Here is a 57,671-nt window from a genome sequence, read left to right as displayed (position 1 = left end):
CTGTTGCAGATGGTTCACCAGCTCAGCGGTATAGTCACCCAATGCTTTTACCGCTATTTCGATGATTTTTTGCTGTTTATCGTAATTCACTACGGTAAACGGATGGGGAGATTCGCCATCATAAAAGTTGAGATAGGCAAATTGACCGGGCTGATACTTCATCGGTTGATCGACTGCTATCTGAAAATGAACGGCGTTGCCGGCGTAACGATTAACCTGAATGACCTTACCGTTGACCTTTTTCTTACTACCAATCTGGCTGGTCAGGGACAACAGCGCACAATAACAGCCAACCAGAACCATGACGATAACGGCAATATCATACAACATGGTATTCAACAGATACTTCAGTGACATCGCGGCATGAACCGCTCCGGCGATGAATATAACACCCGCTAATTTATGCAAAATGACGAATCTTTTATAACTGACGACTTTTAACAGGCTCACCAGAGCGAAAATGATAAAGGCATAAAACGCCCACTCGCCAATATCATTAGCGATTGCATGCCAGTTAATGACCCAATGCCCAGATATTTATGCAGACGATACATTTTATCCAACCCATTCAGCCATTTTTCAAGCCAGGTGGGACGGACAGCCAATAACATCGCGGCACTCATATAGCCAAAACTGAGAATACCCGTCAGTAAAATAATCTGACGCCGCCAGAAAAAAAAGTCGAATGTTGCAGGCAATGAAAACAGAAAAGTCACTGCCCAAATTAAAAATAAACCTCCGGTTAATCGACGCATAAGTTATTCCTTCTATGACAAATCATCGCTGGCTTAATAGCCCGATAGAATGCAAAAAGAATAGCAATGTCCGAATGACAAACCGCCAATGCACAGATTACATTTTTGTCATTTTTCTATGTATACAAGTACTTGTATAACACATCAGCGAATTGCTGAATTACACGCCAAAGATCAAATTAAATGTGCTTTAATCATGGTAGGTTGATTTATATACGGAGCGGTTTGTGGGTAAAAAACCATTGAATGATTAAAACGAACCATTCAACGGCGAAATAACCTTTGTGCTGGTTCACTGGCTAATTTATTCCAGTGAAAATATTCGTTCGCTACTCAATTGGATTTGTTAAAAAATGACGCTTTTCCATAAGAATTTTGGCGAATTGTCCGTGAAATCCCGCTATAATGCGGAAAGTTGCTAACTACAGTAAGAGCTCTATCGACATCAATGACCATTGCTTACCCATTCGCTACCAGTGAACCTGTAAATCAGCAAATCTACCGCCTGTTAAGGCAGGAGATCGTTGATTGTACGATTCGTCCGGGCACTTTACTGTCAGAAAAAGAGATCTCAACTCGCTTCAATGTATCTCGGCAACCTGTCAGAGAAGCGTTTATCAAACTGTCAGAAACCGGATTAGTCCAAATTTTGCCGCAGCGTGGTACCTTCGTCATGAAGATCTCCGCCAAGCGCGTGTCCGATGGGCGTTTTATCCGCGAAGCCGTGGAAATAGCGATTATTCGCCGGGCTGCATTAGCCGTCACCCCAGAACATCTGATGCAGCTTAAGCACAATCTCCATCGTCAAGAGCTGGCTGCCAGCAATAAGCGTATTAAAGAGTTTTTAGAATTAGATGATGAGTTTCACCGTACTTTCACCCAAATCATCGATTGCCCAATGGCATGGGAAACGATTGAAACCATCAAGGCCACCATGGATCGGGTACGGTTTATGAGCCTGGCAGATGTTTCTCCTCCAGAAAGCCTGATTGAGCAGCATTACAAAATCTATGATGGGTTGGAAAAACGCGATCCTGATGCAGCAGAAGCCGCAATGAAACAGCATCTCGGGGAGATGATCTCCACCGTCACCACCATTTCCCAACGCAATACCGACTGGTTCGAAGCTGACGAATAGCGGTTCGCTTTAGCTGGTAGATGTAATCAACAAAAAATAGCGGCATTAAGCCGCTATTTTTGACTGATAAATATCAAAATTCAAAAAGCCAATCGTCGGGAGAGACGGGCGTTGGGTTCGACTTGGCGTAAGCCAACGACAAACAGGCGAAAGCCTGTTTGAACAGCGCTTGCGCTGACCCGTCAGGGTGAAACACCGCAAGGTGTTTCATAACTGCCCCTAGCCCGGCTAGGCCCGACGCACTCCGAACTTAAGTACAAATTGTCTTCCGGCCGAGCACAATAGTAATATAGGTATATACCTTTTACGGCCGGAATGTTCTCAGCACTAAAATAAGCAAATGCGCTGTTTTAAATGACGGCTCAGTTATCTACGCTTCCCACCCAGAATACTCCCCAAAATCCCCCTCACAATCTGGTTACCCAGTTGGCGAGTCATCGATTTTGCCGCAGTCTGTACTATGCCATCCTTTTTACCGCCCCGTGGGCCAGTGGTGCCAAACAGAATATCGTTCAGGCTGCCCAGTAAGCCGCCATCTTCATTCTCTTTCTGTTGAACCTCTTGCTTAGTCACCGGCGCATCTTTCGCTGCTGGTGTTGTTACACCAGCACCTGCCATGAGTTTTTCATAGGCAGATTCACGATCGATCATCTCTTCATAACGGCCATACAATGGAGAGCGATTAATCAAGCCATTACGCTCGTCATCACTCAGAGCTCCCATACGAGAACAAGGTGCAATAACAAAGCCACGCTCAACGATATTTGGACGCCCTTTCTCATCTAAAAATGAAATCAGTGCTTCACCAACACCCAACTCGGTAATGGCCTGCTCTGCATTAAACGATGGGTTTGCCCGCATGGTTTCTGCTGCGGCTCTGACCGCTTTTTGGTCTCGTGGGGTAAACGCACGCAGAGCATGCTGTACCCGGTTACCTAACTGCCCCAGTACGCTGTCCGGAATATCCAGTGGATTTTGAGTAACAAAATAGATACCAACGCCTTTAGAACGGATCAGACGAACCACTTGCTCAATTTTTTCCAGCAAAGCGGTTGGCGCATCGTTAAACAGCAAGTGAGCTTCATCGAAGAAAAACACCATCTTCGGCTTGTCCATATCACCCACTTCTGGCAAATGTTCAAACAGCTCAGACAGCAGCCACAGCAGGAAAATCGCATACAGTTTAGGCTGGTTATATAGTTTGTCCGCCGCCAAAATATTGACGATACCCTGACCTGATGCATTGGTTTTTATCAGGTCAAAAATATCTAACATTGGCTCGCCAAAGAAGCTCTCAGCGCCTTGTTGTTCAAGCGTCAACAAACCGCGCTGAATAGCACCAATGGAAGCGCTGGAGATATTGCCGTACTGGGTTTGGAATTGTTTGGCATTATCACCAACAAACTGCACCATTGAGCGCAGATCTTTCATATCCAGCAGCAACAGGCCGTTATCATCGGCAATTTTAAACACTAATTGCAGCACACCAGACTGAACATCATTCAGATTCAATAAACGAGAAAGCAAAATCGGCCCCATATCGGAAACCGTTGCGCGCACCGGATGCCCTTTCTCACCAAAAACATCCCAGAATACGGTAGGACAAGCGGCTGGATCCCAATCGGTTACTTTCAGCGCTTCCAGACGTGACTGAAGTTTCGGGTTCATTACCCCTTCTGCCGCAATACCCGACAGGTCGCCTTTGACGTCGGCCATAAATACCGGTACGCCAATTCGTGAAAAACTCTCTGCCATTTTCTGTAGCGAGACGGTTTTTCCTGTTCCGGTTGCTCCGGTAATCAATCCATGACGGTTAGCCAGCGCAGGCAGAATCGCCAGCTCTAACTCATTGCTTTTGGCAATAACAAGAGGTTCTAACATCAGAGTTCATCCTATATATAACGACTCCATTGAGCCGAAAAGTGCACCTGTCAGACTTTTATTCAGAAAGGCCACGGCATGTCACTATGCGCGGTGTCCTATACTGACACAGTATAAATGAGTCAACCGAGGATGATTAATAAAAATTCCTTTTATATCGACCTGCAACACATCAACTAAAAATATTAAGGAATTATTTCCCCTGACAACACAATGAAAACACATTTGTAATATGAATCGATTCAATAGCGATTAAAGATAGAGTGCGATCACAATAATTTCGTAGTTTTACTATTATAATCAACAACAAAGAAACGCATCTATTGCGCAAAAAGTAAAATAAAGGAAGTATAAATGAACCTGTCTTACCAACCTTTTTATCGTGAGCTTTGTCGTATTATCCCGAAAGAATTTATCTATACCGACCCATCAAGAACCATGGCTTATGGTACTGATGCCAGCTGTTATCGTCTTATCCCTCAAATTGTTGTGCGGGTGAATAACGAACGAGAAGTACAACAAACATTGGTTCTGGCAAGAAAACATAAGCTCCCTGTGACCTTCCGGGCGGCAGGTACCAGCCTCTCCGGTCAGGCGATTACGGACTCAATTCTGATTATTCTGGGCGACAGCTGGCGTCAGTATAAGATTTTTGGTGATGCGGGTTATATTTCCCTGAAACCGGGAGTGATTGGTGCTGACGCCAACCGCTACCTGGCACCTTTTGGCCGTAAAATTGGCCCGGATCCAGCCTCCATTGATGCCTGTAAAATTGGTGGGATTGCGGCCAATAACGCCAGCGGCATGTGTTGTGGCACAGCTCAAAACTCTTACCAAACGCTTCAGGCAATGCGCCTGATTCTGGCAGATGGTACCCTGATTGATACCGCTGACAGCGAATCCGTTGCCTCCTTCAATCAAACTCACGGAAAAATGCTGGAGCAACTGGGGCAGTTGGCGCAGCAAACCAAAGCCAATAGCCATCTGGCAGAGCTGATTCACCATAAGTATCGGCTGAAGAACACCACAGGATACAGCCTGAATGCACTGGTTGATTTTGAGCATCCGCTGGACATTCTGACTCACCTGATGATTGGTTCAGAAGGTACATTAGGATTTATTGCTGAAATTACCTACCGCACGGTGGAAGAGCACCCGTTTAAAGCCTCAGCCCTGTTCGTCTTCAGCGATATTGAAGCAGCCTGTGAAGCGACACGTATTCTGAAACAACAGCCGGTTTCTGCGGTTGAGCTGATGGATCGCGGAGCCCTGGCCTCGGTAGAGAATGAGGAGGGGCTACCTGATTTCATGCCTCATCTCAGTGAGGACGCCACCGCGCTATTGGTTGAAGTCCGCGCGGCTGATGCCAATACATTGAAGGACAAGATGGCACAAATTATGTCATCTATCGCCAGCTTCACGCTGGAGCAGCAGGTTCCCTTCACTGATAAACCTGAAGAGTTTGGTCGTCTGTGGGCAATCCGCAAAGGCATCTTCCCGGCGATTGGTGCCGTTCGTCCTGTGGGCTCAACCGTGATTATTGAAGACGTAGCCTTCCCTATTGAGCAACTGGCGGCCGGAGTACGCGACCTGCGTAAGCTGTTTATTAAACATGACTATAGCGCCGTTATTTATGGTCATGCGCTGGATGGTAATATGCACTTTGTCTTCCAGCAATCTTTCGACTCCCCGGCAGAAGTTTCCCGCTATCAGCTATTTATGGAAGATATTGCGCAGTTAGTCGCGGTTGAATACAAAGGATCACTCAAGGCTGAACATGGTACTGGCCGTAATATGGCCTCGTTTGTGGAGCTGGAATGGGGAAGTGAAGCCTATGAGCTAATGTGGCAATTGAAAAATTTGCTCGACCCAAATCATCTGTTAAGTCCAGGAGTACTGCTTAACCGCGATCATCAGGCTCATCTACAAAACTTAAAATTACTGCCCGCCGCCGATAAACGCGTAGATAGCTGTATTGAGTGTGGGTTCTGTGAACCGGTTTGCCCTTCTACCAATCTCTCTTTCACACCGCGTCAACGGATTGTTATGTGGCGTGAGATTAACCGCTTACGTCGCAGCGCAGATGATAATAAGCGACTGAAAAAATTGGAGAAAGATTTCCTTTATCTGGGTGATGCTACCTGTGCCGCTACCGGCCTGTGTGCCCGTCGTTGTCCGGTAGGAATTAATACTGGTGAACTGATTCGCGACATTCGTACTCAACGTAATATGCGTTATGAACGTATTGCTCGCTGGACTGCCGACCACTTCACAACAATTACCGGTGGTGCTCGCCTGGCATTAAATACGGTGGCCGCAACCGGTAAGGTTATTGGTCAGCCACGTTTTGGCAAAATTACCAAAGCGCTACACGTTGCCAGCGCCGGATATATACCGCTGTTAACTCCCTCTTTCCCACGGGGAGCCACTTCACCAAAAGCGCCAAAATTAGTGGCTGGCGATTTGAAAGTGGTCTATTTACCAAGCTGTGCATCACGCACCATGGGACCATCAGCCAATGATGCAGACCAACGTCCTCTCACAGACATTGTCGAGAGTCTGTTAAACAAAGCTGGCTTCTCGGTAATTTACCCACAAAAACTGGATAGCCTGTGCTGCGGAATGCCTTATAACAGCAAAGGTATCACCTCTGTTGCCTCAGAGAGACTGGCTGATATGGAGCAAGCCCTTTGGGAAGCCAGTGAACAGGGCAAATATCCGGTACTGATTGATACCAGCCCTTGCGCGCTGCGCGCGGTGGAAGGCTTCACCAAACCCATGGCGCTGTTTGAACCCGTCGGTTTTGTGAATCACTATTTGCTGGATAAGTTAGCGTTCACTCCGGAAGATAACCCAATTATGCTGCATGTCACCTGTTCCAGCGTGAAGATGGGTCTGTCGGCACCAATGAAAAACCTGTTAGATCGCTGCTGCACTCAGGTTATTATTCCTGATGGTATTCACTGTTGCGGCTTTGCCGGAGATAAAGGAATAAAAAATCCGGAACTGAATGCCAGCGCACTACGCCTGTTAAGTCAGCAAGTACCGGCTAACTGTGTAGAAGGGGTATCCAATAGCCGAACCTGTGAGATAGGTTTAACGGAACACTCTGGTGTGCCTTATCGTTCTATTTTGTATGTGGTGGATAGAGTCACTAAGCCGTTAAGTTAGTCAGTGCTTACATAGAATATATCGCCTTATCCTATGCGCCGGGCTCCTTTCACCAATCAATATGGTTGAATAGAGAAATCCCGGCGCAATCTTCTTTAGTCAAGCGGTGACACACGCATTTATCCGTATACAATAGCAACTATCACTCAATTCTCATTTAGTCGCGGAGTTTAGCGTTATGACATGGACAGTCATGAGTAACCCGATTGTGGACATGTATGGTCCCTGGTTTCTGCTGTTTTATCTGATTTACTGTATCGCCATCATGATTGCGACAGGGATGATAAGTCTGCGCTGTTACCCTGACACTTCCCGCGTCGATAAGAAACCAGGCTTACTCCCCTCCCATATAGATCCTTATTTTCTTGCCTGGTTACAGAGCGGCCGGGAGAAGGTATTACAGCTGGCAATGATGCGCCTGTCTTACTCCGGGCTACTGGTTCCTGGCAGTAAATCTACAACCTATATGCTTCGTCCTGTAACCAATCCAGAGTCAATTCAGCCAAAGATGCAAGAGCTCAATCGGTTAGAGACTTTGGTTTTCTCCTGTTTTGAACAACAGCATGAACAGAGCAAAGAATGGGCGTTCAATGCTCTGGCTCCTACCGGCCGAAACTTTCGAGCCAAAGCGCAAAAGGAAGGTTTGGTTTATTCAGCCATCAGCGAAAGCTTGTCCGCTATGGTTGCGTGGATTGGGTTTATTTTGCTGACAGGAATGGGTGCCTATAAGCTCATTATCGCCTGGGGAAATGGCTACCATAACGTTATTTTTCTTAGTCTGATGATGCTATTTTTCGGCTGGATTCATTACCGGATTTTTCTACGCCACCGGGCTGACAGGGTTCACCTGACCAATAAAGGCAAAATATTTCTTGAGCGGCTCAGCGCCAGTCTGCCAAGGGATAAAAAATCGCTGAAAAAACTGGATATCGCCATGGCTGTCGTCGCGTTATCAACCAGTAACTTCATCTATTCTGAATGCAGTTTTGGTCAACATGCTTATCTGCTCAACTTTGCCGTACTTCCACCCTCAGGCGCATCGGGCAGAGGAGCCGCTGGTGGAAACTCTTCCTCTGGTGGTGCCGATAGCGACAGCAGTTCGTCTTCAGATTCAGGCAGTTCCAGCGGATGTTCGGGATGCGGTGGATGTGGCGGTGGTGATTAAGAGCATAAACTATGGTTACTGATGTCGTCCCTAAGCTACAGCGTTTAACCGTACAGTGGCATATTACCGATCGCTGTAACCTCCGCTGTAGCCACTGCTATCAGGAGAGTTATCGCGATAAAGGCCCTGATTTAGCCATGCTAAAACAGATTGCTCAGCAGGTGTTCAGGCTCCATCAAATTGCCCGAACCGATATCAATACGCCGTTGCAGATTAACCTGACCGGTGGAGAACCCTGTGTACACCCGGACTTTGCTGCCCTGCTGGAATATCTGGCTGCTCATCCGTCCCGCCCTTCGCTGGCAATTCTAAGCAACGGTTCATTGATTGATGCAGAATGGGCGGCTCTTTTTGCCCGACTACCAGTTAAATTTGTACAACTTAGCGTTGAAGGTAATGAATCAACCCATGACGCCATCCGCGGTCGCGGTCATTTTCAACAGGTATTAACTGCAACCCACTGCCTGAAACAGGCCGGCATTCGGGTATTGTGGTCATTCACGGCTCACAATAAGAATTATCAGGAATTCAGCCAGGTTGCCGAATTGGCCCATATCCATCAGATTGATCGAATATGGTCAGACCGAATGCTGCCTTCCTGCCACCGAGGTGCGCCACAGCCATTGGATGCCCATCAAAGTGCAGATTATTTTCAGCAGATGTATCAGGTTAAGTGTAATGTGGAATCCAGAGCGAATAACAAAACGGAAATCGCCCTGTTTCGCGCACTACAGTTTCAGGCCAGTGGAAACACACCCTATTACTGTAATGCAGGAAAAGAGCTGATTACACTGATGCCTGATGGCAGCGTTCTGCCGTGTCGGCGTATGCCAGTCAATGTTGGCAATGTACAGCAACAGCCACTCACCGAAATCTATCATCAATCGCCACTTTTACAGCAACTACGAGACTTCTCTTCACCCGAAGAGTGCTCAACCTGCCTGTATCGCACCACATGCCAGGGTGGTCTTCGCTGTCTGGCCTATGCCCAACACCAAACCCCATTTCGAGCCGATCCTGCCTGTAGTTATTTGGCAAAGCCTGCCGATAAAAATTAAGAAAGGCGCGGTATGCGCCTTTCTGACTACTGACAAAACGGATAAATCCTTCAACCGCCAAAGGCGATATTACGGCATGACCTTCGCAGACTTAATCACAATCGGCGTAACCGGAACATCCTGATGTTGACCAGAGAACTGAGTTTTCTCTTTCATCATTTGGTCTACAACATCCATTCCTTTCACTACTTTACCAAATACGGCATAACCAAAATTACCTGCAGACTGGTCAAGGAAATCGTTATCCACTACGTTAATGAAGAACTGGCTGGTCGCGCTGTCAACCGCATTGGTACGCGCCATAGCAATAGTTCCTCTTACGTTTTTCAAACCGTTAGCCGCTTCGTTTTTAATCGGAGCATTAGGTTTCTTCTGATTCATATCAGCAGTGAAACCACCACCTTGTGCCATAAAACCAGGAATTACGCGGTGGAAAATTGTGCCGTCATAGAAACCATCTTTAACGTAAGCAACAAAGTTTTTGGTAGAGATTGGTGCTTTGTCTTGATCCAACTCGATTTCAATATTACCCAGAGAGGTGGTCAGTACAACATGAGGATTAGCAGCCAGTGCAGCCGGTGCCAGTAATACCAGAGAGAACAGCGCCGTTAAGGTGATACAAATACGCTTCAACATAAGAAAATACCTTCTTGTTAGGTAGCAATAAATTCAAACCTTCCCGATTCTAGTGATTTTCCCCCTCAGCGGCTACTGATTTAGCGGACAAAAAAAGGTCGGATAATCTATCCGACCCTTTATATTTTCAGCAAAAGTGAATTAACGCTTAAAGCTCACGTTTTCCGACTGATTCAAATACAACGTAGTTTGGCTCGGAACTGTCTCGGCGATCACCTTACCCCGACGAACAGAATAACGCACCGGCGTCTGGCGGCGTACTGCATCAAAACCATTCTCCGCCGGTAAAATGACCAAATTACCTGAGCGCCCGGTTTCAATACCGTAATCCTGCAGGTTCAGGGTCTTAGCACTGTGAGTCGTAATCAGATTCAAACCATCATTAATTTGGCCGTAGCCCATGAGTTGGCAAACATGCAGCCCCATATGCAGCACCTGCAGCATATTTGCTGTACCCAGCGGATACCAGGGATCATACACATCATCATGACCAAAGCAGACATTGATACCCGCTTCCAGCATCTCTTTTACTCGCGTGATACCACGACGTTTAGGGTAAGTATCAAAACGGCCCTGTAAGTGAATATTCACCAGTGGATTAGCAACAAAGTTGATGCCGGACATTTTCAACAAACGGAACAGGCGAGAAGTATAAGCCCCGTTATAAGAGTGCATCGCGGTAGTATGGCTGGCGGTAACGCGCGCGCCTGTACCATCACGATGAGCCAGTGCAGCAACTGTCTCAACAAAGCGTGATTGTTCGTCATCAATCTCATCACAGTGTACGTCAATTAAGCGATCGTACTTCTGCGCCAGCGCGAAGGTTTTATGCAGAGATTCCACGCCGTATTCACGGGTAAATTCAAAATGAGGAATGGCACCGATAACGTCTGCTCCCAGACGCACCGCTTCTTCCATTAATGCTTCACCGTTTGGATAGGAAAGAATTCCCTCCTGAGGGAAGGCAACAATCTGCAAATCAACCCACGGAGCCACTTCCTGCTTCACCTCCAGCATAGCTTTCAGCGCAGTTAGCGTTGGGTCAGACACATCCACATGGGTACGAACATGTTGAATACCGTTGGCCATTTGCCATTTCAGGGTTTGCATGGCGCGCTGCTTCACATCATCGTGAGTCAACATTGCTTTACGTTCAGCCCAACGCTCAATACCTTCAAACAGCGTACCGGACTGGTTCCAGTTTGGCTCACCGGCAGTTTGAGTCGTATCCAGATGGATATGTGGTTCAACAAACGGAGGAATGGCTAAACCACCCTCAGCATCAATGGTCTGCCCGGTAGTCGGGGCCGCAGAATCTTGTGGTTCAATGCGGCTAAAAACACCATTTTCAATAGAGAGTTGCCAAAGACCATCACGCCCCTGTAAACGAGCATTGGTAATAACAACGGAATTATTCTGCATGACCTACCTCTGGCAGTTTTACAAATTTACGGTTAACAAACGGATTAAACAGCATATAGCTAATAACACCACCCAACACCGCATTAACCGGCACGATACCCGGCAAGTAGTTACCTGCTGCGATACCGATAGCAACGGCCAGAATGGCGACCCAGTTTACCGTCAGGAAATGTACCTTATTGAAATCTGCTGCGTAGCGGCGATGGTTCATCAGATAGTCGGCAATAATCACACCACCAATTGGCGGAATTGCCGCGGACAGGAAGGTTAACCAGCCAACAAAGTTATTATATAACCACAGAGCAGTTAACGTACCGATAATACCGTTAACCACTGACAGAGTACGGCTGGAAAGGCCGGTAATGTTGGCAAAACCAAGGCCGGATGCGTATAACGCATTATCGTTGGTAGTCCAGATATTCAACCCCAGTACCACAATCGCCGGAATCAACAGACCCTGAGCAATCATTACATCAGAAATATCTGCCTGACCTACTGCAGCTGCACCCGCCGCTCCAAAGATAAACATCAGAGAGTTACCCAGGAAGAAGGCAATCATTGCCACCAGCACCGCCCCTTTAGCACTGCGACCAAAGCGCACGAAATCCGCAGTTAACGTACCTGCACTGATAAACGAGCCGACCACCAGCGCCAGTGCGGTAGAAAAGTTAAGCGGGGTTTCCGGAACGATAGCGCGTAAGTGATCCAATCCACCAACATCATTTACTGCCAGCCAGACCGAGTAGCTACCAAGGATAGCAATCGCCGGTACCGCAATGGCTGACAAAACCGTTAATGCAGAAATACCGAAGAAAATAGTTACCGTCATCAGCAGACCGGAAACCATTATCAGCATATTGGTATCCAGCCCTGTCGCTTTACTAACCGGGATAGCAAACATCGCTACACCCACGCCAAACCAGCCAACCTGAGTTCCACCTAACAGGAATGAAGGGAGCCATGAGCCTTTAATGCCAAATGAGTAACGAGCCAGAAGGTGGGTAGAGAGTCCGGTTTTAGAACCGATATAACCAAGAAATGCTGTATAGATACCGAGGAGGAGATTACCGAAGAGAACTGCTAAAAAGAAATCATTATAGGAAAGACCGGTACCGAGAGTGCCTCCGGTCCACATACTGGCTGAAAAAAACGTTAATCCCAACATGACAAATGTCAACGAAATCACGCCTTTCCGCGCAGCCAGGGGGACGGGCCCCTGACTATAATTGTTATCTTGCGACACAATATCTCCTTAAATCCGGGCCAAAAAATTCGCGGTATAATATACGCATCTCACGATAAAGCAATCGGTTTCGTATAGTTTTTTTTCTGAATTTATTCCATGCAAATGATTTATAAAATGATTTTTTATCAAAAAATAACAGAAAAACGCTATCCACAACGGGCGTTTTCGTTGACTAAATAATTTAAACCATCAGGCAATAGAGTAAGAAAAGTGCCGGAAAAATAGTTATGATGTAGAGATAACAAGATGAGAATATTCAGATTAAAAATCGATTATTTTGGTGATAAATCCATTTTTGCCTTGCCAAAACCATCGAAAACTCAGGGATGTAATAAAATAACGGAATGAGTAGCTTACTGACATTTAAAAACTGGCGAATTTATGAACTGGTTTGGCTTGCCACCTTCTCCTCCATCGCTATTGTTTTAACCATTCTTTGGCACGATAGTTGGTTTGGTTTCTCCATTTTCTTTACCGGGGTTCTTTGCGTAGTACTGGCGGCTAAAGGCCATCTCTATACTTACATTTTCGGTATGTATAACACCCTCGGTTATGCCTACTTGTCCTGGATAAATCATCTTAACGGCGAAGTGGCGCTATATCTTCTGTTTTTTATGCCAATGAATGTTTTTGGTTTCCTGATGTGGAAAAACAAAATGAATGGCAATCAGGTAGAAATGCGCAGTCTACCCTGCCGGGGGCTGCTGCTGGCAATATCCATCTGTATTGTTGGCAGTCTGGCTGTTGGCGTCATACTGGCTCAAATTCCAAAACAGAATACGCCTTATATTGATGCAACCACCGTCGTTTTATCTATTGTTGCCACTCTGCTTATGGTTTGGCGCTATAAAGAGCAATGGCTCACCTATATTGCCCTCAATGTTTTCACCATCATTATTTGGATTTATCGCTTTGTTCATGGGGCTGAAAACAGCGCCATGATGATCGTGATGTGGAGCGCCTTTTTACTCAATGCCATCTATGGTTATTGGAACTGGCATCAGGGAACAAAGAAAACAGGTATTGAAAGATAACCATGAGAACCACAGGATTAACATTAGGAAAGTTCGCTCCGTTTCATAAGGGGCATCAATATCTGATTGAAACGGCGTTAAAAGAAGTCGATGAACTCTATATCCTGATTTACCACACATCAGTTACGACAATCCCGCTTTCCGTACGAGCCAACTGGATTCGCAAGCTATATCCGCAGGTTAAAGTCATTGAAGCCTGGGATGGCCCTGAAGGCTATTCCAGCGATCGGGATTTTGAAATTGAACAAGAGAATTACATCCTGACCATGCTGAACGGTCAAAAGATAACGCACTTTTATTCCAGTGAATTTTATGGCGATCATGTCAGTAAAGCATTGGGAGCAGTAGACCGTCGCGTTGATGAAGCACGAACGGCAGTACCCATTTCAGCAACAGAAATTCGGCAGAATCCTTTAAAACATCGCCAGTTTATTGATGATGTGGTTTATTCTGATTTGATTACCAAAGTGGTATTTGTAGGTGCTATGTCCACGGGGAAATCAACCATTACAGAAGCTTTAGCCCAACGCTACCAAACTACTTTTGCCAGTGAATATGGTCGTGATTACTGGACGCAACATCAGGTTGATCGACGCATTGGGTTTGAAGATTTTAATCATATTGCCATCGGGCACATTCAACGAGAGGATAGCGCTGTTCTTACTGCTAACCGTTATCTTTTTGTTGATACCAATGCTATTACTACCTATATGTTTGCTCTCGACTATCATGGGAAAGCACCTGAGTTATTAACCCAACTGGCACTGGAAAATGCCTCACGCTACGATTTGTTCTTTCTATGCGAAGATGACATTCCCTATGATGATACCTGGGATCGCAGTGGTGACCAGAAGCGTCATATTTTCCATCAACAAATTATTGCTGATTTAAAGGTGAGAAAAATTCCTTATATTACACTGAAGGGATCTCTGAATGAGCGAATACAAAAAGTTGATGCGGTACTAAAACGTTTTGAAAAGTACAGTAATGCAATGATGCTGCCCTGGAATGATTAAGCTCGAAAGAGCTATGGCATATTTACCATTAAATGGATTATTCATGAATATTTTCAGCAAGATCGGAGTTATTGGCTCAGCCCTTCTGGTTTTATCTTCTGCTTCTGCCATCGCCACCATGCCGGTTGAAACCAGTGCAACACCAGCAACTAAAGTAAGCGATACCACACTGGAGAACTTTTATCAGGTGGATAAAGATCTCTACCGCTCCGGCCAACCGGGAGCAGAACAGATGCAAGAGCTGGAACGCCGCGGAGTTAAATCCATTGTTAACCTGCGCAATTTCCATACCGATAACAGCGAAGCGAGAGGTACTTCGCTAAAGCTTTATCATATCCCTATGGAAGCCGGTCGTTTTACCGAAGAGCAGGTGATCCTGGCGCTGAAACAACTCTATCATGCGCCAAAACCGGCGCTGATTCACTGTTGGCATGGCAGCGATCGTACCGGATTGATGGTCGCAATGTACCGAATGGTATTCCTTGGCTGGTCAAAACAGGATGCCATTGAAGAGCTAAAGAAACCCGAGTTTGGTTATCACCAATGGGCTTACTACAACATTATTCAATATCTGGAAAAAGTGGACGTAGAGGATATACGCAAGCAGGTAACGGAAACAGTAGAATAAAGCAGCGGAAGTAAAAGTGCTTATATGCCGGCATTCCATCTTTTTAATGAAATGCCGGCATAATAAAAAATGAGTTATGGCATCGCCACAAATCCAACAGCCTGATTCACCTTTTCCATTGTCTTCTTAGCCTGTGCACTGGCTTTAGCTGCGCCTTCACGCATCACTTGCTGCAAGAAAGCTTCATCATTACGGAAACGATGATAACGTTCCTGAAGTTCAGTCAACATATTCGCTACTGCATCAGCCACTTCAGTTTTCAAATGGCCATACATTTTGCCTTCGAACTCTTGCTCCAGCGTTGCAATAGACTTGCCGGTTACCCCGGACAAGATATCTAACAGGTTAGAAACCCCGGCTTTATTCTCAATATCATAACGAACCACCGGCGGCTCATCGGAGTCGGTTACCGCACGCTTCAGCTTTTTCATCACTGATTTTGGATCTTCCAGCAGGCCAATAACGTTATTACGATTCTCGTCAGACTTAGACATCTTTTTGGTTGGTTCCAGCAGTGACATCACGCGGGCGCCTGACTTAGGAATGAATGGTTGTGGAATTTTAAACACATCACCATACAGTGCGTTAAAACGTTGGGCCACATCACGACTCAATTCCAGATGTTGTTTCTGGTCTTCGCCAACCGGAACCTGATTGGTTTGATACAACAGAATATCCGCCGCCATCAACACAGGGTAGTCAAACAGACCCGCGTTAATATTCTCTGCATAGCGGCTGGATTTATCTTTAAATTGAGTCATACGACTCAGCTCGCCAAAATAGGTATAACAGTTCAGAACCCAGCTCAGTTGAACATGTTCAGGAACATGAGACTGAATAAAGATCGTGCTCTTCTTCGGATCAATACCACAAGCCAGATACAGCGCCAGCGTGTCCAGCGTTGCTTTACGCAGTTTTTCCGGATCCTGACGAACGGTAATCGCATGCAGGTCAACGATGCAGTATACGCAGTCATACTCATCCTGCATCTGAACCCATTGACGCAGCGCTCCCATATAGTTACCAATGGTCAATTCACCTGATGGCTGTGCGCCACTAAATACAATGGGTTTACTCATGATTTCGTCCTAATTCATCTTTGATGTAAGCTGCCCGATAGTGGGCAGGAGGTCGGCGAATGAAGCTAATACACGGTCGGGATGACTTAGTGCTATAGATTCGCCATAGTTATATCCGTAGGAAAATCCTATCGTTGGGCAACCAGCTGCCTGGCCTGCCTGAATATCATTGCGGGAGTCACCGACAAAAACCAGTTCATCCGCTCTCAAGCCTAACTGACCTAAAACCAGATAGAGTGGGGCTGGATGAGGTTTTTTTTCAACCACATCATCTCCGCCGATAATCACGCTAAAATAGTCTAAAATACCCAAAGAACTCAATAAAGGCCGAACAAATTGTGTCGGCTTATTGGTCACCAGCGCCATTTTCATACCGCTGCGGGCCAGCGCTTTCAGCGTAGGCTCCACATGAGGATAAAGCTGAGTTCCCGATTCAACAAATTCATTGTAGTAACGGTCAAACAAAGTGCGGGCACTATCCTGATACTCTTTAGAGGATTCGCCACCGGCCCAGTTCAATGCACGCATAATCAGCACATTCGCGCCGTTACCAATCCAGTGGGAAACCCGCTCTTCACCGGCAACAGGCAGACCCAACGATTTTAATGTGGCATCAATAGCCGCAGCCAGACCTGGTAAACTATTCACCAGCGTACCATCAAGATCGAATCCTACCCCTTTAATACCGGTAAACATACTCATTGAGTGGCCTTCGCCAGTTCCTGTCTCATTTGATCAATAACCGCCTTATAGTCAGGCTGGTTAAAAATAGCTGAACCGGCAACAAACATATCCGCACCTGCGGCTGCAATTTGTCCGATATTATCAACTTTAACACCACCATCAACTTCCAGACGAATATCAAAACCACTGTCATCAATCATCTTGCGAACCTGACGTAATTTATCGTAGGTGGATGGTATAAATGACTGCCCACCAAAGCCAGGGTTAACCGACATCAATAAAATCACGTCCAGCTTATCCATAACATAATCAAGATAGCTTAACGGCGTGGCTGGATTAAAGACTAACCCCGCTTTACAACCATGTTCTTTAATCAATTGAATAGTGCGGTCAACATGTTCTGAAGCTTCAGGATGAAAAGAGATATAAGATGCGCCAGCCTTAGCAAAGTCAGGCACAATCCTATCAACTGGTTTCACCATCAAATGCACATCGATAGGTGCAGTAATACCGTAGTCACGCAGTGCCTGACACACCATCGGACCAATGGTTAAATTGGGTACATAATGGTTATCCATAACGTCAAAATGCACTACATCCGCACCGGCTGCCAATACTTTCGCCGTATCATCACCCAGACGGGCAAAATCAGCAGAAAGAATAGAAGGAGCTATCAGAAATTTATTCATGCACATATCCATGGGTTATCGAAAACATTGTTTAAAAACGGACGGTCTGGTTCAAGAATATTTAAGTTCTTACAGCCAGAATATTTAATCAACGCGGGCGATACAAAGCCAAGAGTTCATCAACTTTCGTTCTGCCTGTTACATTACGGCTGATGGTTCTCCGCCCTCTGACTACGACCAGTTTGGCCTCTTTATACCATTCACGGGTTAATTCGGTTGCATGGTTAGAGATCAGTACCGGAACACCTAAATTACCAGCCACACTCCGAGCCAGCAAGGCCAAATGCTGTTGATCTTTAAGGTTGAAGTTATTGGTGTGATAGGCAGTAAAATTAGCAGTAGCAGATAAAGGGGCGTAAGGCGGATCGCAATATACTACGGCACCTGATGACGCTTTCATCATCGTTTGCTCATAATTCTCACAAAAGAATGTAGCTCTCTTCGCTTTTTCAGCAAAAAAATAGATCTCAGCTTCAGGAAAATAAGGGCGCTTATAGCGGCCAAAAGGCACATTAAATTCGCCGCTCAGGTTATAACGACATAATCCGTTATAACAATGGCGATTCAAATAAAGAAACAATAACGCCCGACGATAGCGATCGCGACTTTGATTAAATTCTTTGCGCAACTCGTAGTAAACCGCTTCCTGATTATTTTCATCATTAAATAATTCTCGGGAATCTTTTACTACTTGCTCAGCACACTCTTTAACAATCTCATACAGATTAATCAAATCGCTATTTATATCTGCCAGAATATATTCATCATAATCGGTGTTAAGAAATACAGAACCAGCACCGACAAAAGGTTCGATTAAACGATCCCCTCTGGGTAAATGCTCCCGTATTTCATCGACCAGGGGATATTTCCCCCCGGCCCATTTTAAAAAAGAACGATTTTTTTTCATGCTGCGAGTCAGCTACTTATACAATTCACAACGGCGTTTTGCACTCTGTTTCAAGCAGCACATTTGCTCATCTTATGGTTATTTTTGTTTTAGATCCTGATGCACTTGTTGCATAGATCTTACCCATGGCTTGTTTGCCTGAACTTCTTTCGACATGCCTGATAATGCAGAACGGGCTTCCGTGGCTGAAGCATAGTTACCAGTGACCAAAACAAACCACGGTTTGCCATCACGACGAGTTGAATACACCCAGTAATCCGTCATGTTGTTCTTTTTAGCAAAAGCTAGCAACGTATCGGAACGAGAGGCACTACTCACCTGCAATGTCACTCGATTTGCAGGAATAGCTGACAGCCCGGAGACTGTGCCTGGCGTTGTGGAGCCCTTAGCAACAGGCGCAGCAGGTGTTTCACTCGCTTTTGGTGTGGTTGTTTTTGGTGTTGTCGTTGGCTGACTTACCGGCTTAGGCTGGGTCGTTGGCCGTGGAGAGGTTGTCGCTGGCTGAGAATTCTGAGCCGGTGCTTTTACTGGTGTAGTACCCGCTGGCTGTTGCCCCGGCGCAGTAGCCGGTGTACCAGAGCCAGGCATTTCGGTCTCTTTCAAACGGTTCAGTTGCTCTTGCTGGGCAGTCAACGCATCCGTTATTTCCCCAGGGATTTCAACACGCTGTTGATTTGGTGTACCCGGCAGCGGTTGAGACTCTGTAGGCGTACCAGAAATCGGTGGAGGTGTAATTTCCTGTGGTGAAGACGTATTAGCTGGTGGAGTATCCGTTGGTTGCGACGCGGTACCAGAACCTGAGCTTCCGCCTAAATTGACTTCGCGTGGCCCATTATTTTGTGGCGCCGGCCCTTTCAAGGCTGAACTCACCAAAAAAATCAGAAGCAGCAGTACCAGAATACCAATACCAATCTTGATATGCTGACGAGATACCGATGCGCTCTTTTGTGGTTTGCTACGCTCACGACGTGCAACACGATCGTCAACGTCCGGTTTCATTTCATCAGATTCAAAGTCGTCTTGATCGTCTACTCGCACTTTCCCACCCCTTCAGATAAATTGATATACCGCGACAACAACGCTTCTATGAAAATAACTATCGCAGGCGCTGGAATTATATCAGGCAATTTCCTATTGCTGACAACACAACTTGATGGTCAACGCCACTTTTTACTTCAGATTGACCAATAGCCGTTGGCAATACCAAACGTAATTTACCTGCCAGCGTTTTTTTATCACGCAGCATGTGAGGAATATAGGCTTCTGGTTTCATACTGTCAGGCCCGTAAATCGGGAGATCGGCACGTTGTAATAAACGTTTGATTCTATCAATATCTTGCTGATTAAAAGTACCTAACAGTTTGGCTGTTTCGGCTGCCATTACCATGCCTGCCGATACCGCTTCCCCATGTAGCCAGTTACCGTAACCCATTTCAGCTTCAATGGCATGACCAAAGGTGTGGCCAAGATTTAGCAGAGCTCTGACGCCATTTTCTCGCTCATCAGCCGCCACTACCTGGGCTTTAATTTCGCAACAGCGACGAATACAGAACCCCATCGCTTGCTCATCCAATGCCATCAATCGTTCAATGTTTTGTTCAAGCCAATCAAATAAGTCTGTATCCAGAATAATGCCGTACTTAATCACTTCAGCCATGCCCGAGGAGAGTTCACGCTTAGGGAGAGTTTTCAAGCAGTTGAGATCAATAACCACTGATGCTGGTTGATAAAATGCACCAATCATGTTCTTACCCAGCGGATGGTTAACTGCGGTTTTGCCACCAACAGATGAATCAACCTGAGACAAGAGTGTGGTTGGCACCTGAATAAAACGCACGCCACGCTGATAGCATGCTGCAGCAAAACCGGTCAGGTCACCAATCACCCCACCACCTAACGCAATCAAGGTGGTATCACGACCATGATTATTTTCCAGCAGGCGAGTGAAGACCTGATCCATCACTGACAGTGTTTTATATTTTTCACCGTCAGGCAATATTACTGAATCAACAATAACACCTAATGTTTCCAGACTCCTTCTTACTGTTTCCAGATAGAGCGGAGCAATAGACTCATTGGTAACAACTAATGCTTTGTCTCCAGACTGGAGAGGAAGAAAAGAATCCGGATGGCTAAACAAACCAGCCTCAATCGTAATAGGATAGCTACGCTCTCCTAAAGTAACACTTACCCTCTCCATAGCATGCCTTTTTAATCTTATTCTTAGATTTAATGCAAAACGAACACATTAAAAATTAGCGGTTTTCGATTAACTGAATAATTTGGTTTGCAACAACTTTAGCGCTTTGATCGTCGGTCTGAATGGTGACGTCAGCAATCTCTTCATACAAAGGATTACGTTCCAACGCTAGTGTTTCTAACACTTCGCGCGGTGTATCAACCTGCAACAGAGGACGTTTCTTATCGCGCTGAGTACGAGCCAGCTGCTTTTCGATTGTAGTTTCTAAATACACCACAATACCGCGTGCGGATAAACGATTACGGGTTTCTTTTGATTTTACAGAACCGCCACCGGTAGCCAGGACGATGCCTTGCTTTTCCGTCAGTTCATTAATAACTTTTTCTTCACGATCGCGAAAACCCTCTTCGCCTTCTACGTCGAATACCCAGGCTATATCAGCTCCAGTACGGCGTTCAATCTCGTGATCGGAGTCTACAAACTCCATATTAAGCTGTTGAGCCAACTGACGACCTATCGTGCTTTTACCTGCACCCATAGGACCGATCAGAAAGATATTGCGTTTCTCTGCCATATTTTATTGGTATTACTAAGATAATTCGTTAATGACAACCCGCCCCGTAAGGTAAATACATAAACGGGAGTTCACCTGAAACCTCATATGCATGATGTGTGAGATCAGACTGGAAATTATCTCAACACTATAGGTGGTTTGGCAACCTAATAAATTTTAACACCTCAATTTCTCGGTGGCAGAGCACAATAATTTCATCAAATTTTAGGCTCAAACCTCATGTCAGACCGGTTTCAGATAGACACTTGTAAGCTAAATCGGCTTACGCGTCAAATTTGGATGCGGTTTGATAAATAACTCTCTGGCAATTTATGCCATTTTTAATGGGCATTATCATGAAAAAATATATTTTCCCGACAGCTATCCATTTAATGTTTTCCCTGACGATATTATCGCCGGAGCGGTAATAATGGTCGGAGTAATAAATATCACCAGCTCCCGTTTACTCTGCTTATGTGAATTACGTTGAAATAATGCGCCCAAAACAGGAATGTCACCTAACACGGGAACCTGCTCTTTTCCTGATACCTTATTTTGCTGAAAAATGCCGCCCAATACGATCGTCTCTCCATCAGCCACAGAAACCTGAGTTTTAATCTCTTGGGTATCTATGGTTAGAATTTCACTGCCATCGCCCTTTTTCAGTCCTTTTCCTGGCATATTCTGGCTAATTTGTAGCGCCAGTTCTAACTGCCCTCCCGGAAAGATTTGTGGAGTCACTTCAAGCCCCAGCACCGCTTGTTTAAATTCAATGGATGTCGCGCCACTGGCTCCACTGGAAACCTCATAAGGAATCTCTGTTCCCTGTTTGATACTGGCGGTCTGTCGATTTATCGTCATGAGCCTTGGACTGGCGATAATATCCACACTGCTTTCAGCCTCCATGGCTGATAGCTCCAATCCCAACAAACGTCCGTCTATACGTGCAACCTGAAAACCTATTTGCCCCGCAGGTGAACCTGCTGCCAATGCTACATTAAACTGGCTATTGATACGGGTTCCCTCGGACGGTGATTCACCTCCCCATCCCCACCTGACGCCGAGTTCCTGCAAGTTTTCATGACTGATAGTTACAATATGAGCAGTCAACAATACTTGTGGCTGCGGGCTATCTATCTCCTGTAAAAAAGATTCTACTGGCGCTATCACCGATGCGACGTCACGTACAATAACGATATTGGTTCTTGCATCGGCAACAACACTTCCCCGATCGGACAGAAAGTGACCTTTTTGAGCGTTGAGCAACTTAGCCAGCTCATTAACATCCGCATAACGAACCCGATATTTAAACGCGGTTAGCGGTTGCTCTTCTGTCTTTTGCTCCTGACGTTGTTTATCACGCTGGTTCTGAGCCTCTTTCTCCTGACGGGGAATAACTACCATCACGTTACCATCCAATTCAGCATCCAACTGACCTGCCTTTAAAATAGCGGATAGCGCCTGCTGCCAGGAAACCTGGTTAAGGCGAATACTCAACTTGCCTTTTACGCTGTCCATTACCACTAAATTCAACTGTTGATAGTCCGCCAGCGCCTGTAATATCACACTTATCGGTGCATCCTGAAAATCCAGTGAAACCGAGGTTTCTGGCGCCAGATCCACCGGTTCTCGCACAACATCTGTTGGGTATACCGGCAATGACAAACTCAGCGCACCACACAGGCAGATAAAGCGCATGTGTACAAAAAAATCCATTCGTTACTTCCTTAATTTAAGCTCAATGATGTTTTGGCTACGACAAGAGTGACTTCCCGCTGATTTATCAGAAAATTGAGCGCTGCCATACAACAGATGGTTCAGTTGCCAGTAAAACAAGGGCAATGGCTTTTGTCTGGCAATCCGTATCCAACCACCAGCCTGAGTTTGTATCCATCCATACCAGTCTCCATCACGTCCAATCACTCCGCGCAGACGCCAGCTCAGGAGTTGCTGCTGTTCTTCAACAATGGCTGCCGGGCACTGTGTTATTTCACCTGGCATAAAGGGATTACGACGAAGCTCTTCTTGCGTTAAAACTTCAGCAGAAAAGAGGAGTGATAAAACCATAAAGCGCCATTTCATGAGGCCCCCTGGTTTAACTGGTATAAACGAAGAGTCATATTGATGGTCAAGTGCTGACCACCATCCAGTATCAGGCGATTAACGGCGACTAAACCTGAGCCGTCATTAATCAATCGAATTAATTCAATGAATTGAAAATAGTCAGCGCTTACGTTTAGTTGCCAGTCATATAAAGTAAGCATTCCCTGCTGAGAAACCGAAGGGGCTGCAATCTCCATCAACTGACAACCTGATGCCGAAAGATATCCGGTAATTATGTGAATAAATCCGGCACCGTTATCAGATTGATATGGCTGAAGTTCACTCTTAGCCTGCTGAATTTGCGCTTTTAACAGGTCGTTTTCCGGCAGAGCGCGCCACTGCTGTTGGTAAGCCTCCGCCTGTCGCTCTACTTTTTCTAACTGTCTTTGAAGCTGCTGATTACCCTCCATCAATGGAATAACCAGTAAATACCGAATCAGAATCCATATCAGCACGCTGATCACAGCTATGATGGAATGGCGCAACCATAACGGAGCAAAAATCACATATTGCCAATCAATGTGTGCTCCTCTTTTCACAACGTAACCCCTGTCCGATTGGCCATAAGGGTAAAAGAAAACAAAGAAAATTCCGCATTTACAGCCATCATTTTTCCCAATTGAAGTCCTGTTATTAATGATGAACGACCTAATTTTTGCTGAAACGCCATAATGCTCAAATAGTCATTGCCCTGACCTTCAATCTCTAGCTTCTCCTCTTTAAACATAATTCTCTTCAACCAAAGCGACTCCGGCAAAGCAGATTCAATATCGATAAATAATGTGTGTAATAAGAGAGTGTGTTGCCTGATTTGCTGAGTCTGATGTTGTAACTGAGTTAAGACCAAAGCAGCCTGTTGCATATCCTTAGTTTGTTTAATTTCATTCAGTCTGGCGGTATTCGATGCCGTTATCTCTGTTAACTGTTGAGAGAGTTTTTGCTGCTGGCTGCTTGCCGTAAAATAGGAGGCACTCAGGCAAAGTAATGTGGCTATCGCATAACAAAAAGCCATTCCAACAAAACGTTGGCTCGCCTTTTTTTGTCGCTGGACACGCCAGGGTAAAAAATTTACCTGAAACATCAGCAATCCTCTGAACGTAACGCCAGACCACATGCCAGAACAAACTGTTGAGGCGTGTCAGGTAGCGGCGGCTGCATTTGTTGTAGAGCCACCAAAGGTGACCAGCATTGAATATGAGAGGGAAAAATATCTGGTGACGGAAAGCCACTATAGCTAACCCGATCAACAGCATAGTCACTGATTTGTTGGTAAGTCTGCCGGGCATACTCGATACGTTCTAAAACTGTCATCGAGTTATCTGGAATAACCTGATAATAGAAAGGATGATTAAGCGGTGAAACTAACAGATACTTTTCATACATCTGATGAACCAACAGCGAGTCAGGAGGTACGCCACCAGACAATGCCATATAGCGTAATACGCAAGGTGTGGCATCGATAATGTCAGGAAAAATATTGGCACGAGCCAGCTCGGTTTTCCAATGTTCAATAACCCATTTCCGGGTTGCACTTACTATGATTTCCCCGCTGTCTGACTGTTCAGAATTCACTGGAGAGATGAGGCGATAATCCACCGCCAATTCACGTGCAGCCAATGGAAACAACTTACTCATGGATGCCTCTACTAACCATGTTTGTTCCTGTAAGGATAAAGACGGTTCAGGTAATTTTATTGATTGTTGTAAAATGACGTCGGCCGGTAGTGCAATTCGTAAAGAAACACGCCTTGGTAAATTACGACGCCATTCACTCAGAGCCGTCATGATTTCTGGTGATAGCATCGCCGTTTTATCGCCAATGCTTGAGGATGAAACCGCCTGATAATACCAGTGACGCAGTTGCCAACCATATCGCCTGCGTTGTACTGCCAGTGCACAGAAGCTATCTTCCTGAATATCTAAGCCAACCTGCCAAGTATTCATATTCCAGAAATCTCCTTTCCCTTATTTTCTCTTATCCATCGATAAAAGAACGTATCCACAATGTCGTGTTGCCTTTATACTATCGGCCGATTGTTTATAAACCACTCAATGTCCATTGCATGGGAATTATCAGGTGAAGTTCGTAAAGTATTTGTTCATCATTGCAATTTGTTGCTTTTTTTTGGGAATTGGCGCGATTTTTGGCCTCTATAAATACCTTGAACCGGAACTACCGGATGTTTCAACGTTAAAAGAAGTCAAGCTACAGATGCCTATGCAGGTATTTAGCGCAGAGGGAGAGCTCATTGCTCAATTTGGTGAAATGCGCCGTATTCCGGTGACGCTTAAACAAATGCCGCCTCAATTAATTCATGCATTTCTGGCAACAGAAGATAGCCGTTTTTATGAGCACCATGGTCTTGATCCTATTGGTATTGCTCGCGCATTGGTCGTTGCCGTTGGTGCAGGTTCTGCCCAGCAAGGTGCCAGTACCATTACTCAGCAACTGGCAAGAAACTTCTTCCTTAGCCCGGAGAAGACCATTACTCGTAAGGCAAAAGAGGCTTTTCTGGCCATTCGTATCGAAAGATCGTTGACCAAAGATGAGATTCTTGAGCTCTATCTGAACAAAATTTATTTGGGTTCACGGGCTTATGGTATTGGTGCCGCTGCACACGTCTATTTCGGTAAAGATGTTAGCCAACTGACGTTAAGTGAAATGGCGATGATCGCCGGTTTACCGAAAGCGCCATCCAGCTACAATCCAATCAACTACCCCGATCGGGCATTGGTTCGTCGTAATACCGTGCTTTATCGTATGCTGGAAGAGAAATACATTACCCAGCAAGAGTACATGGAAGCCAAAAATTCACCGTTGGTCGCTAACTACCATGAACCAGAGGTGGCGTTTACTGCGTCTTATCTGGCAGAAATGGTGCGTCAGGAAATGATTGATAGATTCGGTGAGAATGCTTATACCGACGGTTACAAGGTTTACACCACGATTACCAAGTCTTTGCAGACTGCAGCAACTGATGCCGTGCGCAACAATATCATCGATTACGATATACGCCATGGCTACCGCGGCCCGGAACACGTATTGTGGAAAGGGGCAGAAACGCCGTGGGAAAAACAGCAGATTGTTGATTTCCTTAAAGGCGTTTCCAGTTACGGACCTCTGGTTCCAGCGGTAGTGACAAAAGCGGAAGGCCTACAGGCTACCCTGATGCTTCATGATGGCGAAACCCTGGCTTTACCTTTCTCGGCAATGCGCTGGGCTCGACCATTCATTAACGATCGGGCAATGGGTGCCAGTCCAAGGAAAGTGACCGATGTGGTTAAAGCGGGTCAACAGATTTGGATTCGTAAGAGCGGTGAAAACTGGATGCTATCGCAGATCCCGGGCGTAAACTCTGCGTTAATCTCATTAGATCCACATGATGGTGCTATAAAAGCCTTAGTGGGCGGATTTGATTTTAACCAAAGCAAATTTAACCGGGTAACCCAATCTGTACGTCAGGCAGGATCTAACATTAAACCATTTGTTTATGCGGCAGCATTGGATAAAGGGATGACCCTTTCTACATTGTTAACCGACTTGCCGATTACGCTAAACGTGGGTGGTGGCAGAACCTGGTCACCGAAAAACTCACCACCTACTTATGCAGGGCCGCTGCGTTTACGGGTTGGTTTAGGTTTATCCAAAAACGTCATGATCGTTCGTGCAATGCGCGCCATTGGTGTGGATTACGCCGCAGACTATCTTCAGCGTTTTGGTTTCCCGGAACAAAACATTTCACGAACTGAGTCATTAGCACTGGGAGCGGCATCATTTACTCCACTGCAATTAGCTCGTGGTTATGCCGTGTTTGCCAACGGGGGTTATTTGGTTGATCCTTATTTCATCTCCAAGATTGAAGATGATACCGGTGCAATTATCTTTGGTGCTAAACCTAAAGTTGCCTGTGGCTTTACCTGTGATATTCCAGTGGTTTATGGCCAAACGGCAAAATCTCAGGCGTTGGTAAGTAATACCGTTGATCTACATAGTGCGGAAGATGCCGCAGCAGCTGCTGCCGCTCTTGCTGCTGGTTCTGTCGCTCATCCGGAACCAGCAGACCCGGCTGATGATAGTTCAGACGATGTCGACCCATTAACTGAAAATGCGGTTAACGATATTACGCCAGTACCAAACCTGCCGAAAATTGATCCGTCGAAAGTTCCACCGGCTGACCCTTATGCGCCCCACGTTATCAGTTCAGAGCTAGCCTTCCTGGTACAGGATGCATTGAAAAGCGATATCTCTGGTGAGCCTGGTGGCGGTTGGAATGGTACCGGGTGGCGTGCAGCACGGGATCTGAAACGTAATGATATCGGTGGTAAAACCGGTACCACTAACAGTTCAAAAGATGCCTGGTTCTCTGGTTTTGGTCCATCTACCGTCACGTCAGTCTGGATAGGATTTGACGATCACCGTCGTGGGTTGGGTCGTGGTGAAGCGGGTGCACAAAGTGCTCAGCCAGCCTGGATTGACTTCATGAAGGTAGCGTTGAATGGTCTACCCGTGCAGGCCACACCACAGCCAAAAGGCATTATTAGTGTGACGATAGATATGTCTACAGGGCAGCTCCCAAGCGGAGGTCGTAGCCGTTCGGAATACTTTATTAAAGGTACTGAGCCGACAGCCCGCGCTTACTCTGAGGCTGGTACTACCGTGACCGACAGCGGTGGCAACACCCATGAGTTGTTCTGATAAATTTTAACATCGTTAGTAAAAAGGCCGTTCAATTGAACGGCCTTTTTGTTATTTAATTAATACTACAGCTCAACTCGCTGGCGTAGATATTCCCGCGCTAAAAACAGTGCGCTAACGTTACGCGCTTCGTTAAAATCTGTCTCGTTCAGTAAATCAAGCATGGTTTCCTGAGGCCAGGTCACCAACGTCAATGGTTCCGGCTCATCCCCTTCCAGTTTCTGGACATAGAGATCTTCAGCCAGCACAATCGTCATGGTACTGGCAAAGTAGGTCGGTGCCAGTGTCAGCTTTGATAATACGGTCAGTTTTTTCGCACCATAGCCAATCTCTTCCATTAGCTCACGGTTAGCGGCAACCAGCACATCTTCATCCGGCTCGACCAAACCTTTAGGAAAACCCAACTCATAGTCTTCAATGGCTACAGCATATTCACGAATCAATAAAATATCATCACCACTCACAGGAACGATCATCACTGCCTGACGACCTTCCGGTAACAGTCGTTCGTAAACCCGGTTTTCTCCATTGCTGAAAGCTAAATCAACTGACTGAATACGAAACATACGAGAACGCGCGATTGTCTCGACATTTAGTATCTGGGGTTTTTGTTGCACTTTACTCATTAATGGGACCTCGGGGATAATTCCTTTCATGCAATAATGTTAGCTGGCTTATACTTATTATTACTGACAATATGAAGTATTAATATGACAATATTTTGGAAGTGGCCCGCAATTCATCTTACTGGCTTTGTATTCTGGCTGATACCACTTTACTATAAGTAAAAGTTTACATCTGCTTTTTGATACCATCGCCAACTAACTATAAGATAGTACGGATAAACAAAACTGATGCGCTAAAAATGTGCAGACAAGAGAGTCTCTGACGGTTGCTCTCTGAACAAAAAGTATAACCCCTAATTATTAATCAATATATGACAGAATGGCAGGCCAACGAGTGAGAGTTATCCATGTTACCCAGTGATGATATAAGCATATTCACCCTGTTACTGCTTATCATTTTTATTGCGCTGTCCGGCGTAGGGTTTTATCAATGGTTTATTCACTGGAGGGCGAAAAACAGTCAATCCCAAGCCAGCCATCTGCCTTTTGTACATAACAGCACCCGTAAATTATCAACAGACGAAACGCTGGCTATCAGCGAATATCTGGAATATATAGAAAAAGTGCGTAAAGAGGGCAATAAATCAGGCCATTTTCTGAAATCAGCCCTGATGCCCTACAGCGACAATGTTTACGCTTCTAATTCGTCGATTATGTCGTTACCGTCCTCCGACGATAAAGAGAATATAAAACGCTATTACATTGACGGCATAGAAGTCTATTTAGAACCTGAATGGATTGAGTATATTGAAAATACTAATCAGGTTGAGATCGTTAAAACACAAACCATTCCGCTGGTTATCTCACTTAATGGCCATAAGCTAACTGATTTTGTACAGTCTAAACGTTTGGTTGATACTGCTACTGCACCTCAACTGAAACATCCGCTGCCAAAAGATAAAGAAAACAGCGATAACGTTGAGTTAATTCGTTTACGCAAAGAAACGACAGCAGAGTACAACCTGAAACCGAAAAAGAAGGTGTGTGAGTCACTCATTATCGCCCTCTCTTACATTATCTTTTTCTTTAGCCTGATTAGTTCCTCTGAAATTTTACCCTGGCTGGTTGCTCTGGCGATCCTCTTATTAGGCCTCGGTATTTGGCGCATGTTTCGTAGTGAACTAAAGCAAACTCAATATAATATCCACTGTCTACGCGGTATTCCTAAGCGCTGGGGATTATTTGGCGAGTCAGATAACGGCCAGTTAACCAATATTTCTATTGGGGCTATCGACCTCATCTATCCACCGCACTGGCAGCCTTATGTGGGTTACGACCTCGATCATAAAACCAACATTGATATTTATCTGAACCGCTATGTAGTGAAGCAGGGTAAATTTCTCTCACTGCATAATGAATCGGTTAATTTTCCGCTGTTCCACTGGGGAAAAAATCTGGTACTGGCGCTATCTTCACTGTTGGTTATCCTTTTATTGCTAACCTCAGTTCCTATGAAGCGCCCTCTGGAGCTTAGCCTGGCTCTGCTGGATGGTTCAAAAAATATTAATGTAACCTCCCCTGAGCAGCTTAAAGCTTCACAAGTCGAAATTGGCGATCACTTAACCGTTCAGGGTTCTGGTATGTGCAGCATCCCTGCCATTTACCGTAGTGATATCGTTTATCCTTTTATGCCTTTTGACTGTACAGAAATGTATTGGGGTTCTGTTAATCTGCCTTCTCTGCCCTCATCAGAGGTGATTGATAACGCCATTGCGCTGCTGGATACGATGAACTATCAGCTTAATCCGCTAAATAATCAGGCAATAAAAAATAATCCTGATCTGGCCAGAACGGCTGAACGCGCAGGAATGACGGTAGTGCCTGACTTTTCAGATATTGTGATAAAAACCGAGAAGTTATGTAAAGATTCCGGAGACTGCCGTCGACTAAAAAGTTCATTGCTGATTCTAAGTAATGAAAAAGACTGGGATGAACTGGTCGAGAAATCACAGATTCATTCATTGAAAGACACGGATGTTTTCCTGCGCCCTGTGGCAGCAGATACGCTCCGATCACAGGTTAATTCTATTGTTTCATCATTCTTCTACAGCCAGACTCACCAGGCAGCACAGGCGCTATACAATAAGCCAAAAGGTGGATTTTATATTCGTAATGATGACGATGAAAAACAGATGGTAGACGGTGACGAACTCAAGGAATTGACCCATCCAAGCATTCCATTGGATACGTTGTATGACAATACGGCGATTAAACAATGGTTTGAGTTACAACGCCTGTCAAACAAGTTATTGAACGCTCACTTCCGTTCCAGTGGCATTGTGATTGATATTCAACCTATCGAGAATGGCACCATCAAGATTTCACTACACAGTGAGTCCAGTCTGGTCTCATTCTGGCGTTATGTCGGTTCCAGTCTTCTGTTTATCGTGATGTCCCTTAGCCTGATTTATAACATCGCGCTGTTTATTATTCGGCTACGCAAGAACGCCCACCGGACAGAAAAAATTCAGGACTATTACGATCGCTGTTTTGCCAAGGATTTCAGACACACCGTCCAACAAGGCTGATATTGGCTTTTCACTCTCAGGGCGAAATACCTTGATTTATTGTATTTCGCCCATATGTTGAAGTATCGGCAATTTTCATCCCCGTTCCATGCATCCGGCAGGCGCAATAGTGAAGTTATCTATTCCACCTCTTGCCAGAGCCACTCAGGAGAATCAGTGATGGCAAACTCACCCGAAGAACAGGATATTCGGCTCGATAAGTGGCTTTGGGCTGCTCGTTTTTATAAAACCAGAGCGATTGCCAGAGAAATGGTTGATGGTGGCAAGGTGCATTACAACGGCCAGCGATCCAAACCCAGCAAACTGGTGGAAGTCGGTGCTGAAATTCGCCTGAGACAAGGAAACGATGAAAGAACTATTATCGTTAATGCCTTGAGTATGCAGCGCCGGGGAGCCAGTGAAGCGCAGCAGCTTTATCATGAAACTGCGGAAAGTGTGACTAAAAGAGAAAACATTTCTCAGGCACGTAAGCTGAATGCATTAACCATGCCTCATCCGGATCGCCGTCCGGACAAGAAAGAGCGCCGTAATCTGATAAAATTTAAATATGGTGATGATGAATAATCTCCAGCTTTATTGAGAATAGCCATTACCCTAACGAGAGAAAATCCATGCAAAACGCAGATCTGTTACACCGCTATTTATTTGAAAAACATGATGTTCGAGGTGAGCTGATCTCGCTCAGTGATACCTATTGTCAAATTCTCGAGAACCATGATTATCCGGTTGCGGTACAGCGCCTGCTGGGCGAAATGTTGGTTGCCACCAGCTTACTTACCGCTACGCTAAAATTTGACGGTGATATCACTGTTCAACTTCAGGGCGATGGCCCGGTTAAGCTGGCGGTGATTAACGGCAATAACCTACAAGAGATGCGCGGTGTTGCCCGTCTCCAGGGAGAAGTCAGTGATAACTTCACGCTAAAACAAATGATTGGTAATGGCTATCTGGTTATTACTATCATTCCTAAAGAAGGTGAACGTTATCAGGGTGTCGTAGGCCTGGAGGGTGAAACCGTCGCTGAATGTATTGAGGCTTACTTCCTTCAGTCTGAACAACTTCCTACTCGCCTGTTTATCAGAACCGGTGCTTATCAGGGGCAAGCTGCCGCTGCCGGTATGCTATTACAGGTTCTGCCTGCCCACAAAGGTAATGATGATGACTTCGAACATCTGGCTACGTTAACGGAAACCATTAAAGGGGAAGAACTTTTCTCTCTAAACGTCGAAGAAGTTCTGCACCGTCTATACCATGAAGAAGATGTCACGCTGTTCGATGGCCAGAAGGTTAGCTTCCATTGTACTTGTTCCAGAGAGCGTAGCGCTCAAGCCTTAATGGCTCTCCCACAGGATGAGCTGGATGCTCTGATTGCTGAAGAGGGGCATATTGATATCCACTGTGATTATTGTGGTAACCACTATCTGTTTGAAAAAATGGATATTGATGCCTTACGACTAAATGGCAGTACGACGTTAGAAAACGACACGCGTCATTAATACACGCTTTGCCGGGAATGAAATATCGTTATTCCCGGCATTTTTATCTTTATTCTCTGCTCATATCCCTCTGTTAATCGTTTCACCTCTCAATTACCGAGATGTGGATCGCATCTTCTATCAAAATTTAGAACAATGTGCCGATCCTTGATAGTTATCTCAGTCACCGTCAGGAAAGCCTTTACAATAAACATCAGTATTCATCTTTTTAAGGAAAAATTATGAGCACAAATCGTATCACTCCCCAAGTTCTGACTACCTACGGTATCCAAGACGCCACTGAGATAGTGTACAACCCAAGCTATGATTGCCTGTATAAAGAAGAGACTCGCCCTGATTTACAGGGATATGAGAAGGGAACAGTAACAACCTTAGGCGCTGTAGCAGTAGATACCGGTATTTTCACCGGTCGTTCACCAAAGGATAAGTATATCGTTCGTGATGACACCAGCCGTGATACGGTTTGGTGGGCAGATCAGGGCAAAGGTAAAAACGATAATAAACCTATCACTCCTGCTGTCTGGGGCGAACTGAAAAAACTGGTTGCTAACCAACTATCCGGTAAACGCCTGTTTGTGGTTGATGCTTACTGTGGTGCTAACCCCGATACTCGTCTGAAAGTACGCTTTATTACTGAAGTGGCATGGCAGGCTCACTTCGTGAAAAACATGTTTATTCGTCCAACGGATGAAGAACTGCAAAGTTTTGAACCAGATTTTATCGTTATGAACGGCGCAAAATGTACCAACCCTAACTGGAAAGAACAGGGTCTGAACTCGGAAAACTTTGTTGCTTTTAATCTGACAGAACGTATCCAACTGATCGGCGGCACCTGGTACGGCGGCGAAATGAAGAAAGGTATGTTCTCCATCATGAACTATCTGCTGCCATTAAAAGGCATTGCCTCTATGCACTGTTCTGCCAACGTGGGTGATAAAGGGGATGTGGCGATATTCTTCGGCCTGTCCGGTACCGGTAAAACCACGCTTTCAACCGATCCAAAACGTCAGTTGATTGGTGATGACGAACATGGTTGGGATGATGATGGTGTATTCAACTTTGAAGGCGGCTGCTACGCAAAAACCATCAAACTCTCTCAGGAAGCCGAGCCTGATATCTATAACGCTATTAAACGTGATGCCCTGCTGGAAAACGTCACCGTACGTGCAGATGGCAGCGTAGACTTTGATGATGGTTCAAAAACCGAGAATACTCGCGTTTCCTATCCAATCTATCACATTGAAAACATCGTTAAGCCAGTTTCTAAAGCGGGACATGCGAAAAAAGTTATCTTCTTAACAGCGGATGCATTTGGCGTTCTGCCTCCGGTATCTAAGCTGACACCTGACCAAACCCAGTATCACTTCTTGTCTGGCTTTACTGCAAAACTGGCAGGTACTGAGCGCGGTATTACTGAACCAACACCAACCTTCTCGGCCTGTTTTGGTGCCGCATTCCTTTCATTACACCCAACCCAATATGCTGAAGTATTGGTAAAGAGAATGAAAGCCTCTGGCGCACAAGCCTATCTGGTTAACACCGGCTGGAACGGTACCGGCAAGCGTATCTCTATTAAAGATACCCGCGCTATTATCGACTCAATCCTGAATGGTGAGATCGAGAATGCAGACACTATCCAGTTGCCAATCTTCGACCTGGCAGTTCCAACTTCTCTGCCGGGCGTAAACCCAGCAATTCTGGATCCGCGTGATACTTACGCCAGTGAAGCAGAATGGAAAGAGAAAGCGGAGAAACTGGCAGATCTGTTTGTCACTAACTTTGATAAATATACCGATACCCCTGCTGGTGCAGCACTGGTGGCGGTTGGCCCAAAAGTGAAGTAATAGTGATCCGTTGTTAGTTAAAAAATATAAAGGCGCCAATTGGCGCCTTTATATTAAGAATACAATTTGAGTGGTTCAGCTATATATCAAAGCCTCAATCAGCGCTACTCTTCAGACTTACTCTCCGTCAGATAAATCCTCACACTCAACCCACCACGCTCGCTGGTTCCCATCATGATCTCACCATCATGGCCATCAATGATACGACGTAAGATCGATAATCCCAGACCAGTACCGCTAATGCTACGAGCACTATCCCCTCGAACAAAGGGCTGGAATAACATTTCTAACTGATCTTCAGGAATACCGGGGCCATCATCGTCCACCTGAAACCAAACCCGCCCCTCTTCCCTACCGCTGCTAACTTTAATCCACCCATTGCCATAGCGGGAAGCATTGACAATCAGATTAACAATTGCGCGTTTAATGGAGAGTGGATGAATATTAGCAATTAACTCACCGTGATATAAATCGGTGGCAATCTCCTGATCCAACCCACTGGCAGACACCACTTCGGCCAAAATAATATTGATATCACCCGGTTCAGTACGCTGTTCTCTACCGGTACTCAGGTAATCAATAAATTGTTCAATAATGGCATTACACTCTTCAATATCTTTATTAATCGATTCCGCCAGATAATCTTCTTTCGACCCCATCATCTCAGTTGCCAGACGAATTCGAGTCAGTGGCGTTCTTAGATCATGACTAACGCCAGCCATCAGCAACGTACGATCGTTATCTAATTGTTTAACGCCGGAGGTCATACGATTGAATGCCCGGGTAACAGAGCGCACTTCTGATGCGCCATACTCACGTAATGGCGGGGGGGTCATGCCCATCCCTACCAGCTGGGCAGCATGTTCAAGATCCGCCAGCGGTCGGTTCTGAATCCGTATAAATAGCCAGGCGCCCCCAATAACCATCAGAATGATGGCCAGGGTATAGCGAAACAGAGGAGCAAACTCCCCCTGACGTATCTCCGTCAAAGGAACCCTGACCCAAACCTTAGGAGAAAGTTCTGTTTTCAGCCACACTACCGGAGAGTGATTCCCCAGTTGAATACGAACCTCTGTTGGTCCACCGAGCTGTTGCTCCATCTGCTTACTGAGAAAGTCATAGCGCTGCGACCAGCGCAATCCACTCTCTTCGGCAGATGCATCTGTGTGTAATGAAATCCCCAATTCCCGGTACATCTCTTGCTGGAATTGGGGAGGAATGATCAAATAAGTTCCATCCTCAAGCTTTAAGCGGTCAGTCATTAACATCCGCACTTCATAAGCCAATACTTTATTAAACTGTTGAATACTTGGCAAAATAGCAAAATTCAACACTACAAAATAGGTCGTCACCAGGCTGATAAACAGCAAAGAGACAATCAATAATAAAGTACGGGCGACCGCACTGCGGGGAGGGAACCGCCAAAAAATCATGCAGCACTACCGTCCGGCACAAATACGTAACCTAATCCCCATACGGTTTGGATATAACGCGGATGCGCCGCATCTTCTTCCACCATACGGCGCAGGCGGGAAATCTGAACGTCGATAGAACGCTCCATGGCGCTGTACTCACGTCCACGTGCCAGATTCATCAATTTATCCCGGGATAACGGCTCTCTCGGATGGCTTACCAATGCTTTCAGTACCGCAAATTCACCGCTGGTTAATGGCATAGGTTCATCGTCTTTAAACATCTCACGGGTACCCAGGTTCAACTTGAACTTACCGAATACGATAACGGCTTCTTCCTGCGATGGAGCTCCGGGCAGCTCATTGGCCTGACGACGTAACACTGCACGAATTCGGGCCAATAGTTCTCTTGGGTTAAATGGTTTCGGAATATAATCGTCCGCACCAATTTCAAGACCGACGATACGGTCAACTTCTTCACCCTTGGCGGTAACCATAATAATAGGTATCGGATTACTCTGGCTGCGCAGACGGCGGCAAATGGATAACCCGTCTTCACCGGGGAGCATCAAATCAAGTACCATCAGGTGGAAAGACTCGCGGGTTAATAACCGATCCATCTGTTCGGCATTCGCAACACCACGTACCTGAAAGCCCTGCTCGGTAAGATAGCGTTCTAATAAACTACGCAGACGCATATCGTCATCAACGACCAGAATCTTATGATTCTCTTGCATGATTTCGCTCCAAAGGTTTCCTGTGAACCGCTAAACTCAAATCTCAAATAGGTTTAGCTGAGACAACACAATTTGCATAACTGACACGGGAAAATTGTTACAAAGATTAATCACTGTAAACTTGTGTCTGGTTTGCGCCATAACGCCCGTCGATAAACCCTTGTTATCCGCATGGTTCACCGATTTTCAAAACCGTTCTATTCGTCAAAGGGTTGATAGCGAATATCCAACACCCAATAGCTCACCCGGCCATTCGGTGTTTCCACACTCACTTCATCATCCACTTTTTTACCAATCAGTGCCCGAGCTACTGGCGAGTCAATAGAGATCCATTTTCTTGCCGGATTAAATTCATCAGGCCCCACTAACCGGAAAACGTTAGTCTCCCCCTCTTCGTTTTCCACCTGAACCCAGGCGCCAAAAAACACTTTACCTTCTTGCTGAGGATTTGGATCAACAATCTTCAGTACTTCCAAACGTTTAGTCAGAAAGCGAACCCGGCGGTCAATTTCACGCAACCGTTTCTTACCGTAGATGTATTCCGCGTTTTCAGAACGGTCTCCCATCGCGGCAGCTTCAGACACAGCCTGAGTCACGACAGGACGCTCTTCACGCCATAAATACTTCAATTCCTTGTCCAGCGCTTCCCAGCCCTGACGGGTGATGTAATTACTTTTTGCCATTAGATTCTCTGCACTTCAAACTATTTCAAATTGTAGCTTAATCAGAATATTTTCACCTTAGTTTATAGTGATTCAGCCAGCCTTGTGTTGGTTTCTTCTGGCATTTTTATTCAGTAATCCGTATAACGACTCTAATTTTTCACTCAGACAAATATAGGGTTTATGAATAATCTATTAAGTCGCACTATTGCCAATGAGCTACAGGTAAGACCTGAACAGGTTCTGTCCACCATTAACTTATTAGATGAGGGCAACACCGTTCCCTTTATTGCCCGTTACCGTAAAGAAGTCACTGGCGGGCTGGATGATACTCAACTCAGACAGTTGGAAACCCGACTGGTCTATCTGCGCGAACTGGAAGACCGTCGCCAGACGATTCTGAAATCCATTGACGAACAGGGCAAATTGTCAGACGAGCTGGCTTCCGCTATCAATGGCACCATGAGTAAAACCGAGCTGGAAGACCTCTACCTGCCCTATAAACCTAAACGCCGCACTCGTGGGCAGATCGCTATCGAAGCCGGTCTGGAGCCATTGGCGGACGCATTATGGCAAGATCCTCAGCAAGACCCCGAACAAGCCGCACTCTCTTACGTAGACAGTGACAAAGGCGTGGCGGATACCAAAGCCGCATTGGATGGTGCCCGCTATATTCTGATGGAGCGCTTTTCAGAAGATGCCGCGTTGCTCAGCAAAATACGTGAATACTTGTGGAAGAATGCTTATCTGACCTCCCGAGTGCTGGAAGGCAAAGAGCAGGAAGGGGCAAAATTCCGCGATTACTTCGCCCACCAAGAGCCTATTTCCGGAACGCCGTCTCACCGCGCGCTGGCCATGTTCCGCGGTCGTAATGAAGGTATTTTGAGCCTGTCTCTGAATGCCGATCCACAGCATGATGAGCCACCGCGTGAAAGCTATTGTGAGCAAATTATTACCGACCATCTGAACTTACGCCTGAATAATGCACCGGCAGATAGCTGGCGTAAGGCGGTAGTTAACTGGACATGGCGCATCAAGATTTTGATGCACATGGAAACTGAGTTGATGGGTAGCCTGAGAGAACGGGCTGAAGATGAAGCCATCAACGTTTTTGCCCGTAATATGCAAGATTTGTTAATGGCGGCACCTGCCGGGATGCGTGCCACTATGGGTCTGGATCCGGGCCTGCGCACCGGTGTGAAAGTTGCCGTGGTTGATGCAACCGGTAAGCTGGTTGCCACCGATACCATTTATCCACATACCGGTCAGGCTGCCAAAGCCGCCGCTATTGTTGCGGCACTCTGTATCAAACATAACGTAGAGCTGGTTGCCATTGGTAATGGTACGGCTTCAAGAGAAACTGAACGTTTCTATCTTGATCTGCAACGCCAGTATCCGGAAGTAAAAGGTCAAAAAGTTATCGTTAGTGAGGCGGGAGCATCGGTCTATTCTGCTTCTGAGCTGGCCGCACTGGAATTCCCCGATCTGGACGTATCTTTGCGTGGCGCCGTTTCTATTGCCCGTCGCCTGCAAGATCCGCTGGCAGAACTGGTTAAGATTGAACCGAAATCCATTGGCGTTGGTCAGTATCAACATGATGTTAGCCAAACACTGTTGGCTCGACGCCTGGATGCGGTGGTTGAGGACTGCGTAAACGCCGTTGGTGTCGATCTGAATACCGCTTCTGTTCCTCTGTTAACCCGGGTTGCTGGTTTAAGCCGGGTAATTGCACAAAATATTGTCGACTGGCGCGATACCCATGGTCGTTTCAATAACCGTAGTCAGTTGATGGATGTTAGCCGCTTAGGCCCGAAAGCGTTTGAACAATGTGCGGGCTTCCTGCGTATTAATCAGGGCGATAACCCGCTGGATGCCTCAACAGTTCACCCGGAAACCTATCCGGTAGTTGAACGTATTTTACAGGCAACACAGAAAACGCTGCACGATCTGATGGGGAGTCCTGACGCCTTGCGCGGTATCAAAGCCTCTGACTTTACCGATGAACGTTTTGGTGTACCGACGGTTACCGATATCCTGAAAGAGCTGGAAAAACCAGGCCGTGACCCACGTCCGGAATTTAAAACCGCGAATTTTGCTGAAGGGGTAGAAACCCTGAACGACCTCAATATCGGTATGATTTTGGAAGGCACAGTCACTAACGTGACTAATTTTGGAGCCTTTGTGGATATTGGTGTGCATCAGGATGGTCTGGTACATATCTCTTCTCTGGCAGATAAGTTTGTTGAAGACCCGCATACCGTGGTGAAAGCCGGTGATATCGTTAAAGTCAAAGTGATGGAAGTCGATCTGGACCGTAAACGTATCGCCCTGTCTATGCGCTTAGATGAACAGCCAGGCGAAGGTAACAGCCGGAAATCAGCACCGACTGACAACGATAGCAGACCACAGCGTCGCTCCGCACCACAGAAGGCGAAACCAGCCTCTGGCGGCAACAATAGTGCCATGGGTGATGCATTAGCTGCAGCGTTAAATAAAATGAAACGCTGATAGAAATGTAATAAATTATCACGGCTGCTGATGAACAACTATTTTCTGACTGCAGCCGTGAATATTATTCCGTTTGATATAAATCAAAAAATACACATTAACTTATTTAAACATTATATTATTAACTTTTGTGATAAATAGTAATAACAAATTCGACCTAATCACTTATTAAATAAGCTTAATTAATTTATTTTAGTTGTTAATTAATAGTAACTTCGGTCATCTTTTTACCTGATATCCAACCCTATCAGGTAAATTAATCACAATATAATCAATGCATTAAAAATCACATTTTTTAATCACTTCCTCGATCTACCGCCCTCTTCCTATTATTCCCACTTATATTGGTAGACAAAGGTAGTAATAATTATTTACGCTTAGTGAATCTCATGGCATTGTTTACGATAATCATTATTAATAACATTACCATTGTGGACATAAAAAGTTGCGTAAATGACAGGATGATACGGTTTATCGCAGGAAGCAGGATTCAAAATATCATTTATTGCTAAGTACCATTTTCAGACAAATCTTATGCTGTTATTAACATGAGTTAAGGTTACCCAGAACGTTATGACTCCACTACAACCTCAGTGCTCATACAAAATCACCGGGTTCACTCCTGAGATTAATCCTGCATATCGTCAAAAATTGCTGTCTCTCGGATTATTACCCGGTTCGGTATTCCGCGTTATTCGCGTAGCGCCATTAGGCGATCCTATTCAAATAGAAACACCTCGAGTGTGTTTAGTTTTACGCAAGAAAGACCTGAATTTTATTAAGCTCGCACTGGTTGAATAAGTTAAAACCGGTTCGATAAATAGAAGTATTACTCACTTTTATCTCTTTTTGGCTAAAAAATGAAACAACTTACTATCGGGTTAATCGGTAACCCAAACTCAGGTAAAACCACGCTGTTTAATCAGCTTACCGGCTCACGTCAACGCGTAGGGAATTGGGCCGGAGTTACCGTTGAACGTAAGGAAGGCCATTTCAAAACCGATAACAGCCAGGTAACTCTGGTGGACTTACCGGGAACCTACTCACTGACTACAATCTCTGAGCACACTTCCCTTGATGAACAAATTGCCTGTCACTATATCCTGAGTGGTGAGGCTGACCTGCTGCTCAATGTAATGGATGCGTCTAATCTGGAGCGCAGTCTCTATCTGACGCTTCAATTATTGGAGCTGGGCATCCCCTGCATTATCGCTCTCAATATGCTGGATATTGCTCATGACCAGCATATTGAAATTGATATTGAAGCCTTATCTAAAAAGTTAGGCTGCCCGATTATTCCGCTGGTTTCAACCCGTGGACGGGGCCTGAAAGAGCTGAAATCTGCCATTGATAAACTACAATTAAATCAGCATCAATCGTTAATTACTTATCCGGATGTCGTTGAAGAACAAGCCGCTAAGCTGGCCAGTCTGATGCCATCCCAATTGCCGGATCAACAAACTCGCTGGCTGGCGCTGCAAATGTTAGAAGGCGATATTTATAGTCGGTCGTTGTCCGGTGCCGCAGAAGCTCAGCTACCTCAGGCTCGAGCAGTGTTGCAAGAGCATTATCAGGAAGACCCAGGGCTAATTATTGCGGATACCCGTTATCAAACCATTGCCGCCATTTGCCACGATGTACATAACCTGAGTCAGGCACAGCCAAGCAAGCTGACCCAAACGCTAGATAAAATCGTGATTAACCGCTGGCTCGGGTTACCTATCTTTCTGTTTGTGATGTATTTGATGTTCGTGCTGGCCATCAATATCGGTGGGGCATTGCAGCCGCTGTTTGACGTCGGCTCTGCGGCTATTTTTATCTCCGGTATTCAGTGGGTCGGCCACACCTTAAACTTCCCTGAATGGCTGACAATTTTTCTGGCGCAGGGTATCGGTGGTGGTATTAACACCGTATTGCCATTGGTTCCACAAATTGGTCTGATGTATCTGTTCCTCGCTTTTCTTGAGGACTCTGGTTATATGGCTCGTGCCGCCTTTGTAATGGATAAACTGATGTATGCACTGGGATTACCCGGAAAATCATTTGTTCCATTGATCGTCGGCTTTGGCTGTAACGTTCCTTCTATTATGGGCACTCGTACTCTGGATGCGCCGCGCGAACGTTTAATCACAATACTGATGGCTCCGTTTATGTCCTGCGGTGCCAGATTGGCGATCTTTGCGGTTTTTTCCGCCGCCTTCTTTGGTAAAGATGGCGCTCTGGTGGTCTTCTCACTGTATCTGTTGGGTATTGTCGTTGCCATTCTTACCGGACTGATGCTGAAATACACCATTATGCGTGGTGAATCGACGCCGTTTATTATGGAGTTACCGGTTTATCATGTTCCTCACGTCAAGAGCCTGCTGCTGCAAACCTGGCAGCGTCTGAAGGGCTTCGTGTTGCGTGCCGGTACGGTTATCGTTATCGCCAGCGTATTAATTGGTGGTCTTAACAGTTTTTCATTTTCCGGCAAACCGGTGAATAACCTGAATGATTCAGCTCTGGCTTCTACCAGTAAAACGCTGACGCCACTGCTTCACCCGATTGGCGTCACTCAGGATAACTGGCAGGCTACCGTTGGTTTAATTACCGGAGCCATGGCGAAAGAAGTGGTAGTCGGTACTCTAAATACTCTGTATACCGCAGAACAGATCACTAATGAACCATTCGACTATGAGAACTTCAATCTGTTAACTGAACTGGAAGGTGCAGTAACAGAAACCTGGGATAGTCTAAAAGATACCTTCACTCTTAGCGCCTTAAGCAACCCGATTGAAGCCAGTAAAGGCGATGGCGAGATGAATGGCACCTCAATGGGCGTTATGAGCAGTAAGTTTGGTAGCATTTCTGCCGCCTATAGTTATCTGATTTTTGTGCTGCTCTATGTTCCTTGCGTTTCCGTTATGGGGGCGATTGCCCGTGAGAGCAGTAGAGGCTGGATGATGTTCTCTATTTTCTGGGGATTAGATATCGCCTACAGCCTGTCGGCGACTTTCTATCAAATAGCCAATTTCTCTGCTCATCCACAGCAAAGTACCGTGATTATCGCCGCTATAGTGATTTTTAACCTGCTTCTGATGTACGCCCTGTATCACTTACGCGATAGGGTAACAACCAGAATGCCAAAAGCAGCAACACAAGAAGCATGCTGTAAAAATAAAGCGGGACATTGCCACTAAAATGGTCAGCTTAATTGCCATCCGCGATGCCATTGCCTTACTGGGTATCGCGGAAGTAAACCAGCTTAGCCGTCAGTTTGATCAACCTCCGGCATTGATGCAGGCCATGCTAAAACAGCTGGAAACGATGGGGAAAATTGAACGGGTAGAAGCAGACAGCAGTTGTCTGATCGGCAACTGTAAAGATTGTCCTGATGGCAAGAAATGCCTGACTGAAGCCTACAGAATCAAGAAGCATATCTCCGCCTGAAAAACGCTCAATCCTACTCAACTTAATTCTTATCCCTTAAAGCTGGTGTATAAAACTGATTATCTGATGACAAAATTCATCAGGATGAGAAATAAACGGCGCATGAGCCGCATGATTAATCAGAATCGAACGGGATTGCGGCCATAGCGCATCCAGCAGTGGAATAATTCGTCTTGGCACCAGACCATCAAGAGAACCATAAATTCGCAACAGGGGTACGGGTAAATCAACCAATGCACTACGCAAATCATTCTCTGCCAGCAAGTGCAGGCCACCGTGTAACACGCTGACTTCCGGCATAGGGCAATTCAGTACCACTTGGTTTAATTTTTTCGCATCGTTACCAGCATCAGGCGCACCCAGAGTTTGTAACGCCATAAACTGAGCGACGGTCTGTTCGAAATTTCCACTGAGCTGCTCTTCAAAACCGCGTAATACATCGGCCCGAATACCCGGCCATTGTTCTTCATCTCTGGCACAGAAACAGGGTGAGGAAGCCACGCTAATCAGAGCCTGAACGCGCTCTGGCGCGATTAACGCTATTTTACTGGCTACCAGCCCTCCCATTGACCACCCGAGCCATATCGCCTGCTGAGGCGCACTTTCCAGCACTACGTCAGCCATCTCTTGCAAGCTGAGTATCGGATATCCCTGACTACGACCATAGCCGGGTAAATCTACCAGATGAAGCCGAAAATGCGGCGCAAGTCTGTCGGTAATGCAACTCCAGACCTCGGCATTCAGTCCCCATCCGTGCAACAGCACAAGATCGAGTTTACCTTCGCCAAAAGTCCGCCAGTAAAGAGATGTCATGAAGTAAAGTCCACTAAGCAAACCCGTCAGGGAAAACCAATTAAAGAAAGATAACCTACTATGCTTTGTATCGATAGCTTATGCTGGCTCTGTCAGCGACCATTAGCAATAGCTCAACAGGGTATTTGTAGTATCTGTTTGAGCCTGTTACCCGCGTTACCCAACTGCTGCCATCGCTGTGGTTTACCAACAGAACCGCTATTATCATCCTGTGATGAATGCCAACAAAAGCCGCCAGTCTGGTCACAGCTTATTGCCGTTAGCGACTATTGCTACCCGGTAAAATACTTTATCACTCGACTAAAATTCTATGGAGAGGATAAATACGCTCCTCTGCTTTCACGTCTGTTACTTTTAAGCTGGCTTGATGCGCGTCGCAACCGACAAATGAAACGCCCGCAGCTTTTGCTTAGTGTTCCATTGCATCATACCCGTCACTGGAAACGTGGATTCAACCAGACAGCACTGATTGCCCGCCGACTGGCACACTGGATTAACGTTCCTTATGGTGAAGATATGCTGATTCGCCATCGGGCAACGCTACCTCAACAAAGCCTGAAAGCCGGACTACGCCAGCATAATCTCACCAACGCATTCACCTGTGCCGGAGACGTACGTGGCCTGCATATTGCCCTGGTGGATGACATTGTAACTACGGGCAATACCGTAGCTGAAATTAGTCATTTACTCTTGCATCACGGCGCTGCTTCAGTGCAGATCTGGTGTTTATGTCGAACCTTGAAGAGTGAGGGTAAATAGGCGTATTATATCCGACAAGAAAGGTCAACTACTGAGTATGTCATGATTACAATTACTGATTCGGCACAATCCCACTTTAAAAAATTACTGGCTAATCAGGAAGAAGGCACGCAGATCCGTGTTTTCGTGATTAACCCTGGTACCCCTACCGCTGAGTGTGGCGTATCTTATTGTCCGCCGGATGCGGTTGAAGCCAATGACACTGAACTTAAATTTAACGAGTTCTCTGCCTATATTGATGAAATTAGCGCTCCCTATCTGGAAGATGCGGTGATTGATTTTGTTACTGACCAACTGGGTGCACAGCTTACGCTGAAGGCACCAAACGCTAAAATGCGTAAGGTTGACGATGACGCACCTCTGATTGAGCGCGTTGAATATATGCTGCAATCACAAATCAATCCTCAATTAGCAGGCCATGGTGGTCGTGTTTCCCTGATGGAAATTACTGATGATGGTTATGCCATTCTGCAATTTGGCGGCGGTTGTAACGGTTGTTCAATGGTGGATTACACCCTGAAAGAAGGCATTGAAAAAGAACTGCTCCAGAAGTTCCCTGAGTTGAAAGGGGTTAAAGACCAGACCGAGCATGAGAGTGGCGAGCATTCTTATTATAAGTAATAGTTAAAAAGGGGCCGATGGCCCCTTTTTAATACCGACTAATTAATATTCAGAGAATATTCCGGCCGTAATTATAAAGTGCTTATATCACTGTCGTGCCCGGCCGGAAGATCATCTGTACTTAGCTGTAGAGTGTGTCGGGCCTGGTTCGCCCAGGGGCAGTTATGAAACACCTGACGGTGTTTCACCCTTCGAGCCAACGCAAGCGTTGTTCAAACAGGCTTTGCCTGTTTGTCCGGCAGCTAAAGCGGCTACGACCCCAACGGCGCCCTCTCCCTCCGATTAGCTTAAGCTATACTAGCAAAAAAGGGCCATTGGCCCTTTTTGATTCATTCAGAAGATACGACTATTCCGCGTACTGCTGCTTTCTTCCTGCAACATCCGCCAGCCATGCGGCGACCCGTTGTTTTTGGCTTTCATCCAGCCACATGCCCATCTTGGTACGGCGCCAGATGGCATCATCCAGATTGTGCACCCATTCTTTAGCAACCAGATACTCCAGTTCAGCTTCATACAGATTGTGACCAAAGTCTTCACCTAAATCGCCCAGACTGGTTTTATTTTCCAGAATCATTTCACTGCGCGAACCATAAGTATGAGCATAGCGAATCGCCAGACTGTCCGGTAACCAGTTATATTTGCGGCGCAATGCTTCTGCATAACGATTACGATCGGTTCCCATACCGCCACCAGGCAATATGCTGTTTTTAGTCCAGGCCGGGCCAATGCCAGGGTAATAGTTAACCAGTTTTTCCATCGCGTGCTCGGCCAGTTTACGGTAGGTCGTTAACTTACCGCCAAAGACAGACAGCAATGGTGCTTTACCCGCATCGTCGGCCACTTCCAGCGTATAGTCTCGGGTGACCGCTTGTGGAGAATCAGACTCATCATCACACAGAGGGCGTACGCCAGAATAAGTCCAGACAACATCATCTTTAGCTAACTGTTTTTTGAAGTGATCGTTATAAACCTTAAGCAGGTAATTCACTTCATTATCATCAATTTTCACATCCAGAGGATCGCCATGATATTCCACATCGGTAGTACCAATAATAGAGAACTCACCTAACCACGGGATAACAAACACAATACGGTTATCTTCGTTTTGCAGAATATAGGCTTGTGGCTCGGAATGCACTTTACGCACCACAATATGGCTGCCCTTAATCAGGCGAATGCCGCGTGGAGACTTAAGCTGCAAGCCATCATCATAAAATTGTTTTACCCACGGGCCGGTCGCATTCACTAACCCTTTCGCGCGCCAGGTCAACACTTCACCGCTGATTTCATCCCGGGCTTCGACCACCCAAATCCCCTCTTCGCGCCATGCGCGAGTCACTTTGGTTTGAGTACGAACTTCACCACCGCGTTCAACCACTTCGAGAGCGTTCGATACCACTAACCGTGCATCATCTACCCAACAATCAGAATACTCAAAACCACGAGTCAGTTCCGGCTTTAACACCGAATCCGCACCAAATTTCAGGCCATTACTGGCCGGTAAACTGGTACGTTTACCCAAATGGTCGTAAAGGAATAGTCCTGCACGAATCATCCAGGCCGGACGCAAATGCGGTTGATGCGGCAAACGAAAACGCAAAGGAAAAGCGATATGAGGTGCCAGACGTAATAATACTTCGCGTTCAGCCAGTGCTTCACTGACCAGACGAAATTCATAATGTTCCAGATAACGCAATCCGCCATGAATTAGCTTGGAACTGGCTGATGATGTGGCACAGGCAAGATCTTTAGCTTCCAGTAGTAAAACGGAAAGCCCGCGCCCGGCAGCATCCGCAGCAATACCAGCACCATTGATCCCTCCGCCGATAACAATTAAATCTTTGGTTTCCATTTTATCTACCTCAGCATGCTCGAAAGAGCTTTTTATGTTCGAATTCGAGCATTATTGTAGATGAAAACAAACAAACTAGCTAGTAATTAACCAAATAAAAACATTAACGCGTGATCTTAATAACATTATATCCACAATAATATAAAGGTTAATCCAGGCTGATAGGGTGAACTGTTATATAATTAGTACTACCATCAATAATGATGAGCATCACTTCAGGAGGTGCTATGAACAAATCTATGCTGATCGGTATCGGCCTTGGTATTGCTATCGCATCAGGTATTACCGCTATTGCTTCCGATGGCATGAGTCTCTTTTCTACTCAACCAAAGTATGCAGAAGTCGTTTCCGTTACTCCCGTTAAAGAAACCATTAAGACACCTCATAAAGAGTGTCAGGATGTCACTGTAACCCATAAAAAACCGGTGAAAGATCAACATCAAATTACAGGTTCAATTTTAGGTGCTGTTGCCGGTGGGGTACTTGGTCATCAATTTGGTGGGGGTCATGGCAAGCAGTTAGCAACTATCGCTGGCGCGGCAGCCGGTGGCTATACCGGTCATGAGGTTCAGGGGCATTTACAAAATACGGATACCTATACCACCACAGAAAAACGCTGTAAGACGGTACAGGATAGTTCAGAGAAGATTCTTGGCTACGATGTAGCTTACAAAGTGGGAGATAAATCAGGGAATATTCGTATGGATCACCAACCCGAAAAGCAGATCCCTCTGGATGATAAAGGACAGCTGATAGTCACGGCGCCAGTCACGCCGTCAAAATAGGGTTATAGCTTCAACAGGCCATCTAATATAGTGGCCTGTTGAATTATTAGCACCCAATCAACACAGCTCCAGCTTTACATCATACTGTTTAATGATGTTCATTACGCTGGCAGGTGGCTCTTCATCGGTGAACAGGTAGTCAATTAACCCCATGTTACCTAAATTAACCATTGCATTACGGCCAAACTTGGAATGATCGGTTACCAACATGACGCTACGGGAGTTTTCAATAATCGCTCGCTTGGTACGAACTTCATGATAGTCAAACTCCAGCAGGCTACCATCCATATCGATACCGCTGATACCCAAAATGCCATAATCCAGCCGAAACTGAGAGATAAAGTCCAATGTGGCTTCGCCAATAATACCGCCATCCCGGGAACGAACTTCTCCCCCGGCCAGAATCAAACGGAAATCAGGCTTGCTGGTTAACAGAGTAGCCACGTTCAGATTATTGGTGACAACCCGTAAATTTTTATGATTCAGCAATGCATGGGCCACCGCTTCCGGTGTGGTACCAATATCGATAAACAAGGTTGCCCCATCAGGAATATGGCTGGCAACACGCTCAGCGATACGGGCTTTTTCTTCCAGCCACATCACTTTACGATCGTGATAAGCTGCGTTGACTGCCGAACTTGAAGGTAGCGCGGCGCCACCGTGATGACGCTGGATTCTGTTTTGATCCGCCAGCTCGTTCAGATCGCGACGAATGGTCTGCGGGCTTACACCAAAATGTTCTACCAGCTCTTCAGTACTAACATAACCATGCTTACGCACTAAATCGATAATAGACTCATGTCGTTGAGTTTGTTTCACTTCGAGACCCTATACGCGTATATCCTTCGCGCCCTTTGTTATTGTTTATTAAGATCTTTGAGAAGATCGGGTATCCCACCATGCTAACGCCAGACCAACAACTAACCCACCCAAATGAGCTGTATTGGCTACAGACATACCAACCAAACCGAGAGCACCAAAATAGCCTATGACTACCCACACAACGGCAAAGGCCATTAGCGAACGCTGCAAAAAGATCCCCCTTTCTGGCGCTCGCTCACCTGATAGCCAACAATATCCTATCAGGGCATAAACCACTCCGGATAAGCCACCAAACATATGGCCACTAAATATTGCCTGCCCACAACCAGAAAGAATAGCGGACAACAAGGTAATTTCTAATAGTTTTCCTGTTCCCAGCCGCTTTTCCAGTGGGCCGCCTAAATACCACCACCACACCAGATTGAAAAGAATATGCATCAGAGAAAAATGTAAAAATGCATGAGTTACCCAGCGCCATAACTGAATATATTGGCTACTGTCTGCCGGATAGGCAAATATCTCCATTAATGCATCGTCACCAAACAGTTGCATCAACAGATAGACAATAACGCAGATGGCAATAACCGCAAAGGTTAAAGGCCCCGCCTGATTTCGTAGCGTAGCCAGCGAGTAAGCCCGGTGATAAGTAATATTGGCATCAGATCGCCCCGATTGCCAACTGGCAGCCAGATAGCGCGGATCGTTAGGGTTATGTAAAAACCGGTCTAATTCTTGATGGGCCAGCTGTTCAGATGACTCATCAACCAGCCATAGCTCTATTTGTTGTTGCTGGTAATGAATTTCGATGGTCACATTTAGCGTAGCCATGTAGTCAACAAAGGCATGCGCCATGCGGGGATTAGAAAGAACAATTAATCGAACCATCCAGACTCACTCTACCATTAACCAGAGAATATTATATTCAGCGTACCAAACCGATTGCCATAATAAACCGTGCCTGAAGCAATATGTTAACGCTTGCGTATGCATAATTTACCACAACATTCCCCACACCATCAGGGGATATATTAACAGGCCAGAACACTGACCAATAAATTTATAACGCAGAGAAGCCCACCGGTAGGCAAAGAGAAGATAAAGAGGGGATAAAATGGCTTAGCAACAGGCTACCCTGATAACGGTAGCCTGCCTGCTCATAACATCAGGAAGCAATCACCTGTTGTGGATAGTGACGAGCCCAGGACTCAAAACCACCTTCAATACTGTAAACCTGTTCAAAACCCTGATGAACCAGATACTGTGCAGCGCCACGGCTGCTAATACCGTGATAGCACATAACAAAAATTGGATGGCTGAATTCGGTTTCTTGCATAAAGCGATTCAGACTGGCATCCGTCAAGTGAATGGCCTCAGGGGCATGACCCGAGTGGAAACTTTGTGCATCACGAATATCGACCAGCGTCGCTTCACCCTGCTGTAAACGTAAAAAGGCATCACTCACACTGATAGTACTGAACTGTTCCATAATCTCGCTATACCATAGTAAAACACTCAACTATTATAACGAGGTTTTCTGATTATCGTCACCCTTTGACTGATAAAAAATATGATTTTTTATCTTCCTGATTTGTTCGAGCGCGCTGGATAAAAAGAGTGGAATCAGTGCAATAAAAAAGGTGGCCAAAAGCCACCTTTTTTCAATTTGCTGTCACCCCTAATCAGGCTTCAATTGCAACGCGAAGCTTTTTCATCGCGTTCTTTTCAAGCTGACGCACACGTTCGGCAGAAACACCGTAACGATCGGCCAGTTCCTGCAGAGTTGCCTTGGTCTCATCATTATTGAGCCAACGGGCACGAATAATATGCTGACTGCGCTCATCCAAACCGTTCAGAGCCATCGTCAGTTTATCCGCTGCGTCATTATCCCAGTTTTCGTCTTCAATGCTTTCAGCAAAGTCTGACGTTTTGTCTTCCAGGAACATCGCCGGTGCAACAACGCTGTTTTCATTCTCGTCATCAGGAGAGATATCAAAAGCCATGTCCTGAGCCGCCATACGGGATTCCATTTCAAGCACATCTTTACTTGAAACCCCTAATTCACGGGCAACCAGTTCCACTTCATCCTGATTAAACCAACCTAAACGCTGCTTAGACTTACGCAGGTTAAAGAACAACTTGCGCTGTGCCTTCGTGGTTGCAATTTTCACAATACGCCAGTTACGCAGAACGTATTCATGAATTTCCGCTTTAATCCAGTGAACCGCAAAGGAAACCAGGCGAACACCCACTTCCGGATTAAAACGGCGAACCGCTTTCATCAGACCAATGTTACCTTCCTGAATTAAATCAGCCTGAGGTAAGCCATAGCCTGAATAGTTACGAGCGACGTGAACAACGAAACGTAAATGGGACAGAATCAGCTTTTTAGCAGCTGCCAGATCGCCGTCGTAATGCAGCCGTTCAGCCAGTTCACGCTCTTCATCCGCTGTTAACATCGGATAGGTATTGGCAGCCCTGATATAGGCCTCCAAACTACCTTGGGGAACCAGGGCCAAAGTTTGCATTTCTTTAGTCATTCAAACCCTCTCATAGAGAAACTCATTATTGGTACTTTTGAACTGCATCGCGAAAGATCTATACGATCGATGCATAAAGGTCAACCAATTGCTTATTCGGTAATTAGACTGATATCTCAGTCATAAGTTCACAACCAGAGGAGAAAACTTTAACTCTATGGTTGATAACACAAAACCAAACACCGTACCTTCAACATGTTCAATTAATGAACCAAACGTCTTTTAGTATACCAAAAATTCACTACCTTGGTGTAAATTGGCGTAAATGTCTTACCGTTGCCAACCAGGCCGCAACCCAACCAATCATGGCGGCAATCACCAGTAATAACAGGCTTTCATCCCAACTTAATCCATTGATAATAAACAGAGTTCCGAATACTTTGGCCGTTTCTGCCACTGAGGCATCTAACGACCAGACCAGCGCCTGAGACATAATTAACGAAAGCACGGCGCCAAACAGCCCCAATAACATTCCACCATTCAAAAACGGTCGCAGAATAAATCCGTCAGTTGCACCAATCAGTTTCATAATGCTGATAGTATCCCGACGGCTGAAAATATTGAGCCGTACACTATTACCAATCACCAGAAACACCGCTACGATCATTAATATGGCAATGGTTCCGGATATATTCCCGACTAAATGCGTCAGGGCAGACAAGCGAGAGAACCAGCTATCATCGGTTTTCACCTCGGTGACACCTTGAATCTGGCCTATATTATCCCGCAGCTTAACCAGAGCATCGGAACCAAGAAAATCCGTTTTTGGAGACACAATCACCAGCGCCGGTAGCGGGTTATCGCTAAGCATATCCAGCGCAGAGCCAAACCCGGACCACTCACGGAATTCACTCAGCGCATTGTCTCGCGACACATAATTAATACTTCCGACGCCATCCAGCCCCTTAATTTGGGTACTAACATCATCGGCAGCTTTATCATTCAGTTTTTTATCCAGATATACCGTAATCTGCGGTGTTGGATACCATTGGGATGCAGCATAATTCACGTTCTTCCACACCAGATAGCACAAGCTGGGTAACGTAAGCGAAATAGCAATCACCATCACCGTCATAAAGGTTGCTAACGGCTGGCGCAGCATATCTACAAAGGTATTATTCCAGGCATAACGCCACTGTTCGCGCCATCCACCAGTACTACGAGTAGGTGTTTTAGCCGCTGGTTTCACTTTTTTAACCGATGTCTTACTCCCCCGCATAGCTATCTCCTCCACTCAGACGCCCATGACTCAGCGTTAATATTCGATAGGAGCGGCTGGAAATCAGTCCGGTATCGTGGGTCGCCATCAGTACTGTCACACCAGCGCGGTTAAACTCTTCAAACAGGCGAAGAATGCCGGCCGATAGTTCATCATCCAGATTTCCTGTTGGTTCATCAGCCAGTAACACGGCAGGTTTATTCACCACTGCACGAGCAATACCAACACGCTGTTGTTCACCACCGGAAAGCTGTATCGGGAAACATTTAGCCTTATCTAACAAACCAACTTTATCCAACGCGGCTGACGCACGACGGCGGATCTCTTCCGGACTACTGCCACAGATAATCAACGGAAGCGCGACATTGTCGTACACCGTGCGATCCGCCAGCAAGTTATGATCCTGAAATATCATGCCAATCTGGCGACGTAAGAAAGGCACCTCTGAAGACTTTAATCGGCTAACGTCATGCCCCGAAAACCAGATGTGCCCTGCACTTGGCCGTTCAATACCACAAATCAATTTGAGCAGCGTACTCTTCCCTGCGCCGGAATGACCGGTTAAAAAAGCCATTTCGGCCTGCTGCAGATGGAAATTCACTCCCTGTAACGCCTGTTGTCCGCCTAAATAGGCTTTGCTGACCTGCTCAAAACGAATCATCGTTTTAATCCTCTCGGGCGAAAAGCGCCTCTATAAAATCATTGGCCTGGAAAGGCCGTAAATCTTCAATACCTTCCCCTACGCCGATATAGCGAATAGGAATACCAAATTGGTCAGCCACTGAGAAAATCACGCCCCCTTTCGCCGTTCCATCCAGCTTAGTCAGGGTAATACCGGTTAAACCAATAGCTTCATCAAACAGTTTTGTCTGGCTAATGGCATTCTGACCGGTGCTGGCATCAATAGTCAGCATAATTTCGTGAGGGGCATTTTCATCCAGCTTTTTCATCACCCGCACAATTTTTTTCAACTCTTCCATCAGGTGAGATTTATTTTGCAGGCGACCAGCGGTATCAGCGATCAATACATCCACCCCTCGTGACTGCGCAGCCTGAATGGCATCAAAAATCACCGATGCGGAATCTGCACCCGTATGTTGTGCCACAACCGGAATCTTATTGCGGGTGCCCCATACCTGAAGCTGCTCAACAGCGGCGGCACGGAAAGTATCGCCTGCGGCCAGCATCACGGATTTACCCTGATCCTGGAACTGGCGGGCTAACTTACCAATAGTGGTCGTTTTTCCGACACCATTCACACCTACCATCAGAATGACAAATGGCTTATGGGCCGTAACGTCCAGCGGTTGCTCAACGTTTTTCAGGATATCGGCCATTTCCTCTTTCAGCTTACCGTACAGCGCTTCGGCATCTTTCAGATCGCGATGGCTGGCATGCTCAGTCAGAGAATTGATAATTTTACTGGTGGTAGTAACACCCACATCGGCAATCAGCAGTTGCTCTTCCAGCTCTTCGAACAGTTCATCATCAATGCGTTTACCGCGGAACAGACTGATAAAGCCGGAACCCAGGTTTTGTTTAGTTTTTAACAGACTACGTTTCAGACGGGCGAAAAAGCCCTCTTTGGTTGGCCTTTCCTGCTCTTGCTGAAGTTGTTCTTCCTCTTCCAACTGCTCCAGAATCTGTTCCGGGTCTTCACTATCGATTCGGTCGGATTCTGCCAGTAGCGCCTGTTCAATTTCTTCATCTAACTCGGCGTGAGAAAGCTCTGGTTCATCGACAATGTCGGTATCTTCAAACTCTTCTGCCGTATTAGCCCTGTGTGCTTGTTCGACTTCATCATCTGTTGCGGTGAATGGTACTTCACTGACAGATTCATCAGTGACCTGAAACTGTTCTTCCTGAGGCTCCACTAGAGGGGTCAGCGCATCATCATAAACCAGTGGTTTTGCATCAGACTCTGCGGTTTGCGACAGATCCAGATCCGGCGTCACCTCTGAAGAGGACGCCTGCTTCAGTTCATCACTATAGTTAATTTCATCAGTTGTAATAGATGAATCATCGGATGGGTTAGCGGCATCCACGTTTTGTGGATCATGTTGTTCTGTATCTTGTTGTAATTCATCATCCTGCTTAGACTCTTCTTCAGAACGATTAAAGCCTAACCAGGAAAATAAACCGCGCTTTTTATCTTTTGCCATGTTGTAAAAACAACCTCCACCCTAGTATTACGCATGCTGCAATTAAATTAAGTTTAACACTCATCAGGTAACGATAGATATCAATTCACTATCCGATTTACCCGTGGTTGCAATAGCGATGCATTTTAACATTCCATCAGACAAAATCATGCAATCCTCAAATCGGATTATTCGGTCACTACCTGACGTTACCCTTTAATTAATTTTCTACGCCAAATACGCAAACCAAATACATTGATATACAGCCCCGCCATAATCAGCAATGCCCCCATGAGCTGTAATAAAGTGAGGGTTTCCCCCAGAAATAGCGCGGAACTTGTCATTCCCACGACAGGTACCAGAAGAGAGAGAGGCGCCACTCGCCAGGTTTCATAGCGGCCAAGCAACGCACCCCAGATACCATAACCGATAATCGTCGCCACAAATGCCAGATAGACCAGTGATAAAATAGTGATGATATCAATCTCAATCAGGCTTTGTAGCATCAGCGGAGGCCCCTCAAACAGTGCCGACGCCAGAAAAAAGGGAATAATCGGGATCAGCGCACTCCACACCACCAGTGACATCACCGCAGGTCTATCATCAAGTTGCATAATCAATTTATTAAAAATATTGCCGCTGGCCCAACAGAAAGCGGCTGCCAGCGTTAGCATAAACCCCAACATGGTCACGTTCTGACCATTGAGACTGGCTTCCACCAGCACCAGTACACCTACCACCGCCAGAGCAATACCGGCAAACTGCTTAGCCTGCAGACGTTCACTAAATACTGATGCGGCTATGATAATGGTGAAAAATGCCTGAGATTGCAGCACTAATGATGCCAGACCAGCAGGCATACCAAACTTGATAGCGCTAAACAGGAAGGCGAATTGACCGAAGCTAATAGTTATTCCATAACCCAGCAGTAATCGGAACGGTATTTTGGGGCGTGCAACAAATAGCAATGCAGGAAAGGCCACCAGCATAAAACGTAACCCTGCCAGCAAGAGCGGTGGCATATTGTGGAGACCCATCTTAATCACCACAAAGTTAAAACCCCACACTATCACCACCAACAGCGCCAGCAGTCCATCTTTGCGTGTCATACCCTTCCCCATGCACTATTCTATTTGAATAAAAGAAACCACGTTAACCAAAAAGTCTCCGGCAGGAAAGGGCATTCATCAATATGAGAAGTGAAAAGCACAGTATGATATGCAACTTGCTATACAACTTTGTCAGCGCGTGATATCTCTGACGCATTCATAAAACAGACAATAAGCGATATGCCCGGCAGGAAAATGTTCTCAACCACCACGCGGTCAACCGTTGCATTATTAGCATCATCATTGCTTTTAACCATTGGTCGTGGCGCGACGCTACCGTTTATGACCATCTATCTGACACGGCGTTTCGCGATGTCCGTTGATGAAATTGGTTTGGCAATGACCATTGCACTAACGGTTGGCGTAGTATTCAGTCTGGGATTCGGTATTCTGGCCGATAAGTTTGATAAAAAGAACTATATGCTGTTGTCTATCCTGGCGTTTATCGGTGGATTTATTGCTATTCCACTGGTTGACCAAGTGGGTCTGGTAGTCTTTTACTTCGCACTGATTAATTGCGCCTACTCGGTTTTTTCTACCGTGTTAAAAGCCTATTTTTCTGACGTACTTGGGCCCGGTGAAAAAGCCAAAATCTTTTCGCTCAACTATACCTTTTTGAATATCGGTTGGACCGTTGGCCCACCGTTAGGCACCCTGCTGGTGATGTACAGTATCAATATGCCGTTTTGGCTGGCAGCTTGCTGTGCAGCATTCCCGCTGTTTTTTATACAACGATATGTGGAGCGAGTTCATATGGATATGAGCTCAGAAAACAGCGTTACCTGGTCTCCTTCAGTATTACTGCGCGACAGAGCACTGCTTTGGTTTACGCTTTCAGGAATACTGGCAGCATTCGTCAGCCGCTCCTTCGCTTCCTGCATTTCTCAATACGTTTTAGTGGTTGCTGACGGCGACTTTGCCGAGAAAGTGGTGGCCGTGGTACTGCCGGTAAACGCTGTGGTAGTGGTCACTTTACAATATATGATAGGCCGACGGATCTCCGAATCTAACATTCGCCCCTTAATGACTATCGGTACGCTTTGCTTTGTTCTTGGCCTGGTGGGCTTTATATACTCTGGTAATAATCTACTTTTCTGGGGGCTTGCAGCGGCGGTCTTTACCTTCGGCGAACTGATTTATGCTCCGGGAGAATATATGTTGGTCGACAACATCGCCCCACCGGGAATGAAAGCCAGCTATTTTTCTGCTCAGGCTCTGGCGTGGTTGGGGGCCGCTGGCAACCGGCGTCATTCTCACTACCCTGCCACACTGGTCGTTATTCATTATCCTGAGCGCAGGAATTGTACTGGCCTGGCTGGCAATGCTGCGAGGAATGCAGGTAAAACCGAAGAGTCGTGCATAACAGAACCCTGCTCTGTGTATCTCCTGTATAAAACAGGAGAGAAATAATGTGCATTTCTAAATATCACAGGCTATCGCTATAATAGCCACAGAATAATCCGTTACCGTTAGCCAATAGCAGAGCGTATGAGTAAGAAACCACAGCCACAGAAAACCGGACAAATACGAATCATCGGAGGTCAATGGCGAGGCAGAAAATTGCCTGTGCCTGATAGTCCCGGATTACGCCCTACTACCGATCGGGTTCGTGAAACGCTGTTTAACTGGCTGGCTCCGGTATTGAATGAAGCCCGATGCCTTGACTGTTTTGCTGGCAGTGGCGCACTGGGATTTGAAGCGCTGTCCCGC

Annotated in this window: 52 protein-coding genes and 1 pseudogene (2 of these 53 only partly in view); 21 read left to right on the top strand and 32 right to left on the bottom strand. The window is 45.9% G+C overall.

The genetic code is table 11. The annotated features are described in order from the left end of the window. Positions 1–408, bottom strand: partial view of a ferredoxin reductase family protein gene (locus I2494_RS10215; protein WP_218466736.1) — the start only. Its footprint begins 438 nt before the window's first position; only the first 408 of its 846 coding nucleotides appear in the window; the start codon lies at positions 406–408; the stop codon falls past the left edge of the window. 38 nt (positions 409–446) lie between these two features. Then, positions 447–755, bottom strand: coding sequence for a hypothetical protein (locus tag I2494_RS10210; protein WP_218466735.1), 309 nt, complete (start codon positions 753–755; stop codon positions 447–449). Positions 756–1,203: 448 nt separating this feature from the next. Between I2494_RS10210 and I2494_RS10205 the strand changes: the two genes are divergently transcribed. Further along, positions 1,204–1,893: a GntR family transcriptional regulator gene (locus tag I2494_RS10205; protein WP_218466792.1), complete on the top strand. Its 690-nt coding sequence runs from the start codon at positions 1,204–1,206 to the stop codon at positions 1,891–1,893. A 366-nt stretch (positions 1,894–2,259) separates the two neighbouring features. On the opposite strand, the gene I2494_RS10200 is transcribed toward I2494_RS10205, so the two are convergent. Continuing rightward, positions 2,260–3,774, bottom strand: coding sequence for a helicase HerA-like C-terminal domain-containing protein (locus I2494_RS10200; protein WP_218466734.1), 1,515 nt, complete (start codon positions 3,772–3,774; stop codon positions 2,260–2,262). Between the two features lie 354 nt (positions 3,775–4,128). Here I2494_RS10200 and I2494_RS10195 point away from each other — a divergent pair, with 354 nt between their 5' ends. The 3 genes from I2494_RS10195 to I2494_RS10185 all read left to right on the top strand — a co-directional run bounded on the left by I2494_RS10195 (position 4,129) and on the right by I2494_RS10185 (position 9,168). Further along, a complete protein-coding gene (locus tag I2494_RS10195; RefSeq protein ID WP_218466733.1) occupies positions 4,129–6,945 on the top strand; it encodes an FAD-binding and (Fe-S)-binding domain-containing protein in 2,817 nt (938 codons plus the stop codon). Positions 6,946–7,123: 178 nt separating this feature from the next. Further along, complete coding sequence (locus I2494_RS10190) at positions 7,124–8,110, top strand: TIGR04222 domain-containing membrane protein (protein ID WP_218466732.1); 987 nt, start codon at positions 7,124–7,126, stop codon at positions 8,108–8,110. 11 nt (positions 8,111–8,121) lie between these two features. Next, positions 8,122–9,168 carry a radical SAM/SPASM domain-containing protein gene (locus tag I2494_RS10185; protein WP_218466731.1) on the top strand — a complete coding sequence of 349 codons (1,047 nt, stop codon included), beginning with the start codon at positions 8,122–8,124 and terminating at the stop codon, positions 9,166–9,168. Between the two features lie 69 nt (positions 9,169–9,237). On the opposite strand, the gene I2494_RS10180 is transcribed toward I2494_RS10185, so the two are convergent. The 3 genes from I2494_RS10180 to codB form a co-directional block, all read right to left on the bottom strand. Next, on the bottom strand, positions 9,238–9,804 hold the full coding sequence (locus I2494_RS10180) for a peptidylprolyl isomerase (RefSeq protein WP_218466730.1): 567 nt from the start codon (positions 9,802–9,804) through the stop codon (positions 9,238–9,240). Between the two features lie 141 nt (positions 9,805–9,945). Further along, positions 9,946–11,226 (bottom strand): cytosine/isoguanine deaminase, encoded by a 1,281-nt coding sequence (codA, locus tag I2494_RS10175; protein ID WP_218466729.1) that lies wholly within the window; start codon positions 11,224–11,226, stop codon positions 9,946–9,948. Beyond that, positions 11,216–12,469, bottom strand: a complete 1,254-nt coding sequence (gene codB, locus I2494_RS10170) for a cytosine permease (RefSeq protein ID WP_218466728.1) — start codon at positions 12,467–12,469, stop codon at positions 11,216–11,218. Before codB ends, codA begins: the two co-directional genes overlap by 11 nt. A 347-nt stretch (positions 12,470–12,816) precedes the next feature. Here codB and pnuC point away from each other — a divergent pair, with 347 nt between their 5' ends. From pnuC to I2494_RS10155, 3 genes are read left to right on the top strand one after another with little or no spacing between them, the layout of a single operon-like run. After that, positions 12,817–13,506: a nicotinamide riboside transporter PnuC gene (gene pnuC / locus I2494_RS10165; RefSeq protein WP_218466727.1), complete on the top strand. Its 690-nt coding sequence runs from the start codon at positions 12,817–12,819 to the stop codon at positions 13,504–13,506. A gap of 2 nt (positions 13,507–13,508) precedes the next feature. After that, positions 13,509–14,522, top strand: a complete 1,014-nt coding sequence (locus I2494_RS10160; protein ID WP_218466726.1) for an AAA family ATPase — start codon at positions 13,509–13,511, stop codon at positions 14,520–14,522. 43 nt (positions 14,523–14,565) lie between these two features. After that, positions 14,566–15,150 (top strand): dual specificity protein phosphatase family protein, encoded by a 585-nt coding sequence (locus I2494_RS10155; RefSeq protein ID WP_218466725.1) that lies wholly within the window; start codon positions 14,566–14,568, stop codon positions 15,148–15,150. Between the two features lie 74 nt (positions 15,151–15,224). Here the strand turns inward: I2494_RS10155 and trpS are convergent, their stop codons facing one another. From trpS to pilM, 12 genes are all read right to left on the bottom strand, one after another. After that, positions 15,225–16,229: a tryptophan--tRNA ligase gene (trpS, locus tag I2494_RS10150; RefSeq protein ID WP_218466724.1), complete on the bottom strand. Its 1,005-nt coding sequence runs from the start codon at positions 16,227–16,229 to the stop codon at positions 15,225–15,227. 9 nt (positions 16,230–16,238) lie between these two features. Continuing rightward, positions 16,239–16,931, bottom strand: a complete 693-nt coding sequence (locus I2494_RS10145) for a phosphoglycolate phosphatase (protein ID WP_218466723.1) — start codon at positions 16,929–16,931, stop codon at positions 16,239–16,241. Then, positions 16,928–17,602 carry a ribulose-phosphate 3-epimerase gene (rpe, locus tag I2494_RS10140; protein ID WP_218466722.1) on the bottom strand — a complete coding sequence of 225 codons (675 nt, stop codon included), beginning with the start codon at positions 17,600–17,602 and terminating at the stop codon, positions 16,928–16,930. Before rpe ends, I2494_RS10145 begins: the two co-directional genes overlap by 4 nt. A gap of 88 nt (positions 17,603–17,690) precedes the next feature. Further along, entirely contained in the window at positions 17,691–18,509 is an 819-nt protein-coding gene (gene dam / locus I2494_RS10135; RefSeq protein WP_218466721.1) for an adenine-specific DNA-methyltransferase, read from the bottom strand. Between the two features lie 78 nt (positions 18,510–18,587). Beyond that, positions 18,588–19,547 (bottom strand): SPOR domain-containing protein, encoded by a 960-nt coding sequence (locus tag I2494_RS20620; RefSeq protein ID WP_218466720.1) that lies wholly within the window; start codon positions 19,545–19,547, stop codon positions 18,588–18,590. Positions 19,548–19,623: 76 nt separating this feature from the next. Next, positions 19,624–20,709: a 3-dehydroquinate synthase gene (gene aroB / locus I2494_RS10125; protein WP_218466719.1), complete on the bottom strand. Its 1,086-nt coding sequence runs from the start codon at positions 20,707–20,709 to the stop codon at positions 19,624–19,626. 55 nt (positions 20,710–20,764) lie between these two features. Next, on the bottom strand, positions 20,765–21,283 hold the full coding sequence (gene aroK / locus I2494_RS10120) for a shikimate kinase AroK (RefSeq protein WP_218466718.1): 519 nt from the start codon (positions 21,281–21,283) through the stop codon (positions 20,765–20,767). A 360-nt stretch (positions 21,284–21,643) separates the two neighbouring features. Next, the gene (gene hofQ / locus I2494_RS10115; protein WP_228350915.1) at positions 21,644–22,978 is read right to left on the bottom strand and encodes a DNA uptake porin HofQ; all 1,335 of its coding nucleotides are present in this window, start codon (positions 22,976–22,978) and stop codon (positions 21,644–21,646) included. Between the two features lie 3 nt (positions 22,979–22,981). Then, positions 22,982–23,344, bottom strand: coding sequence for a hypothetical protein (locus tag I2494_RS10110; RefSeq protein WP_218466717.1), 363 nt, complete (start codon positions 23,342–23,344; stop codon positions 22,982–22,984). Continuing rightward, positions 23,341–23,904: a hypothetical protein gene (locus tag I2494_RS10105; protein WP_218466716.1), complete on the bottom strand. Its 564-nt coding sequence runs from the start codon at positions 23,902–23,904 to the stop codon at positions 23,341–23,343. The genes I2494_RS10110 and I2494_RS10105 overlap by 4 nt, the downstream gene beginning before the upstream one ends. After that, positions 23,901–24,446 carry a PilN domain-containing protein gene (locus I2494_RS10100; protein WP_218466715.1) on the bottom strand — a complete coding sequence of 182 codons (546 nt, stop codon included), beginning with the start codon at positions 24,444–24,446 and terminating at the stop codon, positions 23,901–23,903. The genes I2494_RS10105 and I2494_RS10100 overlap by 4 nt, the downstream gene beginning before the upstream one ends. Then, positions 24,446–25,309, bottom strand: coding sequence for a pilus assembly protein PilM (gene pilM / locus I2494_RS10095; RefSeq protein ID WP_218466714.1), 864 nt, complete (start codon positions 25,307–25,309; stop codon positions 24,446–24,448). Before pilM ends, I2494_RS10100 begins: the two co-directional genes overlap by 1 nt. 133 nt (positions 25,310–25,442) lie before the next feature. On the opposite strand from pilM, the gene I2494_RS10090 reads away from it, so the two are divergent. After that, complete coding sequence (locus I2494_RS10090; RefSeq protein ID WP_218466713.1) at positions 25,443–28,061, top strand: PBP1A family penicillin-binding protein; 2,619 nt, start codon at positions 25,443–25,445, stop codon at positions 28,059–28,061. A gap of 65 nt (positions 28,062–28,126) precedes the next feature. Here the strand turns inward: I2494_RS10090 and nudE are convergent, their stop codons facing one another. Continuing rightward, positions 28,127–28,687, bottom strand: coding sequence for an ADP compounds hydrolase NudE (gene nudE / locus I2494_RS10085; protein WP_218466712.1), 561 nt, complete (start codon positions 28,685–28,687; stop codon positions 28,127–28,129). A gap of 347 nt (positions 28,688–29,034) precedes the next feature. Between nudE and I2494_RS10080 the strand changes: the two genes are divergently transcribed. From I2494_RS10080 to pckA, 4 genes are all read left to right on the top strand, one after another. After that, complete coding sequence (locus tag I2494_RS10080) at positions 29,035–31,215, top strand: IgaA/UmoB family intracellular growth attenuator (protein ID WP_218466711.1); 2,181 nt, start codon at positions 29,035–29,037, stop codon at positions 31,213–31,215. 159 nt (positions 31,216–31,374) lie between these two features. Beyond that, positions 31,375–31,779, top strand: coding sequence for a ribosome-associated heat shock protein Hsp15 (gene hslR, locus I2494_RS10075; RefSeq protein WP_218466710.1), 405 nt, complete (start codon positions 31,375–31,377; stop codon positions 31,777–31,779). 47 nt (positions 31,780–31,826) lie between these two features. Beyond that, complete coding sequence (gene hslO / locus I2494_RS10070; RefSeq protein WP_218466709.1) at positions 31,827–32,711, top strand: Hsp33 family molecular chaperone HslO; 885 nt, start codon at positions 31,827–31,829, stop codon at positions 32,709–32,711. A gap of 221 nt (positions 32,712–32,932) precedes the next feature. Further along, a complete protein-coding gene (gene pckA, locus I2494_RS10065; protein WP_267081266.1) occupies positions 32,933–34,555 on the top strand; it encodes a phosphoenolpyruvate carboxykinase (ATP) in 1,623 nt (540 codons plus the stop codon). Between the two features lie 104 nt (positions 34,556–34,659). Here pckA and envZ read toward each other — a convergent pair whose 3' ends face one another. The 3 genes from envZ to greB form a co-directional block, all read right to left on the bottom strand. Next, a complete protein-coding gene (gene envZ / locus I2494_RS10060) occupies positions 34,660–35,988 on the bottom strand; it encodes a two-component system sensor histidine kinase EnvZ (RefSeq protein WP_218466708.1) in 1,329 nt (442 codons plus the stop codon). Continuing rightward, positions 35,985–36,704, bottom strand: a complete 720-nt coding sequence (ompR, locus tag I2494_RS10055) for an osmolarity response regulator transcription factor OmpR (protein ID WP_130593198.1) — start codon at positions 36,702–36,704, stop codon at positions 35,985–35,987. The genes envZ and ompR overlap by 4 nt, the downstream gene beginning before the upstream one ends. Before the next feature lie 197 nt (positions 36,705–36,901). Next, on the bottom strand, positions 36,902–37,387 hold the full coding sequence (gene greB, locus I2494_RS10050; protein ID WP_218466707.1) for a transcription elongation factor GreB: 486 nt from the start codon (positions 37,385–37,387) through the stop codon (positions 36,902–36,904). Positions 37,388–37,549: 162 nt separating this feature from the next. Here greB and I2494_RS10045 point away from each other — a divergent pair, with 162 nt between their 5' ends. The 4 genes from I2494_RS10045 to I2494_RS10030 all read left to right on the top strand — a co-directional run bounded on the left by I2494_RS10045 (position 37,550) and on the right by I2494_RS10030 (position 43,303). Next, positions 37,550–39,874, top strand: a complete 2,325-nt coding sequence (locus tag I2494_RS10045; protein WP_218466706.1) for a Tex family protein — start codon at positions 37,550–37,552, stop codon at positions 39,872–39,874. Between the two features lie 573 nt (positions 39,875–40,447). Then, the gene (gene feoA, locus I2494_RS10040) at positions 40,448–40,675 is read left to right on the top strand and encodes a ferrous iron transporter A (RefSeq protein WP_218466705.1); all 228 of its coding nucleotides are present in this window, start codon (positions 40,448–40,450) and stop codon (positions 40,673–40,675) included. Between the two features lie 59 nt (positions 40,676–40,734). Continuing rightward, the gene (gene feoB / locus I2494_RS10035) at positions 40,735–43,053 is read left to right on the top strand and encodes a Fe(2+) transporter permease subunit FeoB (RefSeq protein WP_218466704.1); all 2,319 of its coding nucleotides are present in this window, start codon (positions 40,735–40,737) and stop codon (positions 43,051–43,053) included. Position 43,054: 1 nt separating this feature from the next. Continuing rightward, entirely contained in the window at positions 43,055–43,303 is a 249-nt protein-coding gene (locus I2494_RS10030; RefSeq protein ID WP_218466703.1) for a FeoC-like transcriptional regulator, read from the top strand. Positions 43,304–43,339: 36 nt separating this feature from the next. Here the strand turns inward: I2494_RS10030 and bioH are convergent, their stop codons facing one another. Next, complete coding sequence (gene bioH, locus I2494_RS10025; RefSeq protein ID WP_218466702.1) at positions 43,340–44,116, bottom strand: pimeloyl-ACP methyl ester esterase BioH; 777 nt, start codon at positions 44,114–44,116, stop codon at positions 43,340–43,342. Between the two features lie 60 nt (positions 44,117–44,176). Here bioH and I2494_RS10020 point away from each other — a divergent pair, with 60 nt between their 5' ends. Beyond that, positions 44,177–44,875, top strand: a complete 699-nt coding sequence (locus tag I2494_RS10020) for a phosphoribosyltransferase family protein (protein ID WP_218466701.1) — start codon at positions 44,177–44,179, stop codon at positions 44,873–44,875. 42 nt (positions 44,876–44,917) lie between these two features. Next, positions 44,918–45,496 (top strand): Fe-S biogenesis protein NfuA, encoded by a 579-nt coding sequence (gene nfuA / locus I2494_RS10015; RefSeq protein WP_218466700.1) that lies wholly within the window; start codon positions 44,918–44,920, stop codon positions 45,494–45,496. Between the two features lie 346 nt (positions 45,497–45,842). Here the strand turns inward: nfuA and glpD are convergent, their stop codons facing one another. Next, a complete protein-coding gene (gene glpD / locus I2494_RS10010) occupies positions 45,843–47,348 on the bottom strand; it encodes a glycerol-3-phosphate dehydrogenase (RefSeq protein WP_218466699.1) in 1,506 nt (501 codons plus the stop codon). Positions 47,349–47,575: 227 nt separating this feature from the next. Between glpD and I2494_RS10005 the strand changes: the two genes are divergently transcribed. Beyond that, positions 47,576–48,133, top strand: coding sequence for a glycine zipper 2TM domain-containing protein (locus I2494_RS10005; protein WP_218466698.1), 558 nt, complete (start codon positions 47,576–47,578; stop codon positions 48,131–48,133). Positions 48,134–48,190: 57 nt separating this feature from the next. On the opposite strand, the gene I2494_RS10000 is transcribed toward I2494_RS10005, so the two are convergent. From I2494_RS10000 to eamA, 8 genes are all read right to left on the bottom strand, one after another. After that, positions 48,191–48,952, bottom strand: a complete 762-nt coding sequence (locus tag I2494_RS10000) for a DeoR/GlpR family transcriptional regulator (protein ID WP_218466697.1) — start codon at positions 48,950–48,952, stop codon at positions 48,191–48,193. 48 nt (positions 48,953–49,000) lie between these two features. Continuing rightward, positions 49,001–49,840: a rhomboid family intramembrane serine protease GlpG gene (glpG, locus tag I2494_RS09995; RefSeq protein WP_218466696.1), complete on the bottom strand. Its 840-nt coding sequence runs from the start codon at positions 49,838–49,840 to the stop codon at positions 49,001–49,003. Between the two features lie 277 nt (positions 49,841–50,117). Beyond that, complete coding sequence (gene glpE / locus I2494_RS09990) at positions 50,118–50,441, bottom strand: thiosulfate sulfurtransferase GlpE (protein ID WP_218466695.1); 324 nt, start codon at positions 50,439–50,441, stop codon at positions 50,118–50,120. Positions 50,442–50,634: 193 nt separating this feature from the next. Continuing rightward, the gene (rpoH, locus tag I2494_RS09985; RefSeq protein WP_218466694.1) at positions 50,635–51,492 is read right to left on the bottom strand and encodes an RNA polymerase sigma factor RpoH; all 858 of its coding nucleotides are present in this window, start codon (positions 51,490–51,492) and stop codon (positions 50,635–50,637) included. A 241-nt stretch (positions 51,493–51,733) separates the two neighbouring features. Continuing rightward, positions 51,734–52,711, bottom strand: coding sequence for a permease-like cell division protein FtsX (ftsX, locus tag I2494_RS09980; protein WP_218466693.1), 978 nt, complete (start codon positions 52,709–52,711; stop codon positions 51,734–51,736). Beyond that, positions 52,698–53,372: a cell division ATP-binding protein FtsE gene (gene ftsE / locus I2494_RS09975; RefSeq protein WP_218466692.1), complete on the bottom strand. Its 675-nt coding sequence runs from the start codon at positions 53,370–53,372 to the stop codon at positions 52,698–52,700. The genes ftsX and ftsE overlap by 14 nt, the downstream gene beginning before the upstream one ends. Before the next feature lie 4 nt (positions 53,373–53,376). Next, entirely contained in the window at positions 53,377–54,873 is a 1,497-nt protein-coding gene (gene ftsY, locus I2494_RS09970; protein WP_218466691.1) for a signal recognition particle-docking protein FtsY, read from the bottom strand. Positions 54,874–55,061: 188 nt separating this feature from the next. Beyond that, complete coding sequence (eamA, locus tag I2494_RS09965; protein WP_218466690.1) at positions 55,062–55,961, bottom strand: O-acetylserine/cysteine exporter; 900 nt, start codon at positions 55,959–55,961, stop codon at positions 55,062–55,064. Positions 55,962–56,156: 195 nt separating this feature from the next. Between eamA and ydeE the strand changes: the two are divergent. After that, positions 56,157–57,324, top strand: a pseudogene (ydeE, locus tag I2494_RS09960) (efflux MFS transporter YdeE). Between the two features lie 125 nt (positions 57,325–57,449). After that, on the top strand, positions 57,450–57,671 hold the start of the coding sequence (rsmD, locus tag I2494_RS09955) for a 16S rRNA (guanine(966)-N(2))-methyltransferase (RefSeq protein WP_218466689.1). 390 nt of this gene lie beyond the right edge of the window; 222 of the gene's 612 nt are visible here — the first part of the coding sequence; its start codon is at positions 57,450–57,452; the stop codon falls past the right edge of the window.

Origin of the sequence: Limnobaculum allomyrinae, assembly GCF_016649425.1 — a bacterium.
GTDB classification, from domain to species: Bacteria; Pseudomonadota; Gammaproteobacteria; order Enterobacterales; family Enterobacteriaceae; genus Limnobaculum; species Limnobaculum allomyrinae.
This window is presented reverse-complemented; position numbering and strand designations above follow the sequence as displayed.

Coding starts and splice junctions, on each gene's coding strand:
- rpoH (WP_218466694.1), bottom strand. CDS start 51,492: ATGACTAAAGAAATGCAAACTTTGGCCCTGGTTCCCCAAGGTAGTTTG.
- I2494_RS10110 (WP_218466717.1), bottom strand. CDS start 23,344: ATGAAATGGCGCTTTATGGTTTTATCACTCCTCTTTTCTGCTGAAGTT.
- glpE (WP_218466695.1), bottom strand. CDS start 50,441: ATGGAACAGTTCAGTACTATCAGTGTGAGTGATGCCTTTTTACGTTTA.
- nudE (WP_218466712.1), bottom strand. CDS start 28,687: ATGAGTAAAGTGCAACAAAAACCCCAGATACTAAATGTCGAGACAATC.
- hofQ (WP_228350915.1), bottom strand. CDS start 22,978: ATGGATTTTTTTGTACACATGCGCTTTATCTGCCTGTGTGGTGCGCTG.
- rpe (WP_218466722.1), bottom strand. CDS start 17,602: ATGAATAAATTTCTGATAGCTCCTTCTATTCTTTCTGCTGATTTTGCC.
- I2494_RS10045 (WP_218466706.1), top strand. CDS start 37,550: ATGAATAATCTATTAAGTCGCACTATTGCCAATGAGCTACAGGTAAGA.
- feoB (WP_218466704.1), top strand. CDS start 40,735: ATGAAACAACTTACTATCGGGTTAATCGGTAACCCAAACTCAGGTAAA.
- I2494_RS10190 (WP_218466732.1), top strand. CDS start 7,124: ATGACATGGACAGTCATGAGTAACCCGATTGTGGACATGTATGGTCCC.
- ftsY (WP_218466691.1), bottom strand. CDS start 54,873: ATGGCAAAAGATAAAAAGCGCGGTTTATTTTCCTGGTTAGGCTTTAAT.
- feoA (WP_218466705.1), top strand. CDS start 40,448: ATGACTCCACTACAACCTCAGTGCTCATACAAAATCACCGGGTTCACT.
- ftsX (WP_218466693.1), bottom strand. CDS start 52,711: ATGCGGGGGAGTAAGACATCGGTTAAAAAAGTGAAACCAGCGGCTAAA.
- I2494_RS10210 (WP_218466735.1), bottom strand. CDS start 755: ATGCGTCGATTAACCGGAGGTTTATTTTTAATTTGGGCAGTGACTTTT.
- I2494_RS10145 (WP_218466723.1), bottom strand. CDS start 16,931: ATGAGTATGTTTACCGGTATTAAAGGGGTAGGATTCGATCTTGATGGT.
- pckA (WP_267081266.1), top strand. CDS start 32,933: ATGAGCACAAATCGTATCACTCCCCAAGTTCTGACTACCTACGGTATC.
- aroK (WP_218466718.1), bottom strand. CDS start 21,283: ATGGCAGAGAAACGCAATATCTTTCTGATCGGTCCTATGGGTGCAGGT.
- aroB (WP_218466719.1), bottom strand. CDS start 20,709: ATGGAGAGGGTAAGTGTTACTTTAGGAGAGCGTAGCTATCCTATTACG.
- hslO (WP_218466709.1), top strand. CDS start 31,827: ATGCAAAACGCAGATCTGTTACACCGCTATTTATTTGAAAAACATGAT.
- glpG (WP_218466696.1), bottom strand. CDS start 49,840: ATGGTTCGATTAATTGTTCTTTCTAATCCCCGCATGGCGCATGCCTTT.
- I2494_RS10180 (WP_218466730.1), bottom strand. CDS start 9,804: ATGTTGAAGCGTATTTGTATCACCTTAACGGCGCTGTTCTCTCTGGTA.
- dam (WP_218466721.1), bottom strand. CDS start 18,509: ATGAAAAAAAATCGTTCTTTTTTAAAATGGGCCGGGGGGAAATATCCC.
- pilM (WP_218466714.1), bottom strand. CDS start 25,309: ATGAATACTTGGCAGGTTGGCTTAGATATTCAGGAAGATAGCTTCTGT.
- envZ (WP_218466708.1), bottom strand. CDS start 35,988: ATGATTTTTTGGCGGTTCCCTCCCCGCAGTGCGGTCGCCCGTACTTTA.
- I2494_RS10005 (WP_218466698.1), top strand. CDS start 47,576: ATGAACAAATCTATGCTGATCGGTATCGGCCTTGGTATTGCTATCGCA.
- I2494_RS10185 (WP_218466731.1), top strand. CDS start 8,122: ATGGTTACTGATGTCGTCCCTAAGCTACAGCGTTTAACCGTACAGTGG.
- bioH (WP_218466702.1), bottom strand. CDS start 44,116: ATGACATCTCTTTACTGGCGGACTTTTGGCGAAGGTAAACTCGATCTT.
- glpD (WP_218466699.1), bottom strand. CDS start 47,348: ATGGAAACCAAAGATTTAATTGTTATCGGCGGAGGGATCAATGGTGCT.
- trpS (WP_218466724.1), bottom strand. CDS start 16,229: ATGAGTAAACCCATTGTATTTAGTGGCGCACAGCCATCAGGTGAATTG.
- greB (WP_218466707.1), bottom strand. CDS start 37,387: ATGGCAAAAAGTAATTACATCACCCGTCAGGGCTGGGAAGCGCTGGAC.
- I2494_RS10195 (WP_218466733.1), top strand. CDS start 4,129: ATGAACCTGTCTTACCAACCTTTTTATCGTGAGCTTTGTCGTATTATC.
- I2494_RS10160 (WP_218466726.1), top strand. CDS start 13,509: ATGAGAACCACAGGATTAACATTAGGAAAGTTCGCTCCGTTTCATAAG.
- I2494_RS10080 (WP_218466711.1), top strand. CDS start 29,035: ATGTTACCCAGTGATGATATAAGCATATTCACCCTGTTACTGCTTATC.
- ftsE (WP_218466692.1), bottom strand. CDS start 53,372: ATGATTCGTTTTGAGCAGGTCAGCAAAGCCTATTTAGGCGGACAACAG.
- I2494_RS10020 (WP_218466701.1), top strand. CDS start 44,177: ATGCTTTGTATCGATAGCTTATGCTGGCTCTGTCAGCGACCATTAGCA.
- hslR (WP_218466710.1), top strand. CDS start 31,375: ATGGCAAACTCACCCGAAGAACAGGATATTCGGCTCGATAAGTGGCTT.
- I2494_RS10200 (WP_218466734.1), bottom strand. CDS start 3,774: ATGTTAGAACCTCTTGTTATTGCCAAAAGCAATGAGTTAGAGCTGGCG.
- I2494_RS10100 (WP_218466715.1), bottom strand. CDS start 24,446: ATGTTTCAGGTAAATTTTTTACCCTGGCGTGTCCAGCGACAAAAAAAG.
- I2494_RS10155 (WP_218466725.1), top strand. CDS start 14,566: ATGAATATTTTCAGCAAGATCGGAGTTATTGGCTCAGCCCTTCTGGTT.
- ompR (WP_130593198.1), bottom strand. CDS start 36,704: ATGCAAGAGAATCATAAGATTCTGGTCGTTGATGACGATATGCGTCTG.
- I2494_RS10205 (WP_218466792.1), top strand. CDS start 1,204: ATGACCATTGCTTACCCATTCGCTACCAGTGAACCTGTAAATCAGCAA.
- codA (WP_218466729.1), bottom strand. CDS start 11,226: ATGCAGAATAATTCCGTTGTTATTACCAATGCTCGTTTACAGGGGCGT.
- pnuC (WP_218466727.1), top strand. CDS start 12,817: ATGAGTAGCTTACTGACATTTAAAAACTGGCGAATTTATGAACTGGTT.
- nfuA (WP_218466700.1), top strand. CDS start 44,918: ATGATTACAATTACTGATTCGGCACAATCCCACTTTAAAAAATTACTG.
- eamA (WP_218466690.1), bottom strand. CDS start 55,961: ATGACACGCAAAGATGGACTGCTGGCGCTGTTGGTGGTGATAGTGTGG.
- I2494_RS10030 (WP_218466703.1), top strand. CDS start 43,055: ATGGTCAGCTTAATTGCCATCCGCGATGCCATTGCCTTACTGGGTATC.